Here is a 57,671-nt window from a genome sequence, read left to right as displayed (position 1 = left end):
TAGCAATAAAAATCAATTTGCCCTAATTAGTGAATGAACAGTCATGTTTCAAAGAAACAATTAAATCTTCTACTTTCTATAGAAGCTTGTTAGGTGCTAATTCTCATAATTCAATCGCCCAAAAGTATTTTTCATTATTTGCTCGACAAAGCAAAAAGCGCACACATGATCAAGCAATCCATGTGTGCGCTTTAGCTATTTATTCATCATTGCCATCTAATTCTACGGCTTTTGCGGGTGAGAAAGTTGAAATCGCATGTTTGAAGATCAAATTTTGTTTTCCTTCCGCCTCTAATAAAATAGTAAAATTATCAAAAGACTTAATCGTTCCTTTTAATTGAAAACCATTTAATAAAAAAACTGTCAGAAAAATTGAGTTCTTGCGCAACTGATTTAAGTACATATCTTGTAAATTAACCGATTTCATGTACATCCCCCTTAGATTTATAAGCTTCTTTCTCTCCTATAAACCTTTATACCCTAATTTTACCTAAAATAGTACATAACAGCATATTATTTTCTTCCGTGACATCAAACCATGTCACATCTAATTTATTTTTGAAATAAGTGAGTTGTCTTTTCGCATAACGTCGAGAATTTTGTTTTAACTTTTCAACTGCATCTTCCAATGTATAACGATCTTCTAAATAGGCATACAACTCTTTGTAACCAATTGCCGACATTGACTGACAGTCACGTAGACCCGCTTCGTGGAGAGCTGTCACTTCTTCTAAAAGTCCTTTTTCGAGCATGTTATTGACTCGTAGATTGATTCGCTCATACAATTGCGCTCGCTCTCTATTTAATCCGATTATATAATGATTGTAGAGTGGACGATTGCCTTGTTGAGCTTCTTCGCTTGATTTCATCACTTCGCCATGCTCTGCCATTTCTAAAGCACGTAAAACACGACGTGTATTATTTGGATGAATGATTGCTGCTGTTTCAGGATCTACAGCCATCAGTTTAGCATGCATGGCTTCTGGGCCTACTTGTTCCAATTGCTCATAATATGCTTCGCGAACTGCCGTATCAATTTTTTCTTCTGTAAAACGAAAATCGTATAGTACTGCTTGAATGTAGAGACCCGTACCGCCTACGATAATTGGTAGCTTTCCTCTACTTTGAATATCTGCAATTTTTTCTCTTACTAACTGTTGGAACTCCGCAACAGAAAAAGATTCATGTGCTTCTTTAACATCAATAAGATGATGCGGTACACCAGCCATTTCTTCAACTGTAATCTTTGCCGTGCCAATATTTAAATCTTTATATACTTGCATCGAGTCACCATTTATTATTTCACCATTTAACTTTTGTGCTAATTGTATACTTAACGCTGTTTTACCTACTGCTGTAGGTCCTACAATCGCCAGTACATCATACTGCTGTTGCTGCTCTGTCATGTCCTTTTTTCTCCAACCATTTTAATATTGTTTGATAAACTACTTCATTGTTCACTTCATTCAGAATTTCATGTCGTTTTCTTTCTAATAAATGAACGGCAACATGGGTAATACCCGCATGATAATATTGCTTCGCTACGCGCCATACACCCTTGCCATATTCACCGACGGGGTCGTCTTTACCACTGATTAATAAAATGGGTAAATCTTTGCGAATTTTATTTACTTCCGTTTCTTTCGAAATTAAGATAATCCCTGAAAGAAGGTCGACATAAAATTGATTTGTACAGGTGAAGCCACATAATTCATCCTCTATATACTTGCGCACTTCTTCTTCATCCGAAGATAACCAATCCGACGGTGAGTTACGATTGCTAATTTTGTTATTATAAGAGCCAAAAGAGATTTTTTCTAATAGCACAGCTAGCTCATTTGGACCTTTGTTTGCTGCCAATAATTTCGCAGCAACCAACCCCATACGATGCGATGAATTAATACCTGCTGTCCCCATAATAATTACTTTTTTCACTTCTTCACTATATAATTGGATATATCTTCGAGCAACAAATGACCCCATTGAATGCCCTAAAATAATGACCTTTGGCCAATCCTGACCACTACGTAATTGTTCAATAACAGTATGCGCATCTTCGACAATCTGATCAAATCCATTTTCTTTTGTAAAAAAACCATATTGTGCGTTGTTAATAGCTGCTGTTTGACCATGACCTCTATGATCATGTGTTGACACGATATAGTGATGCTCTACCAAAAATCGAGCGAACTTTTCATAGCGTTCCTGGTGTTCTGCCATACCATGAAATATGTGAATATGACCTTTAATCTCTGTTGTTTGCGGCATATAAAGCGTTGCAACAATTATATGTCCGTCCACCCCTTGAATTTCTCTCTGTGTTTTATTCATAGATACCTTCCTTTGCAAAATGTGATGCATCAAATAATAATTGATCCAATTCAACGCGTTTAACTGATTCTTCCGCTTCAGTATATTGTAAAAAGTCGGACATTAGTTCAATTATTTCATCTTTGTATTGGTGAATCGCTTCAATATCAAAATACATTTTACCCGTTCTTCTTACGAGTACATCAGCTGGTGTATAAGCCATTTCAAATTGCATAGCATACATTATTTGCAAGTAGAGTTCTACTGGTAGCCCTCGGTTCGTATAGTCACTTTTCGTCACGCGTAATATTTTGAAAATTTGATCGATATTTGTACCATATTTACGTGTTAAATTTTCTGCGATTTGTTTTGTCAAACCATTTTCTACGCCTTCTGAAGCTTTGAATGCAATATACGCTTCAAAATTTGAGCTGTTAATCATATCTGCACCCGATAACGATAGATTTTTGGTCGAACATTCTTTAAAGAGTTTATAGCCCGGGCGTTTAGCAATTTTATCGACAATATCTGCTGCCATTTTGCGATAACCAGTGAGCTTCCCACCAGCAATTGTTAACAAACCAGTTGGCGCTTCCCAAATTTCATCGTGACGAGAAATTTCAGAAGGATCTTTACCTTCCTCATAAATAAGTGGTCGAACTCCAGCCCAACTCGACTCCACATCTTTTTGCGTAATTTGCAGTTTAGGGAAAATATAATGCACCGCTTGTAACAAATAGGCAATATCTTCATTTGTTGCGACAGGATGAATTGGATTATTATCGTAAAATGTATCTGTTGTTCCGATATAGGCCTTCCCTTCACGTGGTATTGCAAAGACCATTCGCTTGTCTGGTGTATCAAAATAGACTGCTTGTTGTAATGGAAATACACTTTGATCAATGACAATATGCACGCCTTTTGTCATCGTCAGTTTTTTGTTATTTGATACAACATCCAATTGTCTCATCGCATCAACCCAAGGGCCTGTTGCATTAACAACTGATGTCGCAGCAATTGTGATTTGTTTATTTTTTATTTGATCCGTAGCTTTTGCCCCACACACTTGCTTTTTATCGTTGTAGATAAGTTCCGTGACCTTCATATAATTCAATGCGACAGCACCTAATTCTACGGCTTTCTTCAACACTTCAATTGTCAAACGAGCATCATCGGTACGGTACTCAATATAATGACCGCCACCTTTTAATCCATCACTTTTTAATAGTGGTTCCTTTTGCAATGTTTCTTTGACCGACAGCATTTTACGGCGTTCTTTTTTCTTCACACCAGCCAATCGATCATAGAGCATCAAACCTAAAGAAGTACTAGCAGGTCCAAATTGTCCACCAGCATAAAAAGGGAGTAGCATTCCTAAAGGCGTCGTAATATGCACACCATTTTCATAGACGATTGCTCGCTCTCTTCCCACCTCTGCAACGATCCCAACTTGCAATTGTTTTAAATAACGTAGCCCACCATGAATTAATTTTGTCGAGCGACTTGATGTCCCTGCAGAAAAATCCTGCATATCCACAAGTGCCACACTCATGCCTCTCGATACGGCATCTAAAGCAATTCCTGCTCCGGTTATTCCGCCACCTATTACAAGTACATCATATGAATACCTATCTAATAAATCGATTTTGTCATTTCTTTGCGCTGCTGAAAACATAGGTCATCCTTCCTCTCTACATTACACGTTTGAACATCTTTTCAATTTCATACGTTCTAAAATGGACGATTACAGGTCTACCATGTGGACATGTGAACGGATTTTCACATGTTTTCAAATCATTTAAAAGTCTTTCCATCTGCGGTTTATCTAAAAAGTGATTAGCTTTAATAGATTTTTTACAGCTCATCATAATGGCGGCGGCTTCACGCAGTTTTTTTATATCTGCTGTGCTATTTTTTAACACTTGCTCGATTAAATCTTCAATAATATCCTGTTCAAGTCCTTTCGGAAACCAAGTAGGATAATCACGCACGACGAATGTATTTTGACCAAATTCTTCTAAAAACACCCCAACATCATCAAGCGATTCTTTTAACTCCATTAATGTCATTGCTTCATCTGCTGAGTAATGGAATGTCAAAGGAAATAATAGTGCTTGTTTTTCCTGTGCATCAACTTGCCCGACTTTCTCTTTGTAAAACTCATACTTAATACGCTCTTGTGCAGCATGTTGATCAATTAAATAAAAACCATCCATGCTTTGCCCAATAATATACGTACCATGAATTTGACCGATAATTTCTAATGTAGGAAATGGCTCTTGCTGTTTAAGAGATTGTGACTCATCCATTATGCTCGACGCCGTACTGTCATCTTCAGAGTTATCTGTATTTGACAACAAATCTCTATTTACTACTTGTTCCCAAGTTTCTTCATCTGTCAAACTATTTTCTCGTGCTTTTATCGGCTCATCGGGCATTAAAAAGTCTTTTTGTTGCTCTTGTACAACAGCTGCACGTGGTTTGTCACCAAATTGGGCCATTGGTGTATTGGCATAGTCAATATTTTTCCAAAAGTTTACTTGTTCTGTTGATTGGGCAAATTTTTTCTTTTTTTGTTCTACTTCTGGTGCTTGCATCTTCACACGAATGGCTGCATGAACGGTTTTTTCAATTAAAGCCATCAAATCGCCCTCTTTGCTTAAACGAATTTGCTGTTTAGCTGGGTGGACATTAACATCTGTTAAATGAGGGTCCCCTTCAATATGAATGACCGATATTGGTGCACGTCCAATTGGTAAAAATGTATGATAAGCGTCGATTAATGATTTTTGAACTGTATAATGTTTAACCCAGCGACCATTCACAAAAATAGACATATAATTTTTTGAAGCGCGTGTTATTTCTGGAATCGTTGTATACCCATAAATTTTGTAATCATTTGACTGCCCTTCAAAATAAACCATTTTCTTGGCATTTGCCACACCATATATGGCTGCCAACACCTGCTGTAAGTCACCGCGACCATTTGTTTGTAATAATAGATGGTCATGGTGCATTAGTTTAAAAGCAATAGTCGGATAACAAAGAGCTAGTCGGTTGATTAAATCAATTGTATGACCGAGTTCCGTTTGAATTGTTTTCATATATTTTAATCGAGCAGGTGTATTATAAAATAATTGTGCAACAGTAATAGCAGTTCCTTTACGTAATGAGCCAGGGCGTTGTTCTACAGTATGTCCACCCTCAATTGTCACCGCTATACCTTCTTCACCATCTGATGTTTCTAACTTGACCTTGGACACCGATGCAATTGATGCAAGCGCCTCACCACGGAAACCTAATGTTCGTATACGAAATAAATCATATTCGTTGTTAATTTTGCTTGTTGCATGGCGCATGAATGATACAAGTGCATCTTCAGCACTCATCCCATGACCATTGTCGATAACTTGAATTGTTGTAAGCCCCGCATCTTCCAATAAAATTTCAATTGAGGTACTGCCTGCATCAACGGCATTTTCTACGAGTTCTTTAACAACAGATGTCGGTCTCTCAACTACTTCACCAGCTGCAATTTTATTAGATAATAATTCATCCATTATATGAATTTGCCCCATGCAAACCCCTCCTTCTATTATTTTAATAATGCTTGCTGTAATTTATAAATGAGTTGCAATGCATCCATCGGTGTCGTACCAGAAATATTCATTGCCTTTAACTCTGCAATTACTTCTTGCTCTGTTGCATCATAGTGCTGTGGTTCTTCCTTGTGCTCTGCAAAAAATGACAGCTGATTGGACTGGTCTTCTTTTTGTGGTACAGCCACTTCTTTTTCCACAATCCGCTCGACAATTTTCTCGATTACTACTGGTTCATCTGAATCAGCGGCTTCAAAAATTGCTAGTAACTGACGGGCGCGTTCGATAATCGCTGGTGGTAGCTCTGCTAATTCTGCTACATGGATACCATAAGACTGATCGGCTGGACCTTCTTTCACTTTATGAAGGAATACCACTTTCCCATCTTGCTCCGCAGCTGCTACATGAACATTGCGTAATTTAGGCAACGCCTGTTCCAGAGCAGTCAACTCATGATAATGCGTTGAAAATAATGTGTTCGCACCAATCTCTTTATGAATATATTCCATCATCGCCTGTGCTAAGGACATTCCATCATATGTTGATGTACCACGCCCAATTTCATCAAATAATAATAAACTCCGTTCTGTCGCATTCACAATTGCATGTTGCGATTCGAGCATCTCTACCATAAATGTACTTTGCCCACCTGCTAAATCATCCGCTGCACCAATGCGTGTGAAAATCTGATCCGTGATTGGTAACACAGCTTCTTCTGCAGGTACATAACAGCCAATTTGAGCCATAACTTGGATTAATGCCACTTGACGCATAAATGTCGATTTACCAGACATATTTGGTCCCGTAATAAGCATCATATTTTCTTCTGTCGCGAGAATACAATCATTTGGTACATATAATGATTTATTCATCATTTTTTCCACGACTGGATGACGGCCATTTATAATTTTTAATGCTGTGCCATCATGAAACTGCGGCTTCGTAAATTGATAGCGTTCGGCGATTGTTGCAAAACTGGCATAAACATCAACTTCACTGATTGTTGAAGCCAATGCTTGAATACGTGGAATAAACGGTTTGATTTTCTCGCGAATATCCGTAAATAACTCATATTCCAATTCAAGGCTTTTTTCCTGTGCATTTAAAATAATTGCTTCTTTTTCTTTTAATTCATCCGTAATATAGCGTTCAGCATTCGCTAAAGTTTGTTTGCGTTCATAACGTGTTAAATCAGCTAAGTGAACATTGGATTTTGTTAGTTCAATATAATAACCAAAAATACGGTTATAGCCGATTTTCAAAGTTTTCACACCCGTTAGTTGACGTTCCTTTTGTTCTAGCTGTGCAATCCAATCTTTACCGTTTCGAGAAGCATAACGATAGTCATCCAGTTGATGATGATACCCTTCACGAATCACATCACCTTCCTTAATGGAAATTGGTGGATTATCCGTAATAGCTTCTGCTAAGAACTGTTCAATATCACTACAATTATCAATTTTCTTGCCTAACTTCATCAGCTCATTCGCATTAGAATCAGCCAACATTTTCTCGATTGCAGGGATTTGACGTAGAGAATCGCGCAGTTGTGCTAAGTCACGTCCTCCAACACTACCAAAAGCAATACGACCCGCTAAACGTTCCAAATCATATACTTTTTTTAATGATTCCTGTAGCTCTAAACGCATAAAATAATTTTCTAACAGTTCCGTGACAATTTGCAGACGACTTTCAATCGCTTTACGACTTGCTAATGGTTGATGAATCCATTGCTTTAATTTCCGCCCACCCATAGCAGTAACCGTATCATCTAATAACCAAAGCAAGGAGCCTTTTTGCTCGCCTCGCAAAGATTGAATTAGTTCTAGATTTCGTTTAGAATGCGTATCTATTTTTAGAATCGAATTTGCTTCAATAAATTGAAATGCTTGAATATGATCCAATGCACGCATTTGTGTTTTCGTAACATAATGCATTAATTTTTGAACCGCCGCATGAAGTGGTTGTGGTACTTCTGGCGTATAGCGTACAACATCTATTGCTAGCTCATCCTCAATGGACAGCACAATTGAATACGCAGAAGCAAGTTCATATAGTTCATCAAAAAGTCCTGTACTCACTACTAATTCCTTGATGCGAAGCGATTGTAAATAGTGTAATAAATCACGTGCATCTCCTTCAATATATGTAGCGAATGCTTCTCCAGTCGATAAATCTAAATAACTTACACCAAAATCAGCAGCCACTTTCACGGCACTTGCAATATATAAATTGGATTTTTGATCAATGGCTTTCCCGTCCATAATTGTCCCAGGTGTCACAACTTGTACGACCTCACGTCTCACGACACCTTTGGCATGCTTTGGATCTTCTGTTTGTTCACAAATAGCTACTTTATATCCTTTTTGAACAAGTGTTTCAATATAATTTTTGGCAGCGTGATGGGGTACACCACACATTGGTATGCGCTCTTTCATACCAGCATCTCGGCTTGTCAGCGTAATTTCAAGTAGTTGGGATGCGCGTGTTGCATCGTCAAAGAACATTTCATAAAAATCACCTAGTCTATAAAATAAAAAAGCATCTTTATGCCCTTCTTTTACGCCTAAGTATTGTTGAATCATCGGTGTATATGTCGTCATTGTAATACCTCGCATTCTTGCATTTCATTATATGTTATTATAACAAATCTAGGCGGATAAATCGTAATGTATGTATTATTTCTTCCGAACAAAAAGTCATCTAGCGCCAGGCACTAACCTAAAAATGACAGACATACATCATTACTATTTCCGTATCTGGTAAAATAATTAAACATGGGAGAATCACTATATTGGATTCAAAAAAACATAGATGATCGTTCATCTTTAAAAGAATCAGCAAAAAATGCTGACCTTAACCGTCGACACTTCTCAAAACACCTGCCCCTAACCAAAACCAAATAAAAAAGGACCAGCTTTTAGCTGCTCCCAATCCCTATATTATTTACTAATGTCTCCTGTTTTCTTCCTCCTAATCCAATGTAATCAACCCTCTATACGAACGTAAAACAGCATTCATAATTTTCACACGAGCCTATTATATTCTCTTATATATTTTCCTAACGCGGATTACTACATGTCTTAGGTTATGAATACTTTTTTCAATGCTGCTGCCACAGCTTGGGGATTTTCTGCCATACCAAAATGACCAGTAGGGACTTCTATGCGTTGAATTGACTGATTTGTCGTATTAATTTTTGGCATAATATCATCGTTAGCACCTTCAATTATTGCAATTGGTAGTGTTGTCGTATTGATAAATTGTTGTTGATCTACACGATGTTGCATTGCCCAAAGCTCATTGTCCATTCCATCTGCAGTCGCATCTTTTGCCACATTTCGCATGAATTCAATTGCTTCTTGCGGTGAATTTGGTGGAAAGAAATTGTTAATCATTCGGTCGACAAATGCCTCGGTCCCTTGCTCAGCGATTTCTTGTTGTTGACTTTGACGTTTTTTCTTCGCCTCTTCAGAATCTGCTCCAACACCAGAAAATAATAAGACAAGTTGTTTCATATGAGCAATTTTTTGTTGTGCTGCCGCCAAAGCAATATATCCACCCATCGAATGACCAATCCAAATCGCCTTGTAGACACCCATACTCTGTAAAAGTTCTTCAATTTGTTCGGCATACTGTTCAATCGTATATTGTGTTTTTTCCATTACTGAACGACCAATCCCCGGTAAATCAACGACGATGACATCATAATGTGCCGATAAATCATCCGCAACAAATTGAAAACTCTGACCTCCACTCAAAAAACCATGTATGAACACAAGGGGTTGTCCCTGTCCTTTTCTCTTATAAGCTAACATATTATTACCTCCCTTTATGAACCATTACCTTTACGCATGGAATTAAAACGTTATTTCATACTGTTTTGTCTTTTTAATTTCCTGTATACTTTACTATACTAAGGAGTTGAAATGTATTGGCATCAAGAATTATTACCGCTGTTTTATCAAGTGTTTTTATTGTGAGTTTACTGAATTATTTTTCAGGTTCTTTAACCTTGAAAAATTTCATTGTATCGATTATAAGTGCAAGTATTGTAGCAGTTATCATTTTCTTTATCGCTAGAAAAGTTGAATCTACTAAAAAAACAAAATGAATAACAACAATTGTTTTTTAGTATAATAGTATAATTTATATATACCTTATTTATTACAAATTATGTTTCTCTATCGTCATGTTACTAGTTGATCCCTCTATAAAGAGTGAAGTGCATACGATAAATAGAAAGAAAATGGAATTACTGGACACACAGCCATTGTAATTGATTCCAAATATGTTTTACATACTTCTGGATGGAAATCTGAACCTTATCCAGAAGTAATGGTAATAATAAAGTGGTGAAAAAGGTATAAAAATCAAATAAAAGTAGTCAGGCCTAAATCTAGCTCTTTAGGAAAAAAGCAGCAATAAACGTAAAAAAAGTTCTGTTGAAAAGTTTGATTTCTACTCGAAGTTTCAGAGAAAAGTCATTTTCTCAAAATTTAAAACTCTGTTAAATCAACGTTTATCGCTTTTTCATATGTTCCCAAACTTTGATTTGAGAACGTTATTTGAAGATGACATGTATCAGATAAACATATTCAAGAGTGTATTTTACTTCCAAGTGTTTTCAACTTACAGAACTTCTTTTTGTTTTAATTATTTTATAACGTTAAGAATATTTTTTAATCTTTTAGAGCATAATATGGTTTTTTTAAAACTGTATAAGCTTCTTTTTCATCATCTAAACGATCATAGAATTCTGGACTATATGGCAACGCTAAATCATCAAGTACTTCATCTTCTACACAAGCTATCAGTACATCATATCCTTCTAAATCTTTAGGCCAAAAATCATTTTTCGTGTTTCCTTTTTCTAAAGTCAGATTAATGGCATCTCGAAGTTTTTCTAATCCTTTTTTATTCCCTATGATATAAGCTTCATCATGCCAACTATCTTGAGAATAAATATGACACTTCGGATATCGATTTTCATTCATCTAAATCATCCTCCTTAATACTTTTCAAATCCAATATAGAATATACTTTTGTTAAAACATAAAATAATTTTGCACTTTCCAATTCCATTGAGCCACAATCGGAATATACTTTTTCTTCTGTATCAGAATCTTCATCCACTCGCACTAAATCTCCATATTCAACATCATCTAAATTCAATTCTTTCTGTATTTCTTTTAACAAACCATCAGAAGCAACTACTCGTTTTCGCTACATTCCCTGTTAAATAATCCGCATCTTTTAACGAATATTTAGCTATCTCTTGCACTGCTGCTTGAATCGCAGTCATTTCTTTATTTTTATTCTTTAATTTTTCAATATGCACAACTGGCAGATCATCTAATTTCATCAAACAATTAAAATCAATCGCTATTTCTTTTAAACGTTGATCTAATAGATTGCCATCAAAAAGAGCCGCCTTGCCTTCGATTTTTGTCGAATCACTTCTTCTACAATTTCCGTCATGTATCTACTTCTTTTCATCGTTTTTTTCCAATTACAAAAAGAGCCTGGGACAGAACAAAAATAGTATGTCTCCCATACGAATCATCAAATCAATTGAACGCGTAGAAAACGACGCCTGCGGGAATAGCACGAGCTGAAAACCCCACAGAACGTAGTGTCGAGGCGTGTGAAGCCATGTCCGCGGAAAGCACTTTTCGAAACGGACATGGATTGAAATGAAAAATCCCATATAATTTCGAAAAATCATACGGGATTTTCTCTGTTGAAAATGCGTTTGTCTCAGGCTCTTTTTCTTTTGTTCTGTTGTCCATTTCATACTAAATACACTGATAAAATTTAAGCTGTGATTATTAGATTACTACCTACTAGCTTTCTCCGTATTACGAGCAACTTCCAGATTGTTCATTGCGCACACGAGAACCCGTCTCTCCACGCAATTCATCACCATCCGTTTGACGAATAACTTCATTCGTCACATTATTGGCAATAGTATTTGATACAAGTTGTAATAAATCGTTGACGTCACCTTGCGAATTTTTGAATTCATCGACGATGGGCATATCATCTAATTCTTTTTCAATGCCTGCAATCTTATCTTCAATTAATTTTAGTGCTTTTTCTTTACCGTAGTGTTGGAAGTTAACCGCTTGTTTTTGCAAACTTTTTAGCGATGCAATTTTTTCACGAATCTTTTTATTTTCGTTAATTTGTTCTTCAGCACGTTTGAAAAATTCCACTTCTTCCGTATTGGCAATCATATGTGCGATTTCATGGGATTTTGCAATAATTTCATCTTTTGTATATAGTTTTGTCATTGATTATTCACCTCAAGACCCGCTACTATTTCAAGAAATTCACCAGTAAGTGAGTATTGCTTCGCCTCTGTTATACGAACAGAGACGAGCTGACCAATCACTTCTCTAGGCGCTTCAAAATTCACGAGTTTATTTTTTCTTGTGTATCCTGCTAAAACATTCTTATTACGTTTACTCTCACCTTCAACGAGTACTTCAACTATCTGATTTTCAAATTGTTTCATCGCTGCTTCACAATATTCACCTACAAGAGCATTAAGCTTTTGTAAGCGTATTTTTTTTACGTCCATTGGAATATTATCTTGCATGGCAGCAGCTGGCGTTCCTTCACGTGGCGAGTAGATATAGGTAAACGCCATTTCAAACCCCACTTCTCGATAGAGTGATAAAGTTTCTTCAAATTGTGCTTCGGTTTCATTTGGGAAACCAACAATTAGATCTGTTGTCAATGCAACATCTGGTATCGCCTGGCGTATTTTTTTGACAAGTGCTAAATAGGATTCACGCGTGTACTTACGTGCCATTATTTTCAACATCCCATTTGAACCCGATTGAACAGGGAGATGTATATGTTCCACAAGATTCCCTTTTTTGGCGAGTACTTCTATTAAATAATCATCAAAATCTCTGGGATGACTTGTCGTAAATCGAATACGCGGCAAATCAATTTTGCGTAATTCATTCATCAACTCACCTAATCCAATCGTTGAGCCAGGCAAGTCCTTCCCATAGGCGTTTACATTTTGACCTAGTAAAGTAATCTCTTTATAACCCGCTGCTGCCAACTCACGTACTTCTGTAATAATATCTTTTGGAAGGCGACTCCGCTCTTTACCTCTTGTATAAGGTACGATGCAATACGTACAAAACTTATCGCAACCATACATAATATTTACCCATGCCTTTGTTTGGCCTTTGCGCGTTTTAGGAAGGTTTTCGATAATATCGCCTTCCTTTGACCACACATCAATTACCATAGCTTTTGACATATAGGCTTCATGTAGTAGCTCTGGTAAACGATGAATATTATGCGTACCAAAAACTAAATCTACTTGATTATAGGTTTTTAAAATTTTATTTACAACGGCTTCTTCTTGCGACATACATCCACAAACACCAATTAATACATCTGGATTATGGCGTTTGAGTGCTTTGAAGTGACCAAGTTCGCCAAAAACTCGATTTTCTGCATTTTCGCGAATAGCACATGTATTCATTAGTATAACATTTGCTTGCGATACGTCATCTGTTGCTTCATAGCCTAACTGTTCGAAAATACCAGCCATCACTTCCGTATCATGTTCATTCATCTGACAGCCATATGTACGAATATAGAATTTCCGATTGTTGCCCATCTGAGCAAAACGTTCATCAATTTTAAAATCCGCATGATACTGAATCGTTTCTTTCCCTCTTTTTTTTGCCTCTTTTAAAGATGGAGTTGCTTGAAAAAATCTGCTATAATCTTTATTCTCTATTGGCTTTACAGGTATAATTTGATTATTTGCTAGTCGCTGTTCTTCATTCATAAATAACCCATCCCCCATCTACTTCTATTATACGGAAGATGACCCATATACCACAACCATAAAAGGATAATAGTTCCTTATTTTACAAAAAGGTTGGCATTATTGTGAAATATGATTATTTCTCTATCATATCAAATAATGTCGTAAAGCTCTTATATTCTTACTTATCCATTGATTCTACAATAAACTAATACACTCGTTATTTTTATTGTACTCTATTTTAAACTTTTTCCTAATATACTCCGTCTATATTCATGTATACAATTAAAACTATAGTAAATAAAGGAGCTTCTTTGGATATGTCAAAAAGAAATGCATTTCTACATGAAGATGAATTCATCCAATTCATTCGTACTAATAAAGATCGATTTTATTTTTTAGCATATAGCTACACTAAAAATGAACAAGATGCCCTTGATATTATCCAAGATAGTATTCAAAAAGCCATGCTTGCTTTACATAATCTCGATAAAGTCGAATCGATGAAAAGCTGGTTTTATAAAATAGTCGTTCGAACCGCACTCGATTTTATTCGTAAGCATAAGCGTATTCAAGTGACAGATGATACAACCCTTCATCATCTCACAACCAATCACGAGGATCACTATGAAAATACCGATCTCCAGTTTGCCTTATCAGCGTTACCTCAAAAATATCGTGAAATCATAATTTTGCATTATTTCGAAGATTTAAAATTAAGCGAAGTAGCCACTGTTTTGGATACAAATATAAGTACAATCAAGTCTCGCTTATATCGAGCTCTCAAATTGTTGAAAATACAATTAGATGATACGAAAGGTGAAATGACGAATGACAAACGATAAACTAAAGGAACTCAAAAAAGAATATGAAAATAGAGTAATCCCCCCCCAACTAGATTCAATTGTAGAAACGGCACTTCACAAAGGACGTAAAAAGAAAAATCACTTTCCTAAATGGTTAATTGGTTTTGCAGCAGCGATTCTCCTATTTACGACCGCCTTAAATATGAATCCTGCCATGGCAAAAACACTTAGTGCTATTCCTGTACTAGGGCATGTTATTCAAGTGTTAACTTGGACGGAATATACAGTGGATGAACCGAATTACAATGCCTCTATCAAAGTTCCAGCAATCGAGGATTTAAAAGACAAAAAATTACAACAGCGATTAAATGAACAATACCAAGCAGAGGGTAAAAAATTATTTGAAGACTTTAAAAAAGAAGTCGGGGATATAAAAAAACTGGGTGGCGGACACTTTGGTATAGATAGTGGATACGAAATTAAAACGAATAATAGCGATTTACTAGCCATTGGTCGTTATGCAGTCAATACCGCGGCTTCTTCTTCTACCGTAATGCATTACGATACAATCGATAAGAAAAAAGAAATTCTGCTCACATTGCCTATGCTCTTCAAAAATGATGACTATATCACAATCATTACAGCCAATATTAAAGAGCAAATGCTAGCTAGTATGGCCGCACCTAACTCCGATAAGACCTATTGGATAAAAGATGGTACTGCAAAAGATGATGAATTAACTGCTGAATTTAATACGATTAAAAAGAACAATAAATTTTATATTAACAATGAAGGCAAATTAATTATTTCTTTCGATAAATATGATGTTGCACCCGGCTATATGGGTATTGTAGAATTTGAAATTCCTACAAAAATCTTAAAAAACTTATTATTAAATAACGACTATATTCATTAGTATGACTACCTGTCACCAGATTGATTGTTTCAAAAAAAGCTAGACTAAATAATCGCGTAAAGCATGCTGCTAAAAGGCAGCTTCATATCCATTACATCAAGGTAAATAATCTCAACTACCCATTTACTCATATAGAGGATAATGATCATATAAGCTTCCTGATCTATTATTTTACTAACGATCGCAACCAAACTATTATATACGGTCACAGATACACAACCTATTTTGAATTAAAATCATCACCCATAACTCAAAAAACCGCCCATGCAGATGGGCGGTTTTTTGTAGTAATGTAGTGAATTACATGAATTCTTTCATTAAATTATTCAGTTGCTCTTCTTGTAAATGAATATCTGCATGTACAAGTGGTGTTTCGTTATAACCAATTACTTTTTCTTGATATGAAGTTGTTTCGGTATCTTCGTAAATAATACCTGTTACAAGTCCTTCATGTTCCATGACTGTTTTCATAGCCATTTGACGATCTGTGTGATCGTAATTTTCAATATCAGCAAGTTTTGTTAAGTTTTCTTTGAACCAGTCATAGGTGTTTACTTTATTATATGTGACACACGGACTGAAAACATTAATGAATGAAAAACCTTTGTGCTGCATACCGGCTTCAATAATTGCTGTCAGTTCTTTTAAATCAGATGAAAAGCTTTGTGCTACGAATGTCGCACCAGAAGATAATGCTACTTCCAAAGGTTTTAGTGACGGCTCAATTGCACCACCTGGCGTTGATTTCGTTACGAAACCAGCAGCCGAACGTGGTGAAGTTTGCCCCTTCGTTAAACCATAAATTTGGTTGTCCATTACAACATATGTTACGTCTATATTACGACGAATGGAGTGGACTGTATGTCCCATACCAATAGCAAAACCATCACCGTCACCGCCTGTTGCAATAACATTTAAATCACGATTCGCCATTTTAAGTCCTTGAGCAATTGGTAAGGCACGTCCATGAATACCATGTAAGCCGAATGCATTAATATAACCTGATAAGCGGCCTGAACAGCCAATTCCTGATACGACTGCTAATTCATGTGGTTCAATTCCTTGGTTTGCTGCAGCGCGTTGAATCGCCGCTTGAACGGAGAAATCCCCACAAGCTGGACACCAGTTTGGTTTGATTGTGTTACGAAAATCTTTAAACGTCGCCATTATTTAAGCAGCTCCTTCACTCGATTTAACAATTCATGTGGTAAGAAAGGCGTACCATCATATTTTGTTAAATTGATAATTTTGTCATGCCCACCCATATTGAGTTTAATAATATTAGCAAGTTGACCTGTCGCATTATTTTCAACGACAATAATTTTTTTTGCCGCATCCATTAACGGCTTCATTTCCATTGTTGGGAATGGGTGTAATAGACGAATATGTGCATGATTTGCTTTTATGCCTTGTGCATCTAATAGTGGGCGAATTTCTTCAATCGAGCCTTTAGTTGAACCAAAGCCTACAATTAGTACATCCGCTTCTTCATTTGGTGCATCTATGAAAATAGGCATATCAAAGTTTACATAGTTTAGTTTGCGCATACGTTTGTCCATTTGAGCTTGTCGGTTAGATGCCGACTCAGAAGGTGTACCAATTTCGCTATGTTCAACACCTGTAACATGGTGGATACCATGTTTTTGACCCGGTACTACGCGAGGTGATACACCATCTTCAGTAATTTCATAACGTCTGAAGTATTCTTTTTCTTCCAACTCTGGTAAATTATCTAAATTCAATTTACCACGTTTAATGGCTATTTTTTTGAAATCAAATGGTTCAACTGTCTGTTTGCCCAATGACAACTGCAAATCGGAAATAACAATTACAGGTAATTGTAATTCATCTGCAATATTAAATGCTTGGATCATATCATAAAAAGCCTCTTCACCTGTTGAAGGTGCAATAACAACTTTAGGAATTTCTCCATGTGTTCCGTATAACATGGCCATCAAATCAGACTGCTCTTGTTTTGTTGGTAAACCAGTTGATGGACCACCACGTTGTGTATCTACGACAACTAATGGTGTTTCTGTCATACCAGCCAAGCCAAGCGCCTCCATCATTAAAGACAGACCAGGGCCTGCTGAGGCAGTGAATGAACGCGCACCACCATAACTTGCGCCAATCGCCATCGTTGCTGCTGCAATTTCGTCTTCTGTTTGAATGACAGTACCACCAAATTTAGGTAGTTTTTGAATCAAATATTCCATTATTTCAGTTGCTGGTGTAATAGGGTACGCGGCCATTAAACGTACGCCAGCTGCAAGTGCACCCATCGCAATGGCTTCGTTACCAATCATGAACATACGGTGTTGATTGTCACCTGGAGCCAATTCAAATTGACCTTCAGCAATCCCTGCTGCATCAAGCATATCATGCATAATTTCATGACCTTTGGCAATGGCTTCTAAGTTCTTTGCAACGACCTCTTCGCCCTTACGACCAAAGATTTCACTGACAACACTTTGGAATACTTCATCTTTAAGGTTCATCAATGCTGCGGTAGCACCAATCGCTACCATATTTTTCATCAATGTTGTTCCTAATTCTTTAGCTGCCTCTGTAAATGGCACAATATATAAAGTAGCTGGGCAGTCTTCCGGTGGAACCGGTTTGAATTTAGCATCTGCTAAAATGACACCCGTAGCATCTAATTCATGATAATTAACATCGATTGTTTCTTGATCAAAAGCTACTAATATATTTAAATCATCTGGAATTGTATGAACGCTTGTCGTGCGTACATTGATTTTATTATTTGTATGCCCACCTTTAATACGTGATGAGAAATGACGATAACCATACAAATGGTATCCTAAACGATTCATTGCAGTAGAGAACATTTCGCCGGTACTTTCGATACCTTCACCTTGTTGTCCACCGACCTTCCATGAAAGCTGATGTAACATCTATAAACATCTCCTTAAAACAGGTTATTTTCAAATGATTGTTGTTTCATTATTCTTTCATAAGTTTATCATGAAGAAAGGCTATAAACTATTGCTAATCCATGTTTTTCTTCAATTTCAGACCTTTGACGGAACAATAATTGAACATTGTGTATCATTTTTCTTTTTACAGTACAATTCAAGTCTTATTTTAACATACTTAATGTGGCAATCCGAACAATACTATATATGACGAATGTAATACCCTGTGAAACACGATTATTTGTTCATATTACTTATGAATAAATCACTATATACCGAACATTATATTCTTCTCTCTTTTTTTTGTTCGTCTTTAAAATACAGTATTTTTTGCTCGTTCATTTCAGGCGAAATCTGCTCATCCCATATACACACCTATTTCTTTCTACTTTCTATGCCATAAAATCTTCGCACGAAAAGGCTTACATAGTTTAATTCCATATACAGTTGATTTGTAATGCCGCCTTCTAAAGAGCCATTTGAATAGCCAAAATAAAAACGCGTCAATATCTCTATTTATCGGTTTTTCAATATATGAATCACTAGTATGGTAGAGCAACTCAAAACTAGTTGTTTGAATGCACAAAAAAGACTAGCCGCAGTAGGCTAGTCTTTTCACTACTATTAACCTTTGAATGGGTAGTCAGCATTAATATAAATACGTTCGCAGTGTTTTGCTTGACCTGTGTCATCATCGATATCAACGAAGAAACCACTCAATACTTCACGTCCTTCAGTTGGTACTTCAAAGCGTACAGGCATATTTGTTTTAAAGCGATAAATGACGCTTTCTTTTTTCATGCCAAGTACTTCATCATAAGGACCTGTCATACCAACATCTGAGATAAAGGCTGTACCGCCAGGGAATATACGTGCATCAGCTGTTTGAACATGTGTATGCGTTCCGACAACTGCTGATGCTTGACCTGCTAGATGCCAACCTAATGCAATTTTTTCTGAGGTTGTTTCCGCATGAAAATCAACAAAAATCAAAGGTGAAATTTGCTTCGCTTCTGCAATTAAATCTTCGGCTTTAGCGAATGGATCATCGTGAGCTGGTAAAAATACGCGTCCGTGAAGATTGATTACTGATAAAGTTACACCATTTTTTGTTACTGTTGTCATACCACGCCCTGGAGCGTCTTCTGAAAAGTTTGCTGGACGAATCAAATAATCTGTATCGTCGATGAAATCAAAAATTTCTTTTTGATCCCATGTATGATTACCCATCGTAATAACATCTACACCCATCATTAATAGTTCTTGATAAATGCTTTTCGTAATGCCACGTCCTTTTGCTGCATTTTCACCATTTGCTATGACTACATCAACATTGTATTTGCGTTTAAGACGTGGTAAATAATGTTCTACTGCATCTAAACCGATGTCTCCAACAATATCTCCGATAAATAATACTTTCATGTAAATCTCCTGCTTTCATTTAAAATAGTCACCTTAAAAAACAAAAAACCTGCGGATGCAGGCTTTTTGTTTTTATTTTGCGTATTCGACTGCTCTTGTTTCTCGAATAACTGTCACTTTTATATGTCCTGGATAATCCAGTTCATCTTCAATGCGTTTACGTATATCTTTTGCTAATCGATGTGCAGTAATATCATCTACAGCATCTGGGCGAACGATAATACGAATCTCTCTACCTGCTTGAATAGCAAATGATTTCTCAACGCCTTCGTATGATTCAGAGATTTCTTCTAGTTTTTCAAGGCGACGAATATAGTTTTCTAACGTCTCACTACGAGCACCTGGGCGAGCTGCTGATAAGGCATCTGCTGCTGCCACTAATACCGCGATTACCGATGTTGCTTCTGTATCACCATGATGAGATGCAATACTGTTAATCACGACTGGATGCTCTTTATATTTCGTAGCTAATTCCACACCAATTTCAACATGGCTACCTTCTACTTCATGGTCAATTGCTTTACCGATATCATGCAGTAAACCTGCACGTTTTGCTAAAGTAATATCTTCGCCAAGTTCGGCAGCAAGTAAACCTGCTAAATGAGCCACTTCGATTGAGTGTTTTAGTACGTTTTGACCGTAACTTGTACGGTATTTCATACGTCCAAGAATCTTCATTAAGTCTGGATGTAGATTATGAATTCCTAATTCGAACGTTGTTTGTTCGCCGGTTTCACGAATTTGTTCATCTACTTCACGACGTGATTTTTCAACCATTTCTTCTATGCGTGCTGGATGAATGCGACCATCTTGTACTAGTTTTTCAAGTGCAAGACGCGCTGTTTCACGACGAATTGGATCGAAACCAGACAGAATAACTGCCTCAGGTGTATCATCGATGATTAAGTCGATACCTGTTAATGTTTCAAGCGTTCGAATATTACGGCCTTCTCGTCCAATAATCCTGCCCTTCATTTCATCATTTGGTAGATTAACTACTGAGACTGTCGTTTCAGCAATATGATCCGCTGCAAAACGTTGTACAGCTAATGATAAAATTTCACGTGCTTTTTTACCAGATTCTTCTTTAGCACGACTTTCTGCTTCTTTTGTCATAACAGCGATATCTGTATTAAGTTCATTTTCAACTTCTTTAAGAATAATTGCTTTCGCTTCATCGCGTGTTAATGCTGAAATTCTTTCAAGCTCCGTTTCTTGCTTCGCTTTTAGTTCTGCCACTTTGCTTTCTATCTGCTCAATTTGCTGATGTCTTTCAACTAGAGCATTTTCTCTGCGTTCTAAGCCCGCTTCTTTTTTATCAAGATTTTCATCTCGACGATCAAGATTTTCAATGCGTTGTTCCAATCGCATCTCTTGTTTAGAAAGCTCTAATCGGCCAGCATTAATCGTATTTTCTGCTTCAGTTCGAAGTTTGTGAGTTTCTTCTTTTGCTTCAAGTATTGCTCCCTTTTTCAGGGCTTCCGCTTCTCTTTCGCCTTCTTCAACAATAAGTTTCGCAGAGCTTTTCGCACCTGTCACTTTTGAATTATTCACTAGTTTAATGATGACATAGCTAACAACGACACCGACGATCAGACCAAGCAAAGCGGAGATGATGTAACCACCCATTCGAACACCTCCTCTTGCTATATTATTTAACATTTTTTAGTCGGCTATAGATTGTTTTTACAATATACTGCCTGTTTCATTTCGTTTTTAGAAATATAAAGTTAATACACTGTTAATTGTATAGATGTCCCTAGGCTCTGTCAAGGATTCACAATTAATGGATAGCTTGATTCCTACGCATTTCACGTCCTTTTTTAATCTATTTGCCCTTCTTTTAAGCAGACAAATATCAACGGAATAATTTGTTGTTTATTTATTGTATTTTCTTACTATTATATACTGATAATACGGTCATTCTAGCGAGCCGTAAGGGTAAGTCCATACTGGATTATATGAACTATTCGTTATTTTTTTCTCGAAATAATAGAAATATTGTTAATTTTCTTTTATTTCAAAAAAAAACTATTTCATAAACATGCTATGAAATAGTTTTTGTAATTATTTTTTTTCGTCTAGCAATATTGATAACTCGCTATCCATTTCTTCTGTTTCTTCTGCTTCCACTTCAAACTCGTCACCAGAAATACCAGATGCAGCACGGATTTTTTGCTCGATTTCAAGGCGAATAGCATCGTTTTCTTTTAAGAATTCTTTTGCGTTTTCACGACCTTGACCTAAGCGCTCTTCTTCGTATGCATACCATGAACCTGATTTTTGAATAATATCTTTTTCTGCACCAATATCGATAATTTCACCGACCTTCGAAATACCTTGGCCATACATAATATCAACCTCAGCTGTTTTGAAAGGTGGAGCAACTTTGTTTTTGACAACTTTGATTTTTGTACGATTACCAACAATGTCCGTCCCTTGCTTAATCGATTCTGCACGACGAATTTCTAAACGTACAGATGAATAGAACTTAAGTGCACGTCCACCAGTAGTCGTTTCAGGATTACCGAACATCACACCGATTTTTTCACGAATTTGGTTGATAAAAATAACCGTACAGTTTGACTTGTTAATAATACCCGATAATTTACGTAGCGCTTGAGACATTAAACGCGCTTGTAAACCCATATGAGAATCGCCCATCTCGCCCTCAATTTCGGCTTTTGGTACAAGTGCTGCCACGGAGTCAATGATAATCATATCAACAGCGCCACTGCGTACTAAAGCTTCTGTAATTTCAAGCGCTTGTTCTCCAGTGTCTGGTTGAGAAAGTAATAACTCATCGATATTAACACCTAAATTTTGTGCATAAACAGGATCCAATGCATGCTCAGCGTCAATGAAAGCTGCTTGACCGCCAATTTTTTGAATTTCAGCAATCGCATGAAGTGTTACTGTTGTTTTACCTGAACTTTCAGGACCATATATTTCAATGACGCGTCCGCGCGGATAACCGCCGACACCCAGTGCCATATCTAAAGTTAATGAACCACTTGATACCGTTTGAACTTTATAATCCGCACGTTCTCCTAATTTCATGACTGAACCTTTACCGAATTGTTTTTCTATTTGTTTTAAGGCGCTATCTAATGCCGCTTTGCGATCGCTCAAGCTATTTCCTCCTTCAGAAAATACGTTCTCTTTTTTATATCATAACTATACTTTATATTTGAGAAAACTACAAGCAAAAAGGGAACGTTTATTCTATTTTTATCATATAGTCATAAAACGTCGCTTTTTTCATCTACAATTTGTATTATTTCTACAGCATATGTCATAGATATTTATGTTTCAAATATAGCTTATATTTTTCGATAGCCTTTATCACTTAATAATTGAATGACACGGTAAATGGCCGTCTTCACTGCACGAATTCGATTCGTATTGCGCATGCCTTGTAAATGAAGTTCATATGTTACAGGTTCGTCATCTCCAAAAACAATACCAATCCACACCGTGCCGACTGGATGATTTGCGTGTGGTCCAGGACCTGCAGCCCCTGTTAAAGATACACCAATTTGACTACCAAATTTTTCTTTAATATTAATGGCCATAGAAGCTGCACATTCTGCACTAACAACTGTATAACGCTCAATTAACTCTTTGGGTACACCAAGTTGATTCACTTTCATATCTTCATTATACGTGACCATACCGCCATAGAGCACTTCACCTATACCAGGTACAGTTGCTAGCTCTGATTGGAAAAGGCCCGCTGTCAAACTCTCAGCTGCTGCGATCGTTAAGTTATGATCAATGAGCATATTTGCTAACTTTGAAGCCAACGATTCGTCGTTAACACCGTATAAATAGTCACCGGCTGCTGTTAATATTTGCTCTCGCACGGGTGTAATCAATGCCCATGCTTCATCTTCTGTATTGGCTTTTGCTGTAATGCGTAGCGTCACTTCACCATCACCTGCTAAAGGGGCGATTGTTGGGTTTGTCTGCTCCTCTAAAAGATGCTGTACGCGCTCCTCTAACTCCGCCTCACCAATCCCATAAAATCGTAATACATGCGAAACAATAAGACCTCCATCAGACACAAGACGAGCGAGTTTTGGTTTCGCTTCAAATTGAAACATTGGCTCCATTTCTTTTGGTGGACCTGGTAATAGAATATAAATGCGACCTTCCTGTTCTAAAAACATACCAGGTGCCATACCATTGGCATTTTCAAGCACTTCACAATCTTTCAAAACAAGTGCCTGTTTTCTATTATTCTCTGTCATTGGACGATTTCTTTTTGCAAAAAAACCTTCAATCATATTCATCGCATCATCATTTTGTTTGAGTGTGGTCCCCAGATGCTTAGCGATTGTCTCTTTTGTTAAATCATCCTTTGTTGGACCAAGCCCTCCCGTAAATATAAGAAGGTCCGCACGTTCTTCTGCACGGACAATAATCTCTTCTAAACGACCGGCATTATCTCCTACTACAGTGTGATAATATACATTAATTCCGAGCTCCGTTAGTTGACTAGAGATAAAGCGCGCATTTGTATTGTTGATTTGACCTAATAGAAGTTCTGAACCTACTGCTATAATTTCTGCGTTCATCAATTAAACACTCCATTCTCTCGACTAAATAAAATAAAAGACTCATTCGCAAATGCGCCTCTCAAAATTGAGCGGTTGTGAAATATTCATCTCACAAAATGAGTCCTACTATTTAAAATATAAGTGACCTATTATTTAGATGCAAGTAATACTTTACGGTTTAGCCAGAAATATTCAATCCCTGACCAGACGGTGAATACTAGAGCAACCCATAACATAATAACATCGGCCGGAATATTCCACATTTCAAAAATAATATTGTTAAGTAATAGTAATGTGACAGCAATAATTTGTGCCCAAGTTTTTATTTTACCAAGCTGATTTGCGGCAACTACTTCACCTTGTTCCGCACAGATTAAACGAAGACCTGTCACGGCAAATTCACGGCTAATAATCACGATAATAATCCAAGCTGGTACTTTATCTGACACTTCAATTAGTAAAATAAAAGCCGCAGACACCAATAATTTATCTGCTAATGGGTCTAAAAATTTCCCCATATTCGTTACAAGATTGTATTTACGAGCATAAAAACCGTCAATCCAATCCGTAATGGAAGCAACGACAAAAATCATCGCGCCAACAAAATGTTCAACAGGCATCGTGGCGCCTAATAGCGTCATTTTTCCCCATCCAAAATCTAATACCATTACTAAAACGAATACTGGTATTAAACAGATACGAGATAGTGTAATTCTATTAGGAATATTCATCTTTTTTTCACCCTTCTGATTTGAAAGGAAAATAGCCACCTAAGCGATGACTATTGTTCCTCTGCTAATTTAATTTCAATATTTTGAGTAGGTTTTTCTGAAGCTGGCGTAACTAACTTCACTTCTTCATCATTGATGAATATTTTTGCTGCTGCTGCTGCACCTAGACGAATACGTACGCTTTTCTTATCTTTTGCGTCTACTTTCACTTCATCGCCGGCGGCAAACATACCTGATTCGCCGAGAGTTGCACCATTTTCATCTGTAATACCTAACCAAATTGGGCCGGTAATTTCTACGCGCACATCAAGTTTTTTAGTGTCAGTCAACTGGTATGTAGTTGTAATACCATCTGAACCGACAACACCTTTAGATAATTTTTGTTTTGCTTTATCTGCTGCTTTTTTCTTCGCTGCTGCCTCTTTAGCTGCTTTTTTCTTCGCTGCTTCATCCGCTGCTGCTTTTTCTTTTGCTGTATCTTCTACATTTTTATTTTCTTGTGTGACTGGTGCTTTACTATTATCTACATCATTATTTGGTTGGTAGAATTTTAAAATTGCTACAACGGCAATAATGATAATGATAAATAATGCGATGACAACTTTTGGCATAATATCTGCGAATTTTTTATTTGGACCCATAGATTTTGCAACAGCTGAACGACGACGACTGCTCGATGACGAGTTGTTGTTACTACCTGATGCTTGTGACACGCTAGCACCCGTTCCTAAGTGATCTGCTACCTTATTCGTAGGCAATTCAGATTTATACGTCTCAAATAATTCATTGGCATCTAAGTCAACTGCTTCTGCATATTGTTTGATAAATGCTCTAACGTAGAAGGTACCAGGCATGACGCTATAGTTGCCCTCTTCAATTGCAGAAAGATAACGTTTTTGAATCTTTGTTTTTTCTTGTAAATCGTCTAGACTATACCCTTTACCAATTCGTGCTTCTTTTAAACATATGCCTAATTCTGTCACTTTCTACACCTACCTATATTAAAAGTTAAATCCACCAAAATCACCAAAACCTTCTGCGTCTTGTGAAAAACTATTATTTTGTTCTAATAGCTCATATGTGATTTCTTCATCTGGATGATGTCTCAATTCGATAATATAATCGAAGTCTTCAATTGCATATTCTGAATGTTGCACGAAAATATCTGGATGCTCAACCACTTTAATCGTTGGCATTTGCATAATTTCTCGTACGAGTTGATGATGCTTTTCATCGTTGGAACGCTTTGTAACGGCGCCATCTAGTACAAAAATATTATTTGCACCATACTCATCGCCATGCAGTCGATTTCTTGCTGTTTGCTTAATCATTGTAGAGGATAAAAACAGCCATTTCTTATTGGCACACACGCTTGCAGCCACGATTGACTCTGTTTTACCTACCCTCGGCATTCCACGAATACCGATTAGTTTATGTCCATCTCTTTTGAATAGCTCTGCCATAAAATCTACTAAAATACCGAGCTCATTTCGCACGAAACGAAAGGTTTTTTTCTCATCAGCCTCTCTTTGTATATAGCGGCCATGACGTATTGCCAATCGATCACGTGTTGTCGGTGGACGGAATTTCGTCACCTTTATCATTTCCATAATAGAAACAATATTCATGAAACGTTCAATTTGCTCTTCTTTTTCTGCACGTAATAGCATACCACGTCTAACTTGATCTACACCATTAATCGTGACAATATTAACGCGTAGCATACCTAATAACGAAGAAATATCCCCTAATAATCCCGGACGATTGATTTGAATTTCATATTCAAAATACCATTCTTTCACATACAACGATCCCTTCTGTTATACGACGAATAAAACATTTCTATGTTTCATAATAGACGATTTCTTGACATTTTTAAAGGGGAAAAGGGAAAGAGAGGAAAATTCTCCCCTATCTTTTTTATTTTGATTATTTGCGGGATTTTCAAATATACCATCCACCATTTAATCGCACGATTTGCCCCGTCATATAATCGGCTCTGCCAGACTGTAAAAACTGTACGAGATGTGCAACTTCTTCTGGTTGACCCGCTCTTTGCATCGGAATTTCTTCCGTTAATATTTGCAGTTCTTCCGGAGATAAGTGACCATTCATCTTTGTAGAGATTAAACCTGGTGCAACTGCATTAACATGTACACCATTATAGGCTGATTCTTGAGCATATGCCTTTACAAATGCATGTATAGCACCTTTTACAGTAGAGTATAGTACTTCTCCTGCTCCCCCTGCTTCCCCCCAAATTGAACCGATCATCGTAATATATGACACTTCATGACGACGTAATTTACTCGCTAAAAGTGTAATTATTTCGATTGGTGTCTGGACATGGACATGCCACAAAGCTTGCATATCTTCCGTCGTTGTATCATCGATTAATTTGTATAGAGATTGACCACTGGCGACGACAATTGCTTGGATTGAAAAGACAGACGCCGCAATTTTCTGCGCTGCATCGCCTTTTAATAGATCGGCTTGTATGAGCATAAACTCCTGCTTTGGATAATGTTGTTGGAGTTCATTCATTAAATCTAAGACATCCATTTGATTGCGATTGTATTGTAGATACAATGACCAACCATCTTGCGCTAATTCCTTAGCAATTGCACGCCCAATTGCACCAGATGCACCAAGCACCAATGTAAAACGCGTCATTATGCTTTCTCACTCGTATCATTTAATGGTTTAATCGTAAACATCGCTTGTTGCTCGATACCTTGAATGGATGTCATTGCTTCAACAACATCCGCCATCGTCAACTCTTCAATAACAGGAACAGCATCAAATAGATTCATATCGTTAAACTGATAGCGCGTAAATTGATTCGCTATAAATTCAATCGAATTCAATGCGCGTAAGAAGAAACCAATTTTACGACGTTTAACACGCTCTAATTGCTCCGCATCAAACGGTAAGGCACTCGCTGAATCATTCATTACTTTTTTAATAGCCAGTTCCAATTCAACTGGATAATTAGTATCGGAACCTACCATAGCAAAACCAAAACCTTTTTCTAAAGAAAAATCATAGGAATACGATTCGTCAATCCAGCCCTTTTCATACATATCTTCATAGAAATCAGAAGAGCGACCATACATTAAATCAAGTGCTAACTGCACAGCCAATTCATGTTTTAACATCGCCTTCCCTTGTAAATCTGTTATTTTCGCTTTGAATGATACATATGCTTTTTTCTTCAGAACATCCATTTTCAACTCATTCACTTTTACTGCTGCATCCAATGGTTCTTCCACTTCTATACGCTTAATTTCCGATGCTTCTGGGAACGTCTTCTGTGCTTGATCTTCACGAATAAACGACATCATTTCCTCAGGGTCTACGGAACCAATTGCGAATAAGAGCATATTTGATGGATGATAAAATGTATGATAACACGTGTATAAATGTTCGGCAGTTATTTTATCGATTGTTTCAATCGTACCAGCAATATCAATTTTCACCGGGTGATTATAATATAAATTCTCAATTGAGCCAAAAAATGCACGCCAATCAGGTTGGTCATCATACATCGTAATCTCTTGCCCGATAATACCTTTTTCTTTATTGACTGTTTGTTCTGTGAAATATGGCTGTTGCACGAAATCTAATAATGTTTTTGTACTTTCATACACATGATTTGTCGCGGAGAACAAATAAGCTGTGCGTGTAAATGACGTGAAAGCATTTGCCGAAGCACCGTATTGTCCAAATTTTTGGAAGACATCTCCATCTTCTTTTTCAAACATTTTATGTTCTAAAAAATGTGCAATACCATCTGGTACTGTAATAGCTTCCTCTTCACCAAGTGGCACAAAACTACGGTCGATTGAACCGTATTTCGTTGTGAATGTCACAAATGTTTTTGAAAATCCTTTTTTCGGTAAAATATAAACATCTAAACCATTAGGTAGTTTTTCATAATAAAGTGATTCATCTAATTGTTCAAAAATTACTTTTTCCATACTATGCTTCCTCCATTCCTGTAAGGAAGAATACTGTTTCTTTACGTACATTCTTCGCTACATTCGCAACATCTTCTTTTGTAACTGCTGCCCATTTTTCTGCCATCGCTGGTACAGAGAAACCGCCTGGTAGGTCACGATATTGGTCATATATTTCAATTTGGCCGCGCGCTGAGTCCAGCGCTTCTGTTAATTGGTTTGTCAGCATCGCTTTTGTTTGATCTAATTCCATATCTGAAATATCACCCAATTGAATGGCTGTTAGTTGCTCATCGATTAAGCGACTTGCTTTTTCTTCATTTTGTGATTCGATACCAGATGTCACATACACTAAACCATACTGTGAAGAATATGAGCTGCCACAATAATAAGCTAAGCTTTCTTTTTCACGTACATTGACAAATAGTTTTGCAGATGGATAACCGCCAAAAATACCATTGAAAATTTGCATTTTAGGGAAATCAATATCGCCAAATTTAACGGGTGTGCTATAACCAATATGCAGTTTTGCTTGACGCATATCCATCTGTTCTTTTTTATAATCTGTAATAGGCTCGGTATCTTCAACTACCTTTACGACATACGGCGTCGCACGATCTGCTAATGGTAATGCTGTTTTAATCGTTTTGATGATTTGTACTTCATCAATATCACCCACGACAAAAATATCGACCGCATCATTTTCTAACATGGATTTGTATGTTTTAACCAATGACTCTGGTGTAATCGCATTTACAGCTTCAACTGTACCATTTACTGAAATTGAAGCAGGATGATTCGGGCGTAGTAATTTTTGCAGTTGTACTTGTGCATAACGCGATTTTTCATCAAAAATCGACTGAATTCGATCGATGACCATCGCTTTTTCTCTCGCAACAATGGATGATACAAAGGCGCCATTTTCTAAATTCGGCTTAAACAAGACTGTATGGATTAATTCAAGTACCTTATCTAGTACATTATCATGTTTTAAATACTGATCATTTACCGTTTCAATATTTAAAAGTACGATTTCTTCATTGCCTTTTTTAGTCGTATCCAAATAAAGCACCGTACCGTATAGGTCATCTAAATACATGCGCACTGCCGCTGCTGTTTTGAATGTTGCATTGCTATGTTGTAAAACATTCGTCAATACGGTTCTGCTTGCAGTATCTTCTATAGATAGTTCTTTTTTAAAGCGAATTGAAATATTCACTGTTTTAAATTGGTCTGTTTTACGTGTAAAAACGTTAACACCCTTCGCTATTTCTGTTGTGTTAAACATGAATACCCTCCTAATTCTATGTGCATGAAGCCACTTCAACAATCATACCTTGAAAAATCAACACTTGGCAACTATTTACACTGCTTAAAAATAATAAAAAGCTGATTTTTCATGGCATGCATGAAAAACCAACTTTTTGAATGAAAATTAACGTTTACCTTTGATATATGCTTGGCCTGAAGCTTTTGGAGCTGAGGCTTTTCCAATAAATCCTGCAAGTGCTAGAATCGTTAGAACATACGGTAAGATCAACAAGATTACTTCTGGGATATCTTGAACATATGGAATTGCACCACCGGCGATTGATAGGGATTGCGCGAAACCGAAGAATAACGCTGCTCCTAAAGCACCAAGTGGATGCCATTTACCAAAAATCATTGCTGCAATGGCCATAAACCCTTGTCCACTGATTGTCGTAGCGCTGAAGTTACCTGAGATTGCTTGTGCAACGATTGCACCACCAATACCACCTAACGCACCAGAAATCATTACGGACACATAGCGCATGCCTGCGACGCGAACACCCATCGTATCCGCTGCCATCGGATGCTCACCTACTGCACGTAAACGTAAACCGAATGGCGTTTTATAAATGACGAACCATGCTAATATGGCGATACCAAATGCTAAAATAGATGTTCCATAAATATCGCTGAAGAACATTTTACCTAGTACAGGTATATCACTTAACAATGGAAAATCAAAGCGAGAAAAGCGCTCTTCAATTGAATCTGTTTGGCCTTTACCATACAGAAGTTTTGTAGCAAAGATGGCTATAGCTAAACCTAGCATATTTAAGGCCACACCGGATACCGTTTGATCGGCTCGAAGGGAGATGGCAGCTACCGCTAAGATAAGCGAGAAGATAACACCAATAATTAATGCAACGATCAGTCCTAACCATGGTGTAGCCGCACCAAATTTATCTGCAAAAGCTAAGTTAAAGACGATACTGATAAATGCACCCATAATCATAATACCTTCTAAACCGATATTAACAACGCCTGCGCGCTCGTTAAAGACGCCACCAATTGCTGTAATAATTAAAGGAGCTGCATAATAAATTGCGGAAGGAATAATGAAATATAACACTTCTAAAAAGCTCATGTTATTTCTCCCCCTTTACGTTCTTCTTATCGACTTTTGGTGTTTTTGTATCTTTTTTAACTAATTTGTTTAAAATCAATTGAATTAAATAACCCGAAGCCACAAAGAAGATAATTAATGCGATAACAATGGATACAATTTCCACTGGAACACCAGCTTCATTTGGCATGTTTAAACCACCATTTTTCAATGCGCCGAATAAAATCGCACCAAATAGTACACCAAGTGGCTGATTGGCTCCTAGAAGCGCTACCGCGATCCCGTCAAAACCGATACCAGAGAATGCTGTCATTTTCATAATATTCCCGAAAGTACCGAGTGCTTCCATCGCACCACCAATACCTGCGAACATACCAGAAATAACCATTGCTAAAATAATATTTTTGCTCACGTTCATGCCAGAATATTCAGCAGCATTTTGGTTAAATCCTACTGCTTTCAATTCGTAACCACGCGTTGTTTTTTCTAAAATAAACCACATAACTAATACTGCTAATAGCGCTACTGCAAAGCCCCAGTGTAGACGAGAGTAATCCGTCAATGACTGAAGGAATTCAGAGCCTAATGATGCAGAGGTATGAATTGTTTCGGTTTTTTCTTTACCATCTGATAATGTATCAATCGTTGCGTTTACTACATGAAGCGCTATGTAGTTCATCATGATTGTCACAATTACTTCATGAACTTGTAGTTTTGCTTTTAATAGACCTGGGATGAATGCCCATAGTCCACCGGCAATTGCCGCTGCAAGAATGGCTACGATTACGTGAAGTACTGGCGGTAAATCAAAGGCATATCCAACATAAGCAGCAGCTAGCCAACCCATGATTAATTGACCTTCGACACCAATATTAAATAATCCTGTACGGAAAGCAAATGCTACTGCTAAACCGGCAAATACATAAGGTGTAATCGTACGTATTGTTTCACCTAAATTATAAGAGTCACCTACCATACCATTTACTAATGCAATATAACCATCAACTGGGTTGAAACCCGTTGCAAGCATAACAATTGCACCAATAAGGAGACCAAGAATGATCGATACAACAGGAATTAAAAGTGATATCCATCTTTTCGACATTATTCGTCACCAGCCTTATCTTGCTTAGTATGAAGGGTTTGACCCGCCATTAATAAACCAAGCTTTTGTTCTGTTGTATTTTGTGGATTTACTGTATCGATAATTGAACCATCGTGAATAACAGCAATCGTGTCTGACACATTCATTACTTCATCTAACTCAAATGAAATTAACAATACAGCCTTGCCTTTATCACGCTGTTCAATCAAACGGCGATGTATAAATTCAATGGCACCTACATCTAGTCCACGCGTCGGAAGAGCAGCAATTAGTAAATCTGGATCACGTGAAATTTCACGACCAATAATTGCTTTTTGTTGATTCCCGCCTGATAAAGCGCGAGCTTCCGTGTGAATACCTGGTGTACGTACATCAAATTCATCGATAATTTTCGAAGCAAAACTATTTACTTCTTTATAATCAATAATGCCATTTTTAGAGATTGGCTTGTGATAATACGATTGCAATGCAATATTATGACCAATTGAGAAATCAAGTACTAAGCCATGCTTATGGCGATCCTGAGGGATATGACCAGTGCCGGCTTCTGTTATGCCACGTGGTTTCATCGATGTTATATCTTTTCCTTTTAAGGTAACTGAACCACCAGTTGCCTTTCGAAGACCAGTAATTGCTTCGATTAGCTCGGATTGACCATTACCATCAATTCCTGCAATACCCACAATTTCACCAGCACGGACGGAAAGATTTAAATTCTTAACGCGTTCTATACCTCGGTTATCTTTTACAGTAAGGTTTTCTACGCGCAGTACTTCTTCTTTTGGTATACCAACTGTTTTTTCTGTTTTAAAGATAACTTGTCGACCTACCATCATTTCAGCAAGTTCGTCTGGATTTGTTTCAGAAGTTGTTACTGTTCCGATCCCTTGTCCTTTACGAATGATCGTGACGCGATCTGATACTTCCATGATTTCCTTAAGCTTATGTGTGATCAAAATAATCGATTTTCCTTCAGCTACCAAACGTTTCATAATTTGAATTAATTCAATTATTTCCTGTGGTGTTAATGATGCTGTTGGTTCATCAAAGATTAAAATATCAGCACCGCGGTATAATGTTTTTAAAATTTCTACGCGCTGCTGCATACCGACTGAAATATCCTGAATTTTCGCATAAGGATCTACATCCAGTCCGTATTGTATAGACAACTCTTGAATTTTTTTCGCTGCTTTACGAATGTTAATCAAGCCCATTTTAGTTGGCTCTGAACCTAAAATGATATTCTCTGTCACCGTAAATTTTTCAACTAGCATAAAGTGTTGGTGAACCATGCCGATACCAAGTTGGTTGGCTTTATTTGGGTCCGTTATACGAACCGACTCACCTTTAACTTTAATGTCGCCTGCCTCCGGTTGATATAAACCAAATAAGACGTTCATTAAAGTGGACTTACCAGCTCCGTTTTCACCGAGCAAAGCATGAATCTCCCCTTTTTCTAGTTGAAGGGTGACGTTGTCATTCGCTACGAAATCCCCAAATTGTTTGCGGATACCTAGCATTTCGATCACATATTCCAATGTGCTCACTCCTTCGGGCTATATATTGTACTTAATTATTACTGTGATTAAAAAATTAACACAAGTAATATTACACTTTTTATGTAGAATTACTTCTATTAACTTTAAAGTGAAAAACATCATGGAGGAACTCGCCTCCATGATGAATGTAATTAACTAATTAAGAAACTATTTTTTAGCTGGTTTTTCAGGAACTTCAATTTCGCCAGCTACAATTTTAGCTTTAAATTCGTCAACTTTTTTCATAGTTTTATCAGAGATAGCACCATGAGAATCAGCTAAGTCAACACCTTTGTCTTTAAGACCATAAGTAATTGTTTCGCCGCCTGGGAATTTACCATCTTTAGTTAATTTAGAAACATCTTTAGCAGCAATATCTACGCGTTTAAGTACAGATGTCATTACGATATTTGTATCGCCAACTTTACCTTCGTCGTATTGGTCACGGTCAACACCGATTGCCCATACATTTGCTTTAGGATCTTTTTTCTTACGTTCTTTTGCTTCAGTGAATAATCCGTTACCCGTACCACCAGCTGCGTGGAAAATAATATCCGCGCCACCATCGAACATACGTTTAGCGATTGCTTGACCTTTAGCAGCGTCGCCGAATGAACCAGCGTACTGAACGTCAACTTTTACTTTAGGGTCTGCTGCAGCTACGCCAGCTTGGAATCCAGCTTGGAATCCTCCGATAACGTCGCCTTCCATACCACCGATGAATCCTACTTTACCTGTTTTAGATTCTAAAGCAGCAGCTACACCAGCAAGATATGATGCTTCATTTGCTTTGAACATAATAGAAGTAACATTGTCTAAATCTGGAACTACTTCATCAATAATTGCTAACTTAGCATTTTTTTGTTGAGTAGCTACAGTTTTAACAGCATCTTGTAATTTAAAACCTACTGCGAACACTAGGTCAAAATCACGACGAACAAGGTTTTTAATATTCGTTTCGAAATCAGAATCTTTGGCAGATTGTAAGTAGTCGTAACCACCGTCGCCGCGAGTCATATTGTTTTCTTTAGCGAATTCTTCAATACCTTCCCAAGTAGATTGGTTGAATGAACGGTCATCAATACCGCCTGTATCCGTTACCATTGCTACTGAGAAATCATCTTTTTTCGACTCTTTGCTACCATCTTTTTTGTCATCTGAACCACATGCAGCTAATAATGTACCTGAAGCTAATACAGCAGTAAGTGCTAAACCTAAGTTACGCTTTTTTCATTTTGGAGTCCTCCCAAAAAGTAATTAGTTGTATTTCCGATAGCAGGAATGATTAGTTGATGTTAAACGCGTTTGCGAACTACATGGAAACTGAACTTATCAGCTCTAAAATAGTTCTTAGAATACAGCACAATACGATCGTTATCATCGTAATGTGACTGCGTTAGTAAAAGTAAAGACATTTCCGGCTCACTTTTAAGCACCAAAGAAACTTCGGGATGAAATCCGACTGGCTTAATATGTGTCACCGCATAGGCAACATGGATTTCGCCAGACTCCTCAAGTGCTGAAAAAATCGAAGAATCATGACGTTGCTCAAAATCCCTTGGCAAAAAATCACTAGGAACATGATCAACACAATAAACGACAGGCTCACCATTCGCAGTACGAACGCGCTTAATCGTTAACTTGAAATCACCTTCATCGCATTGAAAGCGTTTAATATCTTCTTCATTCGAAATAGTTTTTTCAGAACTTAAATAAATCGTCCCCGGCTCCATTCCTGCATCTTTAATCATAGACGAGATACTCGTTAGATGTTCAATACCGGAAGTGAACATTGGTTTCGGATTGACAAATGTCCCTACACCATGTCGACGAACAATAATATTTTCTTCTTCCAACAGTCGCAATGCTTCACGTAGTGTTGCACGACTGACTCCAAGTGATTTAGAAAGCTCAAATTCAGATGGTAATTTTTCATTTTCTTTAAAAACACCATTTTCTATATCAGCCTTCAGATGGTCAATCACCTGAAGATACAAATGACGATGATCTGATTTAATAGACATTCAAATCACCACCAATTAGACATCAGACATCAGACGTAAAACATTCCTGCTAATCAGACATTACTATACCATTTTTAAACGATTAAATAAATAGATTTAAAAAAAATCTGTTTTAAAACAGCATGTTTTTTTATTGAACTGTCATATTTTTGTTAGTGATACGCTATAAATGTATTTTTTTAACTTTCTAAAGCCATTTTTTATCAAAAATTTATTTTCTAGACTACACACAAATTTAGTTGCTCTATGTCCTGTATTCGCTCGAAGTTACGACCGAAATAAATTGAATAGTCTGTCGATTCACTATTATATAGCATACAACTTATTTCCAACTGTACTAGTGACGGTCATGCAAAATCTGTCTCGGCTTGCTTTTTTCAGGGGGACCAACTACGCCCCGCTCTTCCATTTGATCCATGATTCGAGCTGCTCTAGCGTAGCCAACTTTTAACTTACGTTGCAAGAATGATACGCTTGCTGTATCGCTCTCAATCACCAAATCAACAGCCTGAGAATATAGTTCATCTAAATCAGAAACCTCTGTATCTTCTACTTCTTCAGTAGGAATCATCTCTTCCTGATATTGTGCTTTTTGTTGGCTGATGACGAAATTAACGACTTCTTCTACTTCTTCATCTGATACAAACGCACCTTGTACACGCACGGGCTTCGATTCACCCGCAGGTAAAAATAACATATCTCCACGTCCCAATAAGCGCTCTGCTCCACCCATATCTAGAATTGTTCTAGAGTCGATTGATGAAGAAACAGCAAAAGCGATACGTGATGGGATATTTGCTTTAATTACGCCAGTAATGACATCAACACTTGGTCTTTGTGTCGCGATAATTAAATGAATACCTGCTGCACGCGCCATTTGTGCTAATCGAGTAATTGAATCTTCCACATCATTTGATGCCACCATCATTAAATCGGCTAATTCATCGACAATTACAACAATAAATGGCAATCTTGGATGTTTTTCATTATTTTCTTCATTGAAGCGGTCAACATGGTTATTATAGCCTTCAATATTCCTCGTACCAGTATGTGAAAACAATTCATAACGTCTTTCCATTTCAGATACTACTTTTTTTAGGGCTTGTGACGCTTTTCTTGCATCTGTAACAACTGGGGCTAATAAATGAGGGATACCATTATAAACATTGAGTTCCACCATTTTTGGATCAATCATCATCATTTTTACTTCATGTGGTTTTGCTCTCATTAAAATACTAACAATTATGCCATTAATACAGACTGATTTACCACTACCTGTAGAGCCTGCCACAAGCAGATGCGGCATTTTTTGTAATTGAGCCAATTTCGCTTCTCCAGAAATATCTCGACCGAGGCCAATTAACAACTTGGCATCTGGTTTATTATTTTCTTTGGATTCCAACACTTCACGCAAACTAACAATTGCTACTTCTTTATTTGGCACTTCAATTCCAACAGCCGATTTACCGGGAATGGGTGCTTCAATCCGAATGTCTTTCGCTGCTAGCGCCAATGCTAAGTCATCTTGTAAATTGACAATTTTACTAACTTTCACACCGCGATCGGGTAATACTTCATACTCCGTCACAGCTGGACCGATATGAACTTCCGTCACGGTTGCCTTTACGCCAAATGATAAAAAGGTTTGTTCCAACTTTGTCGCATTTTCTTGGATAATTGCAAATTCACCACTTTGATCAGTAGGCGTAGGTTGTTTTAACACATGAATATTTGGTAGCTCATACGATTTATTTTCAATTATTGCTTCTCCCGCTGCAACGACCAAATCAGATGGGATTTCTTCTTCTTCAGTCGCCACCGGTTTCTGCGGTTCAGATGAATGTAGTAGGTCCTCCTCATTGGCAGCCTCAATTGGTTGAATATTTTGCGTAAATGCAGAAATATTCAATTCCCGCTTCGGTAGTTCTTCTAGTTCTTCTTCAACTAACATCTCTTCCGTCGGTTGTGCTTGACCATCGATTACTTTCAACTCTGGTGCAGGCTTTTTCGCCGGTTTTTCTTTAGCAAGTTGTTTTTTCACTGCTTTACGATAGTGCCTTGCCTCTCGAACCTCTTGACGGCGTGAAGTAATGCTCGCTTTCCATGATGGGAGCTGTTGCATAATATACGGTACTAGTGCACGCCCCGTTATAAGGATAAAGGCAATAAACATAATAATCCATGCAACAATAAAGGAACCCGTCGTATCAAAAAGGACATGACTTAGCGCAAATACAACACCACCAACTAAGCCTCCACCAATGGCACTTCCAGCAGTCGTCACACCCCGCTCCGTCACAAGAAGTTGCCATGTCTGAATCAGTACCGAACGATCAATATCCATCGTCGATTTAAAAAGGGCGATTTGACTAAATAATGTCGCACCGATCACAAGTAAAGTAATGCCCCAAACAAAGCGATTTTTAAATTCTGGGAGCGCTCGAACAATCATCATATAACCTGCATAAGCAATCAATATAAATGGCATAATAATATACCAACTACCAACAAATAATTTCATTGTTGATTGTAATAAATCACCTACAACACCTAATTTAAATAATGCAAGTATTGCGATCAATACGAGAATCAAACCACTTATTTCATAAACTAATGGTGACATTGTTTTTTTAGCTGCTGGTTTTCTTTGCCTAGGAGTTGGCTTTTTTTTCGTTGCAACAGCAGTTGGTTTTTTTGTCGTTTTTCTCGTTGTTGCCATCTCTACACCTTCCTTCAATTGGCGTTAGTTAAAAAAAAGGATTTCCTACCGTATTGGTAAGGAAATCCTTCTTAATCGTCACACCTTAATATTCCATAATAATTGGGATAATCATTGGGCGGCGCTTCGTTTTTTGGAATAGGTAACTATTTAGCGTGTCGCGGATTTCTTGTTTAATAGAAGTCCATTCATATGAACCTTTGCTGACGTATTTTTCAACGACTGTACGAACTTGCTTAGCTGATTCTTCCATTAATTCTTCAGATTCACGTACATAGACAAATCCTCTTGACAGAATTTCTGGACCAGAAGCAATCTGTTTCGTTTTTTTGTTGATTGTCACAACAACGATGAAAATACCATCTTGGCTCAATAATTTACGATCGCGTAATACGATATTACCCACATCACCAACACCGATACCATCGATTAAGACATTGCCGGCATTGACGCGACCAGCCATGCGCATTTTACCATTTTTATATTCTACAATATCACCCTTATCAGCGATGAAAATTTGGTTTTTGTGATAACCAACTGCTTGCGCTAATTTCGAGTGAGCGATTAACATACGATATTCACCTTGAATCGGAATAAAGTATTTTGGTTTCATTAGGTTAAGCATCAGTTTTAAATCTTCCTGAGCACCGTGACCAGAAACATGTACTTTTTTATCTGCTGTTAAAACGTTGACACCCTGCTTAGCAAGTGTGTTCATCGTATTGGCAATTTGAACTTCCATACCTGGAGATGGTGTGAATGTAATAAGAACTGTATCAGTTGTTTTTAAACGGATATCGCGGTGATGCTTGCGGATGATTTTTTCTAAACCTTCTAGTGGTTCACCTTGATTACCCGTAATAATTGCAACGATTTCATTGTCTTCATAATCATTCATCTTACTAACTGGAATAACGAATTCTGGATCGATTGATAGGTAACCTAAACGCATCCCTACTTCGAAAATATTTTCCAAGCTTCTCCCCACTACTACTACTACTTTTCTATTCAAAGCTGTAGCTTGGTCGAATACTTGCTGAATACGAATAAAGTTAGATGCATAACATGCTACTAAAATACGGCCTTCAGCTTTATGGAATGTTTTTTCTAAACGATCTTTAATAACCGTTTCAGAAATCGTATAACCAGGACGTTCTGCTTCAGTTGAATCAGACATTAGTATAAAGACGCCTTCTTCTCCTAATTGAGCCATTTTCGCAATATCAGGTGTATATTTACCACGTGCAGACTGATCGAATTTGAATTCACCAGTATGAACAACAGCACCTTCTGATGTATGGAAAGCAATACCCAACGAATCTGGAATACTATGCGTCGTGTGGAAGAACGTCACAAAAGTCGTTTTGAAATTCATGCGGCTCTTATTTGTCACCTCAAAGAATTTCACTTGGTGAGGAGCCGGTTTGTCTTTCAGATGCTCTTTTGCAAGGGCAATTGTTAATTTAGAACCATAAACAGGTGCTTGGACCTTACTTAATAGATAAGCAATTGAACCAATAGCATCTTCGTGACCATGCGTTAAGAATATACCTTTTACGCGGTCTTTATTTTCTACTAAAAATGACATATCAGGAATGACATAATCAATTCCTAACATTTCGTCCTCTGGAAACATTAATCCACTATCTACGACAAATAGTTCCTCGTCGATTTCTACGACGTACATCGCCTTGCCTACTTCGCTTACGCCTCCTAATGGAATGACGCGAATAACTTCATTTTTTGTTTTAGCCACTTCTTTTCCTCCTATATAATCCCGTACAGCAACCACTTAAATTCATTATAATGCTTGAAACCAATTTTCACAATTAAGAAATGAACTTTTGATGCTATTTTGTTTGTACACTCTGCGTATTACATTACCACTCTATACCTCTAAAACGATAGTACTATGCCTAATATTTCTAAAAATATTGGAAAATTCTAAGGTTTTTAACGGGATTTAGCTAAATCAGTAGATTTTCAGCGTATTTCCCTATAAAATCAATCCCTCTCATAAGTAAATTAAAACAATTCTACATCACCATATCTTCAACACTCCCATGCAAATATCCCTCTTCTTGTATTACATCTTTCTTCACGACATGTTCCCTTCAGCAGGGCTCATAATGTAGCTGTGATTTTAAAGTGAAAAGTTTAACTTATACAGGTGTTACTTACCGGTTGGCTCTGTTTACTTACGGGTTAGCTCGATTTACTTACCGGTTAGCTCCTTTTACTTACCGGTTAGCTCCTTTTACTTACCGGTTAGCTCGATTTACTTACCGGTTGACCCAGCTAGCTCGGATTATGCCCTTAAGTCGGTGGTATTCTTCAGCAGGGATCATTATGTAGCTGTGATTTTAAAGTGAAAAGTTTAACTTATACAGGTGGTATTTACCACTTGGCCCGATTTACTTACCGGTTGACCCAGCTAGCTCGGATTATGCCCTTAAGTCGGTGGTATTCTCCAGCAGGGCTAATAATGTAGATATGATTTTAAAGTGAAAAGTTTAACTTATACAGGTGTTACTTACCGGTTGACCACGTTTACTTACCAGTTGACTCGATTTACTTACCAGTTGACCCCATTTACTTACCGGTTAGCCACGTTTACTTACCAGTTGACTCGATTTACTTACCAGTTGACCCCATTTACTTACCGGTTAGCCCCATTTACTCACCGGTTAGCCCCATTTACTCACCGGTTAGCCCCATTTACTTACCGATTAGCTCCGTTTACTTACCGGTTAGCTCCGTTTACTTACCGGTTAGCTCCGTTTACTTACCGGTTAGCTCCGTTTACTTATTATGGATAGAAAAAACCATTTATTTCTCATATTACTGAGAAATAAATGGTCATTGTTTCAAATGATTAAGCGAATGTTTTTTGAAGTTGGAAATAGTGATCCCAAACTGCATCAAATTTTGCTTTTTCTTCAGCTGTTAGATCAACGATTGGTAAACGAACTACGTCGTTACATAAGCCCATTTTACTTAATGCATATTTTACTGGGCCTGGACTTGGATTAGCAAATAGTTCTCTAATAAGTGGTAGTAATGCTTGGTGAATTTTTGCTGCTTCTTTATGGTTGCCTTCTTTAAATAAAGCAATCATTTTCTGCATATCATTGCCTACAACATGTGCCGCTACTGAGATTACACCTGCACCACCAACCGCAAGAAGTGGTAAAGTTAAACCGTCATCACCACTGTATACTGAAAATGATTCATCCACATTTGCTAGGATGGCTGTCATCTGATCTAAATTACCACTTGCCTCTTTGACGATTTTAATATTGTCAATTTTGCTAAGCTCAACGATTGTTTCTGGTTCAACATTAATACCAGTACGTCCTGGAATATTATAGAGCATAACCGGAATTGTTACAGATGAAGCAATCTCTTTAAAGTGGGCATAAATACCGCGTTGATTTGGCTTGTTGTAATAAGGTGCTACAAGCATGATGCCATCTGCTCCAAACACTTCCACTTTTTGTGCCATAATTTTCGAATAATATGTTTCATTATCGCCAACACCTGCAAAAACAGGTACGCGACCATTTACGCGATCAATAACAAATTTAACAAGATCTAATTTTTCTTCAGTAGACAAAGTGGGTACTTCACCTGTTGTACCGCAAACAATAATTGAGTCTGTACCATTCGTAATTAGATGTTCTATGATTGCTGCTGTATGTTTGTAATCAATTGAACCCCCATCTTGTGTAAATGGTGTAACCATAGCCGTTCCAATATTGCCAATATTCATGTCAAATACAACCCCTTATTTTTATTATAAAATTTCGTCTGCTACCATTGCTTCTGCAATTTGAATTGAATTAAGTGCCGCACCTTTTAATAAATTGTCCGCTACTACCCATAAATGGAAACCGCGGTCGTTTGATAAATCTTTGCGAATACGTCCTACGAATGTTTCATCATGTCCTTCTGCAAATAAAGGCATCGGGTACTGTTGGTTTTTAATATCATCTTGAACGATGACACCTGGAGCATTGCGTAATACTTCACGTAATTCTTCCACCGTTACACCCGACTGTGAAACTTCGATGAACAATGATTCTGAGTGACCAGACACGACTGGTACGCGAACACATGTCGCTGCTACTGGCAAGGCTGGCGCATGCATAATTTTTTTCGTTTCATTAATCATTTTCATTTCTTCGTATGTGAAACCATTATCGGTAAAAACATCAATTTGTGGTAATACATTGCGCGCGATTGGAAAATGTTTCTTATCTCCTTTTACCGGTAAAATGGTAGCTGAAACATTCTTTCCTTCATCCCAAGCTAAACTTTGTGCCTGTAGTTCTTCAATTGCATGAATACCTGAACCTGATACGGCTTGGTATGTAGATACGATTACATTTTCTAGACCAAAAGCTTCACGAATTGGCTCCATTGCAACCACCATTTGAATCGTCGAACAGTTCGGATTTGCGATGATCCCTTTATGTGCTTTTAAATCCTCTCTATTGACTTCTGGAACAACCAATGGCACATTGGGGTCCATACGGAAAGCACTTGTATTGTCGATTACGACAGCACCTCTCTTGGCCGCTTCAGGAGCCAATGTTAATGATACGGAGCCACCTGCACTAAATAATGCGATATCCACACCATCAAATGCTTCTGGTGTCGCTTCTTCAATTGTGTATGTTTGACCAGCAAAGTCCAGCTTATTTCCTGCTGAGCGCTTTGATGCTAGAAGCTTGAGTTTACCAATCGGAAACTTTCGCTTTGCCAGTTGCTCCATCATTTTTGTGCCGACTGCTCCTGTAGCTCCAACAACAGCTACTGTATATTGTTTTGCCATTGCAAACATCTCTCCCTATATATATTTTGATAATGGCGTAATTGTACCATACCCCACATGAATTGTGTATAATAATTCAATTATTTAGTATATTAAAACAATAAATCGTTAAATCATTCTATAAAGTACAGAAATTGAGTATTACCAAGATATTTTCACAACTAATAAAATTAAAAATCAAAAAAATCACCTCGCTAATTAAGAGGTGATTGTTATTTTTATTCACTAATTATAAGGGATCTTGCATATTTATTATTAAAGACTGTATCAATTTGTTGTTGGATAGAGGCGACATTAACATGGTCTAACTCTTTTAATGATTCTTCTACAGAGCGATCATAGCCATGTAGAATTTCATTTTTGGCATTACGTGTCATAAAATCATATGATGTTTCTAAACCTAATAGTAAATTACTTTCTATTTGGCTTTTTGCAGAGGTTAATTCTTCTTGTGTCACACCATGTTCTTTAAAATCTTCAATTACGTCAAAAATAGTTTCTTCCATCAATTTTAGAGAAGCAGTAGATGTTCCGCCATAAATCATAAAGGCACCTGCATCCGCATAAGCCGAGTAGTAAGAGTAGACAGTGTATGCCAATGCTTTTTCTTCGCGTATTTTTTGGAATAAACGTGAAGACATCGAATCACCAAAAATATTATTCATCACCATATGACTAATGAGATGTTCTGAATCGATTGCTAATCCAGGATAACCAATCGCTAAATGAGCTTGTTCAATTTGCGTTTTCTTCACAGTATGGCCTGCATGGAATACAGGTTTGTCAAAGGTGATTTCCTTCCGTTGTTTATCATTGGCAAACTGGTTGAATAACTCAGCGATAAACGCGACTAACCCATCATCTAAATTACCTGCTACTGAAATAACAATTTGATCTGCTGTATAATGTTCACGCATAAAGTTTTGAACCTTATCTCGCGAAAAACTTGCCAAAGTATCGGCAGTTCCTAGTATTGGCGCACCTAGTGGCTGATTAGGAAACATTTCAGCCCATAATCGTTCATCCACATCATCATCCGGCGTATCTTCTGACATCGCAATTTCTTCTAGAATTACTTGTTTTTCTTTTTCCATTTCTCCTTCATCAAAAGTGGAATGAAAGAACATATCAGCAAGAATTTCAATCGTTTCACGAATATGATGATCTAAAGCCACAGAAAAATAACAGGTTTGATCCTTTGCTGTAAATGCATTGGTTTGTGCACCAATGCGATCGAAATCCTCAGCAATTTTTTTAGCACTGCGCTTTGCTGTACCTTTAAATAACATATGTTCAATAAAGTGTGTCAAACCGTTTTCATGTGCTTTTTCATATCGTGAACCAACATTTACCCAAATACCAAATGATACAGAGCGAACATTCGGCATATGCTGTGACACGATACGCAATCCATTTTTACATACTTTCTTTTCTACCAATTAAAGCCCTCCTCTTTCTTTTCAATTGCGGACAAAAAAATAACGGTAAAGTCCAAGGACTGGACTTTACCGAATTTAAAAATAACAATTGTCTCATTGGACATTAGTTATTGTCAGTTGCACGCTCTTTTTCTTCAGCAACAACGATTTTACGAGAAAGATTAACGCGGTTTTGACGGTCGATTTCGATACATTTAACCATTAGCTCATCGCCAATATTCAACACATCTTCGACATTTTTCGTACGTTCATCTTGGATTTCAGAGATGTGTAATAAACCATCTTTACCCGTGAAGATTTCTACGAATGCACCGAATTTTTCAATGCGTTTAACAGTACCTAAGTAGTACTCGCCAACTTTTGCTTCACGAACAATGCTTTCGATAATCTCTTGAGCACGTTGAATCATCGCTTCATCAGTTGATGAAATGAAGATTGTACCATCTTGCTCCGTATCGATTTTAACGCCAGTTTCATCAATAATTTTATTGATTTGTTTACCACCCGGTCCAATTACATCACGGATTTTATCTGGGTTAATATGAATTGATTTAATTTTTGGCGCGTATTGTGATAATTGTTCACTCGGTTTAGAAATTGTTTCTAACATTGATTCAAGGATGATCATACGACCGTGTTTCGCTTGTGTTAATGCTTCTTCTAAAATCGTACGTGATAGGCCATCAATTTTGATATCCATTTGTAGTGCAGTAACACCTTTAGCTGTACCTGCTACTTTAAAGTCCATATCGCCTAAATGATCTTCCATGCCTTGAATATCCGTAAGAATTGAATAATGTTCACCTTGCTTAATAAGACCCATCGCGATACCTGCTACTGGCGCTTTTAATGGTACACCGGCATCTAACATTGCCAATGTTGAACCACAAATAGACGCTTGTGAAGTAGAACCATTTGACTCAAGTACCTCTGATACACAGCGAATTGTGTACGGGAAGTCTGCTTCATCTGGAATAACTGCTGATAATGCACGTTCCCCTAAAGCTCCGTGTCCAATCTCACGACGACCTGGACCACGTATCGGACCCGTTTCACCTACTGAGAATTGTGGGAAGTTATAGTGATGCATAAAGCGTTTATTTTCTTCAACACCTAGTCCATCAATAATTTGAACATCGCTTAGTGAACCTAATGTACAAATAGATAGCGCTTGTGTTTGTCCACGAGTAAATAGACCCGAACCATGCGTACGTGGTAATAGACCTGTTTCAGATGATAAAGGACGGATTTCGTCTAATTTACGACCATCTGGACGTACTTTATCTTCAGTGATTAAACGACGAACTTCGTCTTTAACCATCTTATCTAAAATTTCGTAGACTTCTTTTAATGAAGCTGCTGGATCTTTTTCATCGGCAAATTTCACTTCGTAATCTGCAATTACGATTGCTTTAACTGCTTCGATTGCCACGTCACGTGCATGTTTTTCATGTGTTTGGATGGCTTCGTTCATCGCCACTTCGTGAACTGCTTTAATTTCTTCATAAAGTTCTTGATTGATTGTTTTTAATTCAATTTCCATTTTTTCTTTGCCACATTCAGCAGCAATTGTTTCTTGGAAAGCAATTACTTTTTTAATCTCATCATGACCGAAAACGATTGCTTCAAGCATTGTTTCTTCAGGTACTTCTAAAGCGCCTGCTTCCACCATGTTGATGGCATCTTTTGTACCAGCTACAACAAGGTTAATCAATGATTCTTTTAGTTGTTCTACCGTTGGGTTGACGATAAATTTATCATCGATCATACCAACTGTAACACCGGCAATTGGTCCATCAAAAGGAATATCAGAAACCATTAACGCTAGTGACGAACCAACCATTGCAGCCATTTCTGAACTACAATCAGCATCATTTGACATAACCATAGAGATTACTTGAACTTCGTTACGGAAACCATCTGGGAAGAGTGGACGGATTGGACGGTCAATTAATCTAGAAGTTAAAATAGCTTTTTCAGAAGGGCGTCCTTCACGTTTAATGAAGCCTCCTGGAATTTTACCTGCAGCATACATTTTTTCTTCGTAGTTCACTGTTAGTGGAAAGAAATCTAATGGTTTAGGTTTACGTGACGCTGTGGCATTTGACAATACAACAGTATCTCCGTAGCGTACTAATACTGAACCATTTGCTTGTTTGGCTAACTGGCCTACTTCGATAACTAGCGGTCTGCCAGCCCATTCATAGGTATATACCTTCTTTTCGTTCATTTAATGAACTCCTCTCTCAAAAACCTTTTTTACCATTTATTTTATTTATGTAATCACTAGCTATTTTATCAAATACAGGGTTATTTTGCGAAGCATTTCATGCTTGATCAGCTATTTTTAATATGGGTGTTTGTGTGATTGACATAATTATCGTAAAACATAAAGAAAAAAGCGGGGCAAGCCCGCTTTTAACAAGTGCATTTTATCGACGTAAGCCGAGTTTTGTAATTAATTCACGGTAAGCAGTAGGTTTGTTGTCACGTAAGTACTTAAGTAAGTTACGACGACGTCCTACCATTTTGAATAAACCGCGACGTGAGTGATGATCTTTTTTATGAGTACGTAAGTGCTCATTTAAGCTGTTGATATCTTCTGTTAGTACAGCAATTTGTACTTCTGAAGAACCAGTATCACTTTCATGCGTGCGGTATTCAGCGATAATTTCGTTTTTGCGTTCTTGTGTTAATGCCATCTGAATACACCTCCCAAATTATAAAATATTCCCTAACACTGAGTCGTTCGTTGGAGACTCGAAACGCCAAGTGAAGGTTCTGTGCTTGTATCAAGTCACTTATGAAATAGTAACATAAAGAATTACGTCATGCAACCATTTCAGCCTCATTTAAAATAATCAATTGATACTTGCTTATCTTTCCGTAATTGTGCGACTAGTGCGTCAATACCATTGAATTTTTCTTCATCGCGAACCCATGCATACCAGTCGATGATTACTTCTTCACCATAGATATTTTTATCGAAATCATTAATATGAACTTCGATGCTTAAATTCTTTTCATCAGGGTTTTTAAACGTTGGTTTATAGCCGACATTGCAGATCCCTGTATACCAATCGTTTTGCACAGACAACTTTACAACATATACACCATTTGCAGGTATAAAGCTTCCTTCATCAACACTTACATTCGCTGTTGGGAAACCGATTGTACGTCCACGCTTATCACCATGGATTACAACACCTGGCGTACTATATGGACGACCTAATAACTGATGGACTGTAGCCATATCGCCATCCTTTAATAATTTCCGTATACGTGTAGAACTGATTTTCTCATCATTCTCTTGTTGTTTTTCAACAATTTGCACAGTAAAACGGCCTTTACTTAAGTTTTGCATCACCTGCATGGTTCCCTGTCCTTTTTTACCAAATGTATAATCAAAACCGGCTGTCACATGTTTCACCTGTAATTTTTCAATGAATAACTCAATGAATGTTTCTGGTGAAAGCTGGGCAAAATCAGATGTGAAACGCACGACAAATAAGGTGTCGACATCTAGTCTTTCTAAAATCTTTATCTTTTGTTTTAACGGTGTAATATAAAATACAGGATCTTTACTTTGACCTAAAACGATTGATGGGTGTGGATCAAACGTCATAACAGCTAATTTAGTTGCGGTGTTTTGCGCTTTAATACTAGCTTGTTTAATAACCTCTTGATGTCCTCTATGTACACCATCAAAAAAACCAAGCGCTAATGAATAAGGACCTTCAACTTCATTTGATGTCAGATCATGTGGATAAGATAATTGAACAACTTTCATACGATTGCCTCCTAGTCAACTTTTGGAAACATTTTTTCGGGCTTCATAAGTCCTGCTTTTGTAGGATGGGCAATATACACCGCCACAGCCTTATTATTTTCCATAAATACTATTTTATCAGATTGTAACAAAGAAGTGTGCATAGGAAGTACTGCACCATTCAAAATATCCTTACGATTTTCAGCTGTTATTTCTGCAGATGGATAGTCTTCAAGAGCCGTTTCAACTGGACGTAAAATAGCTGACGCTTCACCAGCATCTGTCAACTCTTTTAATTGAGCAAGCGTTACACATTGTTGTTGCGTATACGTACCAGACATCGTGCGAACAAGTGACTTCATATGGGCTGGATAACCTAGAATTTCACCTATTTGTACAGAGAGTGTACGTATATACGTACCTTTCCCACACTGTATACGCAGTGCAAATTCAATCGTTTCACCACTATACTGTGTGGCATCATCAAGCAGCTCAAGTGCATGGATTTTTACGATGCGACTTGGACGCTCTACGGTTTCACCTGCTCGAGCATAGTCATACAATCTACGCCCGTTGACTTTAACTGCTGAGAACATCGGTGGTGTTTGCGTAATTTCCCCAGTGAGTTGTGCTAATGCAGCTAGTAGCTGTTCGCGCGTAATCGTCTTTTCAGTCGAATCATTCAGTACAATGTCACCCTCGGCATCTTCAGTTGTCGTCGCTTTACCAATAGATATAATGGCTTCATATGTTTTACCAGCATCTTGAATATATTCTGCCAAACGTGTTGCATGACCAATACAGATTGGTAAAACACCTTCCACAGCTGGATCAAGCGTACCGGTATGGCCTACCTTTTTTGTCCCTAAAATTTTCCTTACTTTAAACACACAGTCATGCGATGTCATGCCTGCTTCTTTCCATAAAGGAAGAATTCCGTGAATACCCATCATTCAAACTCCTTTTTGTCATATAAAAAAGGGGTTGTCCGCTTGGAACAACCCCTCATTATACGATTAATTTTTTTCAGATTCGTGCAGTTTGCGTAACAAATCATCAATATGATTACCGTATGCTGCAGAGGGATCAAAAGCAAAGAATAATTCTGGTGTAATGCGCAAACGAATGCGACTACCAATTTCAGAGCGGATAAAGCCTTTCGCTTTTTCCAGACCCTTCAATGTTTCTTTTTTCTCTCTTTCTGTACCCATACTTGTAATATAAATTGTTGCTTGTTGTAAATCACCAGTTACTTCAACATCTGTAACCGTGATGAAACCGACACGTGGATCTTTCAGTTTACGTCCAATAATGTCGCCAAGCTCTTTTTTCATTTGCTCAGCAACTCGGTTAGCGCGTAATGTCATAATCGATTCACCTCTATTTCTTATAAATACTCTCGATAGACATCGAGTAGTTGCCATTGCGGGTTTGACTCAAGATGTTCCAGCGCACGATCCATCTCTCGATCAGCTGCTTGCTTACTAGCTGCAACTGTCACAAGCGATAATTTTGTACGCTGCCAAACATTTTGATGATCAATTTCTGCTAAGGCTATATTGTAGCGTTGCTTCGTGCGTATTTTCATACCCTCTAGCACCGCTCTTTTTTCTTTTAAAGACTGTGCAGTAGGAATTAAAAATTCACATTCTGCATAGACGATCATTTACGTTTGATTTCTTCCATTACGAACGCTTCGATTACATCTTCAACTTGAATATCATTGAATTTATCGATTGTGAAACCACATTCGTAACCTTTCGCAACTTCTTTGGCATCATCTTTGAAACGTTTAAGTGAAGATAATTCGCCTTCAAAAATAACGATTCCTTGACGGATTACACGAACGCCTGCGTCACGAACTAGCTTACCTTCAGTAACGTAACCACCAGCGATTGTACCGACTTTAGAAACTTTGAATGTTTCACGAACTTCAGCAGAACCGATGATTTTTTCTTCGAATTCTGGATCAAGTAAACCTTGCATAGCAGATTCGATTTCTTCAATTACTTTGTAGATGATTTTGTGTAGGCGAATATCTACGCCTTCAGCTTCAGCAGCACGTTTAGCATTCGTATCTGGGCGAACATTGAACCCGATAACGATTGCATTTGATGCAGCAGCAAGTGAGATATCAGACTCTGTAATTGCGCCAGCGCCTGTATGGATAATCTTAACGTTTACGCCTTCAACTTCAATTTTCATTAAAGATGCAGCCATTGCTTCAACAGTACCTTGTACATCTGCTTTAACGATTAAGTTTAATTCTTTCATATCACCTTGTTTTAACTGGTCGAATAAATTATCAAGTGTTACACGTTGACCTTCGCCACGTTGTTCTTGGATGGCAGTCATTTCACGTGCTTCAGCAACTTGACGAGCAGATTTTTCATCGTTGAATACAACAAAACGGTCACCCGCTTGTGGTACATCACTTAAACCAGTAATTTCGACTGGTGTTGATGGGCCTGCTTCTTTTACGCGACGACGTTGATCATTGACCATTGCACGAACACGACCGTGAGCATGACCTACTACGATTGGATCGCCGACTTTAAGCGTACCATTTTGAACTAATAGGGTAGCAACTGAGCCACGACCTTTATCAAGTTGTGCTTCGATTACTGTACCCATTGCGTTACGATCTGGATTAGCTTTTAATTCGCCTACTTCAGATACTAGAAGTATCATTTCAAGTAATTGTTCGATTCCTTCACCTTTAAGTGCTGAAATTGGTACAAAGATTGTATCTCCGCCCCAAGCTTCTGATACTAAACCATGCTCCATTAACTCTTGCATAACACGATCAGGGTTAGCTGAAGGTTTATCCATTTTGTTAACTGCGATGATAATTGGAACCTCTGCTGCTTTTGCATGGTTGATTGCTTCAACTGTTTGTGGCATTACACCATCATCTGCTGCTACTACTAAGATTGTTAAATCAGTTACACGAGCTCCTCGTGCACGCATTGTTGTAAAGGCTGCGTGTCCTGGAGTATCTAAGAACGTGATTTTTTTGCCGTTGACATTTACTTGGTAAGCACCGATATGCTGTGTAATACCGCCTGCTTCACCAGCAGTAACTTTTGTGTTACGGATAGAATCTAGTAAAGTTGTTTTACCGTGATCGACGTGACCCATAATTGTAACAACTGGTGGGCGTTCAACTAGGCCAGCATCTTGAACTACTTCTTCATCTTCGAAGTACGTTTCTAAATCTGTTTTATCAATGCGAATTTCTTCTTCAACTTCAACTTCGTATTCAGAACAAATTAACTCGATCGCATCTTTGTCTAACTCTTGGTTAATTGTTGCCATTACACCAAGAAGGAATAATTTTTTAATAATTTCTGAAGGTTCACGACCTAATTTTTTAGCTAGTTCACCTACTGTTAATGTTTCATAGAAAGTGATTTTAGCTGGTAATTCTTTTGGTGCTACAGGTTGAGGAGCTGGACGGTTTCTACGACGTTGTCCTCCGTTAATACCTGGACGACGACGTTGTGGGCGTGCTCCACCTTGTGCTCCGCCTTTTTGTCCTCCGCGATTTTGTCCTCCGCGTGCTGCGTTTGCGTTTCCACCAGTGGCTGGACGGCTGCTTGATGAATTATTAGTTTTATTATTAGGGTTATTTGTCATAGTACATCCTTATTCATATTGAATTTTTAAGTATTCGCTATTAGTAACTTAGATTGTCATCTACTAATAGCAGGACGAGTTCCTGGCTGTCCTTCGGCTTGGTAAATGATGACTCGGGCGATATAAGGAAGATCAAAAGATTATTTTGATTTTACGACGAATAGTCTTCGTACCTTCTCATACCCGTCATAAAATATTTTTATGCCTCAGTTTCAGCTTCAAGTTCCGTAAGTAGTTGTTTTAGTTTTTTAGCGAAGCCGTGATCTGTTATTGCTAACGACACACGTTCCTCTCTTCCAGTAGCATGACCAAGTGCATCGCGCGTACTGAACTCAAACAATTTAACCGAATACGAGTTACATTTATCACGCAATTTTTTTTGCGTGTTTTTTGAAGCATCTGTGGAAATGATGACAAGTTTTGCTGTTTGCCCTCGAACTTCCTTCACCACTTGTTCTTCGCCTGATACTACTTGTCTAGCTCTTGCAGCAATTCCTAGTAAATTTAAAATGGCTTGTTCTGTTGACATATTATTTACCCTCTCGAATTGCAGTTAGCAAGTCTTCATAGATTTCTGTTGGTATGTCCACACCTAAATGATGCTTGAACACATTTTTCTTTTTAGCTTGTTCTACCGCTGCTTCCGACTTAGAAACATAGGCACCGCGACCAGATTTTTTACCTGTAACGTCGACGGACACTTCGCCTTCTTTTGAACGAACGATACGAATCATGTCCTTTTTAGGAAACATTTCGCCTGTCGCGACACATTTTCTTAATGGTACTTTACGATTGACCGGCATTTGTACTCACCTTCCAATTAGTCTTCGTCGCTATAAAGGTCGATATTTTCAGCAGGTTGCTCTTCTTCAACGATAACGATGCGGGCATTTGCTGGATCGTATAAACCTTGTTCAAGAGCATCAGTTTCTGATTTAATATCAATTTTCCAACCAGTTAATTTAGCTGCTAAACGGGCATTTTGACCACGTTTACCAATCGCTAATGATAACTGATAATCAGGTACGACAACTAATGTTGATTTTTCTTCTTCATTCACTTGTACATCTAATACTTTAGATGGGCTAAGTGCATTCGCTACGAATTCAACTGGGTCTTCAGACCACTCAACAATATCAATTTTTTCACCATGTAGTTCATTGACAACTGCTTGTACACGTGCGCCTTTAGAACCAACACATGAACCTACTGGATCGACTTCTTCTTTATTTGCTACTACAGAGATTTTAGAACGATCACCGGCTTCACGAGCGATTGATTTGATTTCAACAGTACCCTCAAAAATTTCAGGAACTTCTAATTCAAATAATCGGCGTAAAAGACCTGGGTGGGTTCTTGATACAAATACTTGAGGTCCTTTTGAAGAACGTTCCACTTTTGTAATATACACTTTAATGCGATCATGTGGGTTGTATACTTCACCTGGAATTTGTTCATTTTGTGGTAATACTGCTTCAATTTTGCCAATACCAACATAGATATTACGCGGATCTAAACGTTCAACAATACCGTTAATAATATCATCTGCACGATCAACATATTCTTCGTAGATTAATCCACGTTCAGCTTCACGGAAGCGTTGCGTAACAATTTGCTTGGCAGTAGTTGCTGCAATACGACCGAAGTCGCGTGGTACTTCTTCTTCTTCCACTACATCGCCAATTTCGTAAGAAGGATTGATTACTTGCGCATCTTCTAATGAGATTTGTAAGCGCTCATCTTCCACTTCTTCCACAACATCTTTACGTGAGAAAAGATGCATTGTACCACGATCTAAGTTCAAATCTACACGTACATTAGCTGCTTGATCATAGTTCTTTTTATATGCATTGATTAATGCTGCTTCGATTGCATCCACGATTATTTCACGTGAAATCCCTTTTTCTTCAAGTGCTTTTAAAGCACCTACTAGTTCCTTACCCATTTTTCGTTCACTCCTAGATTATTGTTCTTTTGAGAAATCAATTGCAAGACGAGCCATCGCAATTTTTTCTTTTGGAATTAATACTTTTATTTTTCTTGTTTTAATTAACATATTTAATGCAGCGCCCTCATCAGTATACGATGTTAGATAACCTTCAAAAACTTTTCTACCATCAATTGCCTCATATGATTTAATATGCACATATTGATCCACTGCTTTTTCGAAATCTGAATCCTTTTTCAAAGGACGTTCTGCTCCTGGTGAAGATACTTCAAGGTAATAATTTTGTGAAATCGGGTCATTAACATCAAGTAATTCGCTCAATTTCTCGCTTACTTGCGCACATTGACTGATATCAATATTGCCTACAGGAGTATCAACATATACACGTAGAAAATGATCGCGCCCCTCTTTCACAAATTCAACATCGACTAGCTCTAGCTTTAGCTCCTCAACGATTGGTTTTGCAAGTTCTTCGATTTCTAATGTGATTTTGCTCATACAATCCTCCTGACTTCTTGTTGTCGGTAATTGACAAAGAGAAAAGAGTGAGGAAGCCTCACTCTTTTTCCGTCGTTCTATTCAACAAAGTTATTGTTATAATTCTAACATAGAAAGCATTAAAAGGCAAGTTAACGCTTAGAATAGCGATAGTTGGTTTGCATCTGGCATACCTTCTAAACAGCCTAACTTGTCCATATACTCAATCAATGTTTTTGATACGCGTCCACGAATTTGCAAATCTTCTTTTGAGAGGAATTCACCATCTTTTCGAGCGCGTACAATTGCTTCTGCTACGTTATTTCCTAGACCTGGGATCGCATTAAATGGTGGAATTAATGATTCACCATCGATTTGGAATTCCGTAGCACTTGAGCGATACAAATCAATTTTTTGCATCTTCATTCCACGTTCTGTCATCTCAAGGGCTAGCTCTAATACAGTTTGAAGTGAACGCTCTTTTACAGAGGCTTCTAAGCCTTTCGCTTCAACCTCTTCAATTTTAGATTTAATCATTTCAGAACCATTGACCATGGCTATTAAATCAAAATCGGAGGCACGGACCGTAAAGTACGCACAGTAGTAGACGATTGGGAAATGAACTTTAAAATATGCGATGCGTACAGCCATCAATACATAAGCTGCTGCATGGGCTTTCGGGAACATGTATTTAATCTTTTTGCATGAATTAATATACCATTGTGGTACATTATTTTTTTTCATTTCTTCTTCCATATCTTCTGTTAACCCTTTACCTTTACGCACATGCTCCATAATTTTGAAGGCTAACGATGGTTCTAAATCTTGATAGATTAAATACACCATAATATCATCACGACAGCCGATTACTTCTTTTAACACACATGTACCATTTTCAATTAGTTCACTAGCATTACCCAACCAGACATCCGTACCATGGGATAAACCTGAAATTTGTACAAGTTCTGAGAAAGTTGAAGGTTTTGTTTCTTCTAACATACCACGTACGAACTTCGTACCAAACTCCGGAATACCATATGTTCCTGTTTTAGCCTTTATCTGCTCGTATGTGACACCTAACGTTTCCGGACCGCTGAAAATCCCCATTACTTCCGGGTCATCTGTCGGAATTGTTTTTGGATCGATTCCTGTTAAATCTAAAAGCATGCGAATAACAGTTGGATCATCATGTCCTAGAATATCGAGTTTTAAAATATTATCGTGAATCGAGTGGAAATCAAAATGAGTTGTCTTCCATTCTGCTGTCACATCATCTGCTGGAAATTGAATCGGTGTGAAATCATAAATGTCCATATAGTTTGGTACAACAATAATCCCTCCTGGATGCTGACCAGTAGTACGTTTAACACCTGTACAACCTTGCACGAGTCGATCGACTTCAGCTCCACGGAAATTAATATTATTGTCGGTACCATAACCTTTTACATAGCCATAAGCTGTTTTTTCAGCTACCGTACCAATTGTTCCTGCACGGAATGCATAATCTTCACCGAAAAGAATTTTTGTATAATTATGTGCTTGTGGCTGATATTCGCCACTAAAATTCAAATCGATATCAGGTACTTTATCGCCCTTGAAACCAAGGAATGTTTCAAAAGGAATATCATGTCCCTCTTTAGCATATGGAATTTCACATTGTGGACATTCTTTATTTGGTAAATCGAAACCAGATCCAACCGTACCATCATCAAAAAATTCTGCTGTTTTACATTGCGGACAAATATAATGTGGTGGTAACGGATTTACTTCTGTAATTTCCATCATCGTGGCAACAAGTGATGAACCAACTGAACCACGAGAACCTACTAAATAACCATCAATCAATGATTTTTTCACTAGCTTATGCGAGATGAGATAAATAACTGAGAACCCATGACCAATAATCGAATTTAGCTCTTTTTCAATACGCGCTGTCACAATTTCCGGCAATTCTGGTCCATAGATTTCATGTGCCATATCATAGGTCATATTACGAACATTGTCATCAGCACCATCAATTTTTGGTGTATACAAATCACTCTTAACAGGTACTACTTCTTCTATTGAATTCGCGAGGTTCTGCGAATTCGTTACAACAATTTCCTTCGCCAAATCATCATCTAGAAAGTCGAATGATTTCAACATTTCATCCGTCGTTCTAAAATGCACTTCTGGCAATTTATTACGATTCAATGGGTTTGCTCCCCCTTGAGAACGAATGAGTATATGGCGGAAAATCGCATCTTCTTTATGCAAATAATGTACATTACCTGTCGCGATTACTGGTTTATCGAGTTTCTTACCAATTTTAATTACTTTACGAATAATATCTTGTAAATTCCATTCATCTTTAATAAGTTCTGCTTCAATAAGTGGTTCATATACTTCCTTCGGATGAACTTCTAAATAATCGTAAAATTTCGCTACTTCCAATGCTTCATCAAATGATTTTTGCATAATGGTCGTAAAAAACTCGCCTTTACTACAGCCAGAACCAACAATTAAACCTTCGCGATATTTTTGTAACGTCGAACGTTTGACACGCGGCATACGGTAATAGGTTTCCAAATTAGATTCACTGATCAGCTTGAACATATTTTTTAAGCCATCATTATTTTGTGCAAGTACTGTACAATGCGTTGGTCGAGCCCGTTTATATGCATCTGCACCACCAATATTTTTATTGAAATCATCGTGGTAATCAATGCCTTTTGTCGTCGCTTCTTTTAATAGATGCAAGAGCAAGTAACCTGTTGC

At 37.6% G+C, this 57,671-nt stretch carries 49 protein-coding genes (1 of these 49 cut by a window edge); 3 read left to right on the top strand and 46 right to left on the bottom strand.

Features of this window, described 5'->3' with window-relative positions:
* Positions 1-199 precede the first annotated feature (199 nt).
* The 7 genes from hfq to DEX24_RS01335 all read right to left on the bottom strand — a co-directional run bounded on the left by hfq (position 200) and on the right by DEX24_RS01335 (position 9,727).
* Entirely contained in the window at positions 200-427 is a 228-nt protein-coding gene (hfq, locus tag DEX24_RS01365; protein ID WP_109304598.1) for an RNA chaperone Hfq, read from the bottom strand.
* 46 nt (positions 428-473) lie between these two features.
* Positions 474-1,406: a tRNA (adenosine(37)-N6)-dimethylallyltransferase MiaA gene (gene miaA, locus DEX24_RS01360; RefSeq protein ID WP_109304597.1), complete on the bottom strand. Its 933-nt coding sequence runs from the start codon at positions 1,404-1,406 to the stop codon at positions 474-476.
* Positions 1,381-2,331 carry an alpha/beta fold hydrolase gene (locus DEX24_RS01355; protein ID WP_246131335.1) on the bottom strand — a complete coding sequence of 317 codons (951 nt, stop codon included), beginning with the start codon at positions 2,329-2,331 and terminating at the stop codon, positions 1,381-1,383. The genes miaA and DEX24_RS01355 overlap by 26 nt, the downstream gene beginning before the upstream one ends.
* Positions 2,324-3,985, bottom strand: coding sequence for a glycerol-3-phosphate dehydrogenase/oxidase (locus DEX24_RS01350; RefSeq protein WP_109304596.1), 1,662 nt, complete (start codon positions 3,983-3,985; stop codon positions 2,324-2,326). The genes DEX24_RS01355 and DEX24_RS01350 overlap by 8 nt, the downstream gene beginning before the upstream one ends.
* Before the next feature lie 16 nt (positions 3,986-4,001).
* A complete protein-coding gene (mutL, locus tag DEX24_RS01345) occupies positions 4,002-5,888 on the bottom strand; it encodes a DNA mismatch repair endonuclease MutL (protein ID WP_109304595.1) in 1,887 nt (628 codons plus the stop codon).
* Between the two features lie 17 nt (positions 5,889-5,905).
* Complete coding sequence (mutS, locus tag DEX24_RS01340) at positions 5,906-8,512, bottom strand: DNA mismatch repair protein MutS (protein ID WP_109304594.1); 2,607 nt, start codon at positions 8,510-8,512, stop codon at positions 5,906-5,908.
* A 480-nt stretch (positions 8,513-8,992) separates the two neighbouring features.
* Entirely contained in the window at positions 8,993-9,727 is a 735-nt protein-coding gene (locus tag DEX24_RS01335; protein WP_109304593.1) for an alpha/beta fold hydrolase, read from the bottom strand.
* A gap of 116 nt (positions 9,728-9,843) precedes the next feature.
* On the opposite strand from DEX24_RS01335, the gene DEX24_RS01330 reads away from it, so the two are divergent.
* The gene (locus DEX24_RS01330; RefSeq protein WP_109304592.1) at positions 9,844-10,023 is read left to right on the top strand and encodes a hypothetical protein; all 180 of its coding nucleotides are present in this window, start codon (positions 9,844-9,846) and stop codon (positions 10,021-10,023) included.
* A 568-nt stretch (positions 10,024-10,591) separates the two neighbouring features.
* On the opposite strand, the gene DEX24_RS01325 is transcribed toward DEX24_RS01330, so the two are convergent.
* From DEX24_RS01325 to miaB, 5 genes are all read right to left on the bottom strand, one after another.
* Positions 10,592-10,906 carry a hypothetical protein gene (locus DEX24_RS01325; RefSeq protein WP_109304591.1) on the bottom strand — a complete coding sequence of 105 codons (315 nt, stop codon included), beginning with the start codon at positions 10,904-10,906 and terminating at the stop codon, positions 10,592-10,594.
* A complete protein-coding gene (locus DEX24_RS17425) occupies positions 10,899-11,108 on the bottom strand; it encodes a hypothetical protein (RefSeq protein WP_246131336.1) in 210 nt (69 codons plus the stop codon). Before DEX24_RS17425 ends, DEX24_RS01325 begins: the two co-directional genes overlap by 8 nt.
* 4 nt (positions 11,109-11,112) lie before the next feature.
* Entirely contained in the window at positions 11,113-11,277 is a 165-nt protein-coding gene (locus tag DEX24_RS17420; protein WP_246131337.1) for a hypothetical protein, read from the bottom strand.
* A 493-nt stretch (positions 11,278-11,770) separates the two neighbouring features.
* Positions 11,771-12,205, bottom strand: coding sequence for a YlbF/YmcA family competence regulator (locus tag DEX24_RS01315; RefSeq protein ID WP_109304590.1), 435 nt, complete (start codon positions 12,203-12,205; stop codon positions 11,771-11,773).
* Positions 12,202-13,734 carry a tRNA (N6-isopentenyl adenosine(37)-C2)-methylthiotransferase MiaB gene (miaB, locus tag DEX24_RS01310; protein ID WP_109304589.1) on the bottom strand — a complete coding sequence of 511 codons (1,533 nt, stop codon included), beginning with the start codon at positions 13,732-13,734 and terminating at the stop codon, positions 12,202-12,204. The genes DEX24_RS01315 and miaB overlap by 4 nt, the downstream gene beginning before the upstream one ends.
* A 299-nt stretch (positions 13,735-14,033) precedes the next feature.
* Between miaB and sigV the strand changes: the two genes are divergently transcribed.
* Both sigV and rsiV read left to right on the top strand, forming a co-directional pair.
* Positions 14,034-14,558, top strand: a complete 525-nt coding sequence (sigV, locus tag DEX24_RS01305) for an RNA polymerase sigma factor SigV (RefSeq protein WP_109304588.1) — start codon at positions 14,034-14,036, stop codon at positions 14,556-14,558.
* Positions 14,545-15,435 carry an anti-sigma-V factor RsiV gene (gene rsiV, locus DEX24_RS01300; RefSeq protein ID WP_109304587.1) on the top strand — a complete coding sequence of 297 codons (891 nt, stop codon included), beginning with the start codon at positions 14,545-14,547 and terminating at the stop codon, positions 15,433-15,435. Before sigV ends, rsiV begins: the two co-directional genes overlap by 14 nt.
* 300 nt (positions 15,436-15,735) lie before the next feature.
* On the opposite strand, the gene DEX24_RS01295 is transcribed toward rsiV, so the two are convergent.
* From DEX24_RS01295 to DEX24_RS01130, 34 genes are all read right to left on the bottom strand, one after another.
* Complete coding sequence (locus tag DEX24_RS01295) at positions 15,736-16,602, bottom strand: 2-oxoacid:ferredoxin oxidoreductase subunit beta (RefSeq protein WP_109304586.1); 867 nt, start codon at positions 16,600-16,602, stop codon at positions 15,736-15,738.
* The gene (locus tag DEX24_RS01290) at positions 16,602-18,350 is read right to left on the bottom strand and encodes a 2-oxoacid:acceptor oxidoreductase subunit alpha (RefSeq protein ID WP_109304585.1); all 1,749 of its coding nucleotides are present in this window, start codon (positions 18,348-18,350) and stop codon (positions 16,602-16,604) included. Before DEX24_RS01290 ends, DEX24_RS01295 begins: the two co-directional genes overlap by 1 nt.
* A 645-nt stretch (positions 18,351-18,995) precedes the next feature.
* On the bottom strand, positions 18,996-19,793 hold the full coding sequence (locus DEX24_RS01285) for a TIGR00282 family metallophosphoesterase (protein WP_109304584.1): 798 nt from the start codon (positions 19,791-19,793) through the stop codon (positions 18,996-18,998).
* A gap of 72 nt (positions 19,794-19,865) precedes the next feature.
* Positions 19,866-21,422, bottom strand: coding sequence for a ribonuclease Y (rny, locus tag DEX24_RS01280; RefSeq protein ID WP_109304583.1), 1,557 nt, complete (start codon positions 21,420-21,422; stop codon positions 19,866-19,868).
* Positions 21,423-21,860: 438 nt separating this feature from the next.
* A complete protein-coding gene (gene recA / locus DEX24_RS01275; protein ID WP_109304582.1) occupies positions 21,861-22,925 on the bottom strand; it encodes a recombinase RecA in 1,065 nt (354 codons plus the stop codon).
* Positions 22,926-23,116: 191 nt separating this feature from the next.
* Complete coding sequence (locus DEX24_RS01270) at positions 23,117-24,373, bottom strand: competence/damage-inducible protein A (protein ID WP_109304581.1); 1,257 nt, start codon at positions 24,371-24,373, stop codon at positions 23,117-23,119.
* A gap of 131 nt (positions 24,374-24,504) precedes the next feature.
* A complete protein-coding gene (pgsA, locus tag DEX24_RS01265; protein WP_109304580.1) occupies positions 24,505-25,086 on the bottom strand; it encodes a CDP-diacylglycerol--glycerol-3-phosphate 3-phosphatidyltransferase in 582 nt (193 codons plus the stop codon).
* A 50-nt stretch (positions 25,087-25,136) separates the two neighbouring features.
* The gene (locus DEX24_RS01260; RefSeq protein ID WP_109304579.1) at positions 25,137-26,069 is read right to left on the bottom strand and encodes a helix-turn-helix domain-containing protein; all 933 of its coding nucleotides are present in this window, start codon (positions 26,067-26,069) and stop codon (positions 25,137-25,139) included.
* An 18-nt stretch (positions 26,070-26,087) separates the two neighbouring features.
* A complete protein-coding gene (locus DEX24_RS01255; RefSeq protein WP_109304671.1) occupies positions 26,088-26,888 on the bottom strand; it encodes a DUF3388 domain-containing protein in 801 nt (266 codons plus the stop codon).
* A 142-nt stretch (positions 26,889-27,030) separates the two neighbouring features.
* A complete protein-coding gene (gene ymfI, locus DEX24_RS01250; protein ID WP_109304578.1) occupies positions 27,031-27,759 on the bottom strand; it encodes an elongation factor P 5-aminopentanone reductase in 729 nt (242 codons plus the stop codon).
* Positions 27,759-29,066, bottom strand: a complete 1,308-nt coding sequence (gene yfmH / locus DEX24_RS01245; protein ID WP_109304577.1) for an EF-P 5-aminopentanol modification-associated protein YfmH — start codon at positions 29,064-29,066, stop codon at positions 27,759-27,761. The genes ymfI and yfmH overlap by 1 nt, the downstream gene beginning before the upstream one ends.
* Position 29,067: 1 nt before the next feature.
* Positions 29,068-30,333, bottom strand: coding sequence for an EF-P 5-aminopentanol modification-associated protein YfmF (gene yfmF / locus DEX24_RS01240; protein WP_109304576.1), 1,266 nt, complete (start codon positions 30,331-30,333; stop codon positions 29,068-29,070).
* Positions 30,334-30,480: 147 nt separating this feature from the next.
* Positions 30,481-31,440, bottom strand: coding sequence for an ABC transporter permease (locus DEX24_RS01235; protein ID WP_109304575.1), 960 nt, complete (start codon positions 31,438-31,440; stop codon positions 30,481-30,483).
* A gap of 1 nt (position 31,441) precedes the next feature.
* The gene (locus tag DEX24_RS01230) at positions 31,442-32,524 is read right to left on the bottom strand and encodes an ABC transporter permease (protein ID WP_109304574.1); all 1,083 of its coding nucleotides are present in this window, start codon (positions 32,522-32,524) and stop codon (positions 31,442-31,444) included.
* Positions 32,524-34,062: an ABC transporter ATP-binding protein gene (locus DEX24_RS01225; RefSeq protein WP_109304573.1), complete on the bottom strand. Its 1,539-nt coding sequence runs from the start codon at positions 34,060-34,062 to the stop codon at positions 32,524-32,526. Before DEX24_RS01225 ends, DEX24_RS01230 begins: the two co-directional genes overlap by 1 nt.
* 168 nt (positions 34,063-34,230) lie before the next feature.
* Positions 34,231-35,166, bottom strand: a complete 936-nt coding sequence (locus DEX24_RS01220) for a BMP family lipoprotein (RefSeq protein ID WP_249033880.1) — start codon at positions 35,164-35,166, stop codon at positions 34,231-34,233.
* Between the two features lie 191 nt (positions 35,167-35,357).
* Positions 35,358-36,086 (bottom strand): GntR family transcriptional regulator, encoded by a 729-nt coding sequence (locus tag DEX24_RS01215; protein ID WP_109304572.1) that lies wholly within the window; start codon positions 36,084-36,086, stop codon positions 35,358-35,360.
* A gap of 337 nt (positions 36,087-36,423) precedes the next feature.
* Positions 36,424-38,805, bottom strand: coding sequence for an FtsK/SpoIIIE family DNA translocase (locus DEX24_RS01210; RefSeq protein ID WP_109304571.1), 2,382 nt, complete (start codon positions 38,803-38,805; stop codon positions 36,424-36,426).
* A gap of 85 nt (positions 38,806-38,890) precedes the next feature.
* Complete coding sequence (locus DEX24_RS01205) at positions 38,891-40,561, bottom strand: ribonuclease J (protein ID WP_109304570.1); 1,671 nt, start codon at positions 40,559-40,561, stop codon at positions 38,891-38,893.
* A 1,119-nt stretch (positions 40,562-41,680) separates the two neighbouring features.
* Positions 41,681-42,577, bottom strand: a complete 897-nt coding sequence (gene dapA, locus DEX24_RS01200; RefSeq protein WP_109304569.1) for a 4-hydroxy-tetrahydrodipicolinate synthase — start codon at positions 42,575-42,577, stop codon at positions 41,681-41,683.
* Positions 42,578-42,601: 24 nt separating this feature from the next.
* Positions 42,602-43,642: an aspartate-semialdehyde dehydrogenase gene (locus DEX24_RS01195; protein WP_109304568.1), complete on the bottom strand. Its 1,041-nt coding sequence runs from the start codon at positions 43,640-43,642 to the stop codon at positions 42,602-42,604.
* A 218-nt stretch (positions 43,643-43,860) separates the two neighbouring features.
* Positions 43,861-45,081 (bottom strand): M16 family metallopeptidase, encoded by a 1,221-nt coding sequence (locus DEX24_RS01190; RefSeq protein ID WP_109304567.1) that lies wholly within the window; start codon positions 45,079-45,081, stop codon positions 43,861-43,863.
* A 103-nt stretch (positions 45,082-45,184) separates the two neighbouring features.
* Complete coding sequence (pnp, locus tag DEX24_RS01185; protein ID WP_109304566.1) at positions 45,185-47,311, bottom strand: polyribonucleotide nucleotidyltransferase; 2,127 nt, start codon at positions 47,309-47,311, stop codon at positions 45,185-45,187.
* Between the two features lie 202 nt (positions 47,312-47,513).
* Positions 47,514-47,783 carry a 30S ribosomal protein S15 gene (gene rpsO / locus DEX24_RS01180; protein ID WP_109304565.1) on the bottom strand — a complete coding sequence of 90 codons (270 nt, stop codon included), beginning with the start codon at positions 47,781-47,783 and terminating at the stop codon, positions 47,514-47,516.
* Positions 47,784-47,929: 146 nt separating this feature from the next.
* A complete protein-coding gene (gene ribF / locus DEX24_RS01175) occupies positions 47,930-48,871 on the bottom strand; it encodes a riboflavin biosynthesis protein RibF (RefSeq protein ID WP_109304564.1) in 942 nt (313 codons plus the stop codon).
* Positions 48,872-48,882: 11 nt separating this feature from the next.
* The gene (gene truB / locus DEX24_RS01170) at positions 48,883-49,794 is read right to left on the bottom strand and encodes a tRNA pseudouridine(55) synthase TruB (protein ID WP_109304670.1); all 912 of its coding nucleotides are present in this window, start codon (positions 49,792-49,794) and stop codon (positions 48,883-48,885) included.
* A gap of 72 nt (positions 49,795-49,866) precedes the next feature.
* Positions 49,867-50,217, bottom strand: a complete 351-nt coding sequence (rbfA, locus tag DEX24_RS01165) for a 30S ribosome-binding factor RbfA (protein ID WP_109304563.1) — start codon at positions 50,215-50,217, stop codon at positions 49,867-49,869.
* Positions 50,218-50,237: 20 nt separating this feature from the next.
* Entirely contained in the window at positions 50,238-50,516 is a 279-nt protein-coding gene (locus tag DEX24_RS01160) for a DUF503 domain-containing protein (protein ID WP_109304562.1), read from the bottom strand.
* A complete protein-coding gene (infB, locus tag DEX24_RS01155; RefSeq protein WP_109304561.1) occupies positions 50,513-52,489 on the bottom strand; it encodes a translation initiation factor IF-2 in 1,977 nt (658 codons plus the stop codon). The genes DEX24_RS01160 and infB overlap by 4 nt, the downstream gene beginning before the upstream one ends.
* A gap of 199 nt (positions 52,490-52,688) precedes the next feature.
* Complete coding sequence (locus DEX24_RS01150) at positions 52,689-53,018, bottom strand: YlxQ family RNA-binding protein (protein WP_109304560.1); 330 nt, start codon at positions 53,016-53,018, stop codon at positions 52,689-52,691.
* 1 nt (position 53,019) lies between these two features.
* A complete protein-coding gene (gene rnpM, locus DEX24_RS01145; RefSeq protein ID WP_109304559.1) occupies positions 53,020-53,292 on the bottom strand; it encodes an RNase P modulator RnpM in 273 nt (90 codons plus the stop codon).
* Positions 53,293-53,309: 17 nt separating this feature from the next.
* Positions 53,310-54,434, bottom strand: coding sequence for a transcription termination factor NusA (gene nusA, locus DEX24_RS01140; protein ID WP_109304558.1), 1,125 nt, complete (start codon positions 54,432-54,434; stop codon positions 53,310-53,312).
* 18 nt (positions 54,435-54,452) lie between these two features.
* Positions 54,453-54,935 (bottom strand): ribosome maturation factor RimP, encoded by a 483-nt coding sequence (gene rimP / locus DEX24_RS01135; protein WP_109304557.1) that lies wholly within the window; start codon positions 54,933-54,935, stop codon positions 54,453-54,455.
* A gap of 138 nt (positions 54,936-55,073) precedes the next feature.
* Positions 55,074-57,671, bottom strand: partial view of a PolC-type DNA polymerase III gene (locus tag DEX24_RS01130; RefSeq protein ID WP_109304556.1) — the 3' portion only. 1,737 nt of this gene lie beyond the right edge of the window; 2,598 of the gene's 4,335 nt are visible here — the last part of the coding sequence; its start codon lies off the right edge, out of view — the gene reads right to left on this strand; the stop codon is at positions 55,074-55,076.

Origin of the sequence: Kurthia sibirica (assembly GCF_003143975.1) — a bacterium.
GTDB classification, from domain to species: domain Bacteria; phylum Bacillota; class Bacilli; order Bacillales_A; family Planococcaceae; genus Kurthia; species Kurthia sibirica.
Note: the sequence above shows the minus strand (reverse complement) of the source record. Positions and strands in the feature narration are given on the sequence as shown.

Bases quoted from the DNA above. Each gene is read 5' to 3' on its own strand.
- hfq (WP_109304598.1), bottom strand. From the start codon at position 427: ATGAAATCGGTTAATTTACAAGATATGTACTTAAATCAGTTGCGCAAG.
- miaA (WP_109304597.1), bottom strand. From the start codon at position 1,406: ATGACAGAGCAGCAACAGCAGTATGATGTACTGGCGATTGTAGGACCT.
- DEX24_RS01355 (WP_246131335.1), bottom strand. From the start codon at position 2,331: ATGAATAAAACACAGAGAGAAATTCAAGGGGTGGACGGACATATAATT.
- DEX24_RS01350 (WP_109304596.1), bottom strand. From the start codon at position 3,985: ATGTTTTCAGCAGCGCAAAGAAATGACAAAATCGATTTATTAGATAGG.
- mutL (WP_109304595.1), bottom strand. From the start codon at position 5,888: ATGGGGCAAATTCATATAATGGATGAATTATTATCTAATAAAATTGCA.
- mutS (WP_109304594.1), bottom strand. From the start codon at position 8,512: ATGACGACATATACACCGATGATTCAACAATACTTAGGCGTAAAAGAA.
- DEX24_RS01335 (WP_109304593.1), bottom strand. From the start codon at position 9,727: ATGTTAGCTTATAAGAGAAAAGGACAGGGACAACCCCTTGTGTTCATA.
- DEX24_RS01325 (WP_109304591.1), bottom strand. From the start codon at position 10,906: ATGAATGAAAATCGATATCCGAAGTGTCATATTTATTCTCAAGATAGT.
- DEX24_RS01315 (WP_109304590.1), bottom strand. From the start codon at position 12,205: ATGACAAAACTATATACAAAAGATGAAATTATTGCAAAATCCCATGAA.
- miaB (WP_109304589.1), bottom strand. From the start codon at position 13,734: ATGAATGAAGAACAGCGACTAGCAAATAATCAAATTATACCTGTAAAG.
- sigV (WP_109304588.1), top strand. From the start codon at position 14,034: ATGTCAAAAAGAAATGCATTTCTACATGAAGATGAATTCATCCAATTC.
- rsiV (WP_109304587.1), top strand. From the start codon at position 14,545: ATGACAAACGATAAACTAAAGGAACTCAAAAAAGAATATGAAAATAGA.
- DEX24_RS01295 (WP_109304586.1), bottom strand. From the start codon at position 16,602: ATGGCGACGTTTAAAGATTTTCGTAACACAATCAAACCAAACTGGTGT.
- DEX24_RS01290 (WP_109304585.1), bottom strand. From the start codon at position 18,350: ATGTTACATCAGCTTTCATGGAAGGTCGGTGGACAACAAGGTGAAGGT.
- DEX24_RS01285 (WP_109304584.1), bottom strand. From the start codon at position 19,793: ATGAAAGTATTATTTATCGGAGATATTGTTGGAGACATCGGTTTAGAT.
- rny (WP_109304583.1), bottom strand. From the start codon at position 21,422: ATGGGTGGTTACATCATCTCCGCTTTGCTTGGTCTGATCGTCGGTGTC.
- DEX24_RS01270 (WP_109304581.1), bottom strand. From the start codon at position 24,373: ATGAACGCAGAAATTATAGCAGTAGGTTCAGAACTTCTATTAGGTCAA.
- pgsA (WP_109304580.1), bottom strand. From the start codon at position 25,086: ATGAATATTCCTAATAGAATTACACTATCTCGTATCTGTTTAATACCA.
- ymfI (WP_109304578.1), bottom strand. From the start codon at position 27,759: ATGACGCGTTTTACATTGGTGCTTGGTGCATCTGGTGCAATTGGGCGT.
- yfmH (WP_109304577.1), bottom strand. From the start codon at position 29,066: ATGGAAAAAGTAATTTTTGAACAATTAGATGAATCACTTTATTATGAA.
- yfmF (WP_109304576.1), bottom strand. From the start codon at position 30,333: ATGTTTAACACAACAGAAATAGCGAAGGGTGTTAACGTTTTTACACGT.
- DEX24_RS01235 (WP_109304575.1), bottom strand. From the start codon at position 31,440: ATGAGCTTTTTAGAAGTGTTATATTTCATTATTCCTTCCGCAATTTAT.
- DEX24_RS01230 (WP_109304574.1), bottom strand. From the start codon at position 32,524: ATGTCGAAAAGATGGATATCACTTTTAATTCCTGTTGTATCGATCATT.
- DEX24_RS01220 (WP_249033880.1), bottom strand. From the start codon at position 35,166: ATGGTAACGGATACAGGCGGTATTGATGACCGTTCATTCAACCAATCT.
- DEX24_RS01215 (WP_109304572.1), bottom strand. From the start codon at position 36,086: ATGTCTATTAAATCAGATCATCGTCATTTGTATCTTCAGGTGATTGAC.
- DEX24_RS01210 (WP_109304571.1), bottom strand. From the start codon at position 38,805: ATGGCAACAACGAGAAAAACGACAAAAAAACCAACTGCTGTTGCAACG.
- dapA (WP_109304569.1), bottom strand. From the start codon at position 42,577: ATGAATATTGGCAATATTGGAACGGCTATGGTTACACCATTTACACAA.
- DEX24_RS01195 (WP_109304568.1), bottom strand. From the start codon at position 43,642: ATGGCAAAACAATATACAGTAGCTGTTGTTGGAGCTACAGGAGCAGTC.
- pnp (WP_109304566.1), bottom strand. From the start codon at position 47,311: ATGAACGAAAAGAAGGTATATACCTATGAATGGGCTGGCAGACCGCTA.
- rpsO (WP_109304565.1), bottom strand. From the start codon at position 47,783: ATGGCATTAACACAAGAACGCAAAAACGAAATTATCGCTGAATACCGC.
- ribF (WP_109304564.1), bottom strand. From the start codon at position 48,871: ATGAAAGTTGTTCAATTATCTTATCCACATGATCTGACATCAAATGAA.
- rbfA (WP_109304563.1), bottom strand. From the start codon at position 50,217: ATGACATTACGCGCTAACCGAGTTGCTGAGCAAATGAAAAAAGAGCTT.
- DEX24_RS01160 (WP_109304562.1), bottom strand. From the start codon at position 50,516: ATGATCGTCTATGCAGAATGTGAATTTTTAATTCCTACTGCACAGTCT.
- infB (WP_109304561.1), bottom strand. From the start codon at position 52,489: ATGACAAATAACCCTAATAATAAAACTAATAATTCATCAAGCAGCCGT.
- DEX24_RS01150 (WP_109304560.1), bottom strand. From the start codon at position 53,018: ATGTCAACAGAACAAGCCATTTTAAATTTACTAGGAATTGCTGCAAGA.
- rnpM (WP_109304559.1), bottom strand. From the start codon at position 53,292: ATGCCGGTCAATCGTAAAGTACCATTAAGAAAATGTGTCGCGACAGGC.
- nusA (WP_109304558.1), bottom strand. From the start codon at position 54,434: ATGGGTAAGGAACTAGTAGGTGCTTTAAAAGCACTTGAAGAAAAAGGG.
- rimP (WP_109304557.1), bottom strand. From the start codon at position 54,935: ATGAGCAAAATCACATTAGAAATCGAAGAACTTGCAAAACCAATCGTT.